At 71.0% G+C, this 55918-nt stretch carries 53 protein-coding genes, 1 tRNA gene and 1 pseudogene (1 of these 55 only partly in view); 26 read left to right on the top strand and 29 right to left on the bottom strand.

Annotation, left to right across the window (positions count from 1 at the left end; translation table 11 throughout):
* Together ACQPZX_RS07330 and ctaJ are read right to left on the bottom strand one after the other, a co-directional pair.
* A protein-coding gene (locus tag ACQPZX_RS07330) for a DUF5130 family protein (RefSeq protein WP_433385070.1) crosses the window boundary here: on the bottom strand, positions 1-5 show its 5' end (the start). Its footprint begins 394 nt before the window's first position; 5 of the gene's 399 nt are visible here — the first part of the coding sequence; its start codon is at positions 3-5; its stop codon lies beyond the left edge, outside the window.
* Positions 6-57: 52 nt separating this feature from the next.
* Positions 58-321 carry an aa3-type cytochrome oxidase subunit CtaJ gene (gene ctaJ / locus ACQPZX_RS07325; RefSeq protein WP_433376171.1) on the bottom strand — a complete coding sequence of 88 codons (264 nt, stop codon included), beginning with the start codon at positions 319-321 and terminating at the stop codon, positions 58-60.
* Positions 322-563: 242 nt separating this feature from the next.
* On the opposite strand from ctaJ, the gene ACQPZX_RS07320 reads away from it, so the two are divergent.
* Together ACQPZX_RS07320 and ACQPZX_RS07315 are read left to right on the top strand one after the other, a co-directional pair.
* Positions 564-1052, top strand: coding sequence for a hypothetical protein (locus ACQPZX_RS07320; protein WP_433376168.1), 489 nt, complete (start codon positions 564-566; stop codon positions 1050-1052).
* Positions 1053-1096: 44 nt separating this feature from the next.
* Positions 1097-1885, top strand: a complete 789-nt coding sequence (locus ACQPZX_RS07315; RefSeq protein WP_433376165.1) for a class F sortase — start codon at positions 1097-1099, stop codon at positions 1883-1885.
* On the opposite strand, the gene ACQPZX_RS07310 is transcribed toward ACQPZX_RS07315, so the two are convergent.
* Positions 1882-2430, bottom strand: a complete 549-nt coding sequence (locus ACQPZX_RS07310; protein ID WP_433376162.1) for an HNH endonuclease — start codon at positions 2428-2430, stop codon at positions 1882-1884. The two genes, ACQPZX_RS07315 and ACQPZX_RS07310, sit on opposite strands and share 4 nt — an antisense overlap.
* A 208-nt stretch (positions 2431-2638) precedes the next feature.
* On the opposite strand from ACQPZX_RS07310, the gene ACQPZX_RS07305 reads away from it, so the two are divergent.
* From ACQPZX_RS07305 to ACQPZX_RS07290, 4 genes are all read left to right on the top strand, one after another.
* Complete coding sequence (locus ACQPZX_RS07305; protein WP_433376159.1) at positions 2639-3697, top strand: mechanosensitive ion channel family protein; 1059 nt, start codon at positions 2639-2641, stop codon at positions 3695-3697.
* A 209-nt stretch (positions 3698-3906) separates the two neighbouring features.
* Positions 3907-5382, top strand: coding sequence for an MFS transporter (locus tag ACQPZX_RS07300; RefSeq protein WP_433376156.1), 1476 nt, complete (start codon positions 3907-3909; stop codon positions 5380-5382).
* 41 nt (positions 5383-5423) lie between these two features.
* Complete coding sequence (locus ACQPZX_RS07295; RefSeq protein WP_433376153.1) at positions 5424-5807, top strand: globin; 384 nt, start codon at positions 5424-5426, stop codon at positions 5805-5807.
* 69 nt (positions 5808-5876) lie between these two features.
* Positions 5877-7130, top strand: a complete 1254-nt coding sequence (locus ACQPZX_RS07290) for a PKD domain containing protein (RefSeq protein WP_433376150.1) — start codon at positions 5877-5879, stop codon at positions 7128-7130.
* Between the two features lie 165 nt (positions 7131-7295).
* Here the strand turns inward: ACQPZX_RS07290 and ACQPZX_RS07285 are convergent, their stop codons facing one another.
* The 5 genes from ACQPZX_RS07285 to ACQPZX_RS07265 form a co-directional block, all read right to left on the bottom strand.
* The gene (locus tag ACQPZX_RS07285) at positions 7296-7877 is read right to left on the bottom strand and encodes a YbjN domain-containing protein (RefSeq protein ID WP_433376147.1); all 582 of its coding nucleotides are present in this window, start codon (positions 7875-7877) and stop codon (positions 7296-7298) included.
* A 131-nt stretch (positions 7878-8008) separates the two neighbouring features.
* On the bottom strand, positions 8009-8668 hold the full coding sequence (locus tag ACQPZX_RS07280; protein WP_433376144.1) for a hypothetical protein: 660 nt from the start codon (positions 8666-8668) through the stop codon (positions 8009-8011).
* Positions 8665-9027, bottom strand: coding sequence for an acyl-CoA thioesterase (locus ACQPZX_RS07275; RefSeq protein WP_433385067.1), 363 nt, complete (start codon positions 9025-9027; stop codon positions 8665-8667). Before ACQPZX_RS07275 ends, ACQPZX_RS07280 begins: the two co-directional genes overlap by 4 nt.
* Before the next feature lie 76 nt (positions 9028-9103).
* A complete protein-coding gene (ettA, locus tag ACQPZX_RS07270) occupies positions 9104-10780 on the bottom strand; it encodes an energy-dependent translational throttle protein EttA (RefSeq protein WP_433376141.1) in 1677 nt (558 codons plus the stop codon).
* Positions 10781-10893: 113 nt separating this feature from the next.
* On the bottom strand, positions 10894-11346 hold the full coding sequence (locus tag ACQPZX_RS07265) for a hypothetical protein (RefSeq protein WP_433376138.1): 453 nt from the start codon (positions 11344-11346) through the stop codon (positions 10894-10896).
* 212 nt (positions 11347-11558) lie between these two features.
* Here ACQPZX_RS07265 and ACQPZX_RS07260 point away from each other — a divergent pair, with 212 nt between their 5' ends.
* Positions 11559-12974: an alpha,alpha-trehalose-phosphate synthase (UDP-forming) gene (locus tag ACQPZX_RS07260; RefSeq protein ID WP_433376135.1), complete on the top strand. Its 1416-nt coding sequence runs from the start codon at positions 11559-11561 to the stop codon at positions 12972-12974.
* On the opposite strand, the gene cobA is transcribed toward ACQPZX_RS07260, so the two are convergent.
* The 3 genes from cobA to cobC are packed head-to-tail and all read right to left on the bottom strand — an operon-like array spanning position 12969 to position 16245.
* Complete coding sequence (cobA, locus tag ACQPZX_RS07255) at positions 12969-14153, bottom strand: uroporphyrinogen-III C-methyltransferase (RefSeq protein ID WP_433376132.1); 1185 nt, start codon at positions 14151-14153, stop codon at positions 12969-12971. The genes ACQPZX_RS07260 and cobA overlap by 6 nt on opposite strands.
* The gene (gene cobT, locus ACQPZX_RS07250; RefSeq protein ID WP_433385065.1) at positions 14150-15145 is read right to left on the bottom strand and encodes a nicotinate-nucleotide--dimethylbenzimidazole phosphoribosyltransferase; all 996 of its coding nucleotides are present in this window, start codon (positions 15143-15145) and stop codon (positions 14150-14152) included. The genes cobA and cobT overlap by 4 nt, the downstream gene beginning before the upstream one ends.
* Before the next feature lie 47 nt (positions 15146-15192).
* Positions 15193-16245 carry an Rv2231c family pyridoxal phosphate-dependent protein CobC gene (gene cobC / locus ACQPZX_RS07245; protein ID WP_433376129.1) on the bottom strand — a complete coding sequence of 351 codons (1053 nt, stop codon included), beginning with the start codon at positions 16243-16245 and terminating at the stop codon, positions 15193-15195.
* An 83-nt stretch (positions 16246-16328) separates the two neighbouring features.
* Between cobC and ACQPZX_RS07240 the strand changes: the two are divergent.
* Positions 16329-18416: pseudogene (locus ACQPZX_RS07240) on the top strand (transglycosylase domain-containing protein); the annotation flags it as partial.
* A 300-nt stretch (positions 18417-18716) separates the two neighbouring features.
* Here the strand turns inward: ACQPZX_RS07240 and ACQPZX_RS07235 are convergent.
* The gene (locus tag ACQPZX_RS07235; RefSeq protein ID WP_433376126.1) at positions 18717-19343 is read right to left on the bottom strand and encodes a TIGR03086 family metal-binding protein; all 627 of its coding nucleotides are present in this window, start codon (positions 19341-19343) and stop codon (positions 18717-18719) included.
* Positions 19344-19511: 168 nt separating this feature from the next.
* Positions 19512-21533: a cobyrinate a,c-diamide synthase gene (locus ACQPZX_RS07230; RefSeq protein WP_433376123.1), complete on the bottom strand. Its 2022-nt coding sequence runs from the start codon at positions 21531-21533 to the stop codon at positions 19512-19514.
* A 145-nt stretch (positions 21534-21678) separates the two neighbouring features.
* Between ACQPZX_RS07230 and ACQPZX_RS07225 the strand changes: the two genes are divergently transcribed.
* Together ACQPZX_RS07225 and ACQPZX_RS07220 are read left to right on the top strand one after the other, a co-directional pair.
* A complete protein-coding gene (locus ACQPZX_RS07225) occupies positions 21679-22629 on the top strand; it encodes an SURF1 family cytochrome oxidase biogenesis protein (protein ID WP_433376120.1) in 951 nt (316 codons plus the stop codon).
* 125 nt (positions 22630-22754) lie between these two features.
* The gene (locus tag ACQPZX_RS07220; protein WP_433376117.1) at positions 22755-23363 is read left to right on the top strand and encodes a hypothetical protein; all 609 of its coding nucleotides are present in this window, start codon (positions 22755-22757) and stop codon (positions 23361-23363) included.
* 425 nt (positions 23364-23788) lie between these two features.
* On the opposite strand, the gene ACQPZX_RS07215 is transcribed toward ACQPZX_RS07220, so the two are convergent.
* The 10 genes from ACQPZX_RS07215 to ssb form a co-directional block, all read right to left on the bottom strand.
* Complete coding sequence (locus ACQPZX_RS07215; protein ID WP_433376114.1) at positions 23789-25489, bottom strand: ATP-dependent DNA ligase; 1701 nt, start codon at positions 25487-25489, stop codon at positions 23789-23791.
* Positions 25490-25559: 70 nt separating this feature from the next.
* Complete coding sequence (locus tag ACQPZX_RS07210; RefSeq protein ID WP_433376111.1) at positions 25560-25856, bottom strand: hypothetical protein; 297 nt, start codon at positions 25854-25856, stop codon at positions 25560-25562.
* A gap of 53 nt (positions 25857-25909) precedes the next feature.
* Entirely contained in the window at positions 25910-27379 is a 1470-nt protein-coding gene (locus ACQPZX_RS07205) for an FAD-dependent monooxygenase (RefSeq protein ID WP_433376108.1), read from the bottom strand.
* A 15-nt stretch (positions 27380-27394) separates the two neighbouring features.
* The gene (locus ACQPZX_RS07200) at positions 27395-28747 is read right to left on the bottom strand and encodes a dipeptidase (protein WP_433376105.1); all 1353 of its coding nucleotides are present in this window, start codon (positions 28745-28747) and stop codon (positions 27395-27397) included.
* 17 nt (positions 28748-28764) lie between these two features.
* On the bottom strand, positions 28765-29820 hold the full coding sequence (locus ACQPZX_RS07195; protein ID WP_433376102.1) for a M48 family metallopeptidase: 1056 nt from the start codon (positions 29818-29820) through the stop codon (positions 28765-28767).
* Positions 29817-30425, bottom strand: a complete 609-nt coding sequence (locus tag ACQPZX_RS07190) for a uridine kinase family protein (RefSeq protein ID WP_433376099.1) — start codon at positions 30423-30425, stop codon at positions 29817-29819. The genes ACQPZX_RS07195 and ACQPZX_RS07190 overlap by 4 nt, the downstream gene beginning before the upstream one ends.
* Positions 30422-31951, bottom strand: coding sequence for a cobyric acid synthase (locus tag ACQPZX_RS07185; RefSeq protein ID WP_433376096.1), 1530 nt, complete (start codon positions 31949-31951; stop codon positions 30422-30424). The genes ACQPZX_RS07190 and ACQPZX_RS07185 overlap by 4 nt, the downstream gene beginning before the upstream one ends.
* The gene (locus tag ACQPZX_RS07180; RefSeq protein WP_433376093.1) at positions 31948-33000 is read right to left on the bottom strand and encodes a cobalamin biosynthesis protein; all 1053 of its coding nucleotides are present in this window, start codon (positions 32998-33000) and stop codon (positions 31948-31950) included. Before ACQPZX_RS07180 ends, ACQPZX_RS07185 begins: the two co-directional genes overlap by 4 nt.
* 30 nt (positions 33001-33030) lie before the next feature.
* A complete protein-coding gene (locus ACQPZX_RS07175) occupies positions 33031-33483 on the bottom strand; it encodes a hypothetical protein (protein ID WP_433376090.1) in 453 nt (150 codons plus the stop codon).
* A gap of 93 nt (positions 33484-33576) precedes the next feature.
* Positions 33577-34323, bottom strand: coding sequence for a single-stranded DNA-binding protein (ssb, locus tag ACQPZX_RS07170; protein ID WP_433376087.1), 747 nt, complete (start codon positions 34321-34323; stop codon positions 33577-33579).
* Between the two features lie 144 nt (positions 34324-34467).
* On the opposite strand from ssb, the gene ACQPZX_RS07165 reads away from it, so the two are divergent.
* Both ACQPZX_RS07165 and ACQPZX_RS07160 read left to right on the top strand, forming a co-directional pair.
* A complete protein-coding gene (locus ACQPZX_RS07165; protein WP_433376084.1) occupies positions 34468-35487 on the top strand; it encodes an alpha/beta hydrolase in 1020 nt (339 codons plus the stop codon).
* A gap of 17 nt (positions 35488-35504) precedes the next feature.
* Positions 35505-35577: transfer RNA gene (locus tag ACQPZX_RS07160), tRNA-Arg, on the top strand.
* Between the two features lie 51 nt (positions 35578-35628).
* On the opposite strand, the gene ACQPZX_RS07155 is transcribed toward ACQPZX_RS07160, so the two are convergent.
* Complete coding sequence (locus ACQPZX_RS07155; RefSeq protein WP_433376081.1) at positions 35629-36144, bottom strand: integrase core domain-containing protein; 516 nt, start codon at positions 36142-36144, stop codon at positions 35629-35631.
* Between the two features lie 120 nt (positions 36145-36264).
* Positions 36265-36834: a helix-turn-helix domain-containing protein gene (locus tag ACQPZX_RS07150; protein ID WP_433376078.1), complete on the bottom strand. Its 570-nt coding sequence runs from the start codon at positions 36832-36834 to the stop codon at positions 36265-36267.
* Positions 36835-37310: 476 nt separating this feature from the next.
* On the opposite strand from ACQPZX_RS07150, the gene ACQPZX_RS07145 reads away from it, so the two are divergent.
* The 8 genes from ACQPZX_RS07145 to ACQPZX_RS07110 all read left to right on the top strand — a co-directional run bounded on the left by ACQPZX_RS07145 (position 37311) and on the right by ACQPZX_RS07110 (position 46632).
* Positions 37311-37541 (top strand): hypothetical protein, encoded by a 231-nt coding sequence (locus tag ACQPZX_RS07145; RefSeq protein WP_433376075.1) that lies wholly within the window; start codon positions 37311-37313, stop codon positions 37539-37541.
* Between the two features lie 686 nt (positions 37542-38227).
* Positions 38228-39418 (top strand): helix-turn-helix domain-containing protein, encoded by a 1191-nt coding sequence (locus ACQPZX_RS07140; RefSeq protein WP_433376073.1) that lies wholly within the window; start codon positions 38228-38230, stop codon positions 39416-39418.
* A gap of 189 nt (positions 39419-39607) precedes the next feature.
* Complete coding sequence (locus tag ACQPZX_RS07135; protein WP_433376070.1) at positions 39608-39886, top strand: hypothetical protein; 279 nt, start codon at positions 39608-39610, stop codon at positions 39884-39886.
* A 114-nt stretch (positions 39887-40000) separates the two neighbouring features.
* Complete coding sequence (locus tag ACQPZX_RS07130) at positions 40001-41368, top strand: DNA glycosylase AlkZ-like family protein (protein ID WP_433376067.1); 1368 nt, start codon at positions 40001-40003, stop codon at positions 41366-41368.
* Positions 41369-41482: 114 nt separating this feature from the next.
* Positions 41483-42409, top strand: a complete 927-nt coding sequence (locus tag ACQPZX_RS07125; protein WP_433376064.1) for an L-histidine N(alpha)-methyltransferase — start codon at positions 41483-41485, stop codon at positions 42407-42409.
* The gene (locus tag ACQPZX_RS07120; RefSeq protein ID WP_433376061.1) at positions 42406-43812 is read left to right on the top strand and encodes a class I SAM-dependent methyltransferase; all 1407 of its coding nucleotides are present in this window, start codon (positions 42406-42408) and stop codon (positions 43810-43812) included. Before ACQPZX_RS07125 ends, ACQPZX_RS07120 begins: the two co-directional genes overlap by 4 nt.
* Positions 43813-43834: 22 nt before the next feature.
* The gene (locus ACQPZX_RS07115) at positions 43835-46288 is read left to right on the top strand and encodes a hypothetical protein (protein WP_433376058.1); all 2454 of its coding nucleotides are present in this window, start codon (positions 43835-43837) and stop codon (positions 46286-46288) included.
* Positions 46285-46632, top strand: coding sequence for a hypothetical protein (locus ACQPZX_RS07110; protein WP_433376055.1), 348 nt, complete (start codon positions 46285-46287; stop codon positions 46630-46632). The genes ACQPZX_RS07115 and ACQPZX_RS07110 overlap by 4 nt, the downstream gene beginning before the upstream one ends.
* Here the strand turns inward: ACQPZX_RS07110 and ACQPZX_RS07105 are convergent.
* The gene (locus ACQPZX_RS07105; RefSeq protein ID WP_433376052.1) at positions 46627-47691 is read right to left on the bottom strand and encodes an ROK family transcriptional regulator; all 1065 of its coding nucleotides are present in this window, start codon (positions 47689-47691) and stop codon (positions 46627-46629) included. The genes ACQPZX_RS07110 and ACQPZX_RS07105 overlap by 6 nt on opposite strands.
* A gap of 89 nt (positions 47692-47780) precedes the next feature.
* On the opposite strand from ACQPZX_RS07105, the gene ACQPZX_RS07100 reads away from it, so the two are divergent.
* Positions 47781-49031, top strand: coding sequence for a DUF1479 domain-containing protein (locus tag ACQPZX_RS07100; protein ID WP_433376049.1), 1251 nt, complete (start codon positions 47781-47783; stop codon positions 49029-49031).
* 10 nt (positions 49032-49041) lie between these two features.
* Here ACQPZX_RS07100 and ACQPZX_RS07095 read toward each other — a convergent pair whose 3' ends face one another.
* Both ACQPZX_RS07095 and ACQPZX_RS07090 read right to left on the bottom strand, forming a co-directional pair.
* Entirely contained in the window at positions 49042-50172 is a 1131-nt protein-coding gene (locus ACQPZX_RS07095) for a sensor histidine kinase (RefSeq protein WP_433376046.1), read from the bottom strand.
* On the bottom strand, positions 50169-50825 hold the full coding sequence (locus ACQPZX_RS07090) for a response regulator transcription factor (protein ID WP_433376043.1): 657 nt from the start codon (positions 50823-50825) through the stop codon (positions 50169-50171). The genes ACQPZX_RS07095 and ACQPZX_RS07090 overlap by 4 nt, the downstream gene beginning before the upstream one ends.
* A 121-nt stretch (positions 50826-50946) precedes the next feature.
* Between ACQPZX_RS07090 and ACQPZX_RS07085 the strand changes: the two genes are divergently transcribed.
* Genes ACQPZX_RS07085 through ACQPZX_RS07065 form a run of 5 tightly spaced genes read left to right on the top strand, consistent with a single transcriptional unit; the run spans position 50947 to position 54923 of the window.
* Positions 50947-51528, top strand: coding sequence for a hypothetical protein (locus ACQPZX_RS07085; RefSeq protein ID WP_433376040.1), 582 nt, complete (start codon positions 50947-50949; stop codon positions 51526-51528).
* A complete protein-coding gene (locus tag ACQPZX_RS07080; RefSeq protein WP_433376037.1) occupies positions 51525-52583 on the top strand; it encodes a peptidoglycan-binding protein in 1059 nt (352 codons plus the stop codon). Before ACQPZX_RS07085 ends, ACQPZX_RS07080 begins: the two co-directional genes overlap by 4 nt.
* Positions 52580-53290, top strand: a complete 711-nt coding sequence (locus ACQPZX_RS07075) for an ABC transporter ATP-binding protein (RefSeq protein ID WP_433376034.1) — start codon at positions 52580-52582, stop codon at positions 53288-53290. Before ACQPZX_RS07080 ends, ACQPZX_RS07075 begins: the two co-directional genes overlap by 4 nt.
* On the top strand, positions 53274-54461 hold the full coding sequence (locus ACQPZX_RS07070; RefSeq protein ID WP_433376031.1) for an ABC transporter permease: 1188 nt from the start codon (positions 53274-53276) through the stop codon (positions 54459-54461). Before ACQPZX_RS07075 ends, ACQPZX_RS07070 begins: the two co-directional genes overlap by 17 nt.
* Before the next feature lie 57 nt (positions 54462-54518).
* Positions 54519-54923: a DUF3224 domain-containing protein gene (locus ACQPZX_RS07065; RefSeq protein ID WP_433376028.1), complete on the top strand. Its 405-nt coding sequence runs from the start codon at positions 54519-54521 to the stop codon at positions 54921-54923.
* Positions 54924-54932: 9 nt separating this feature from the next.
* Here ACQPZX_RS07065 and ACQPZX_RS07060 read toward each other — a convergent pair whose 3' ends face one another.
* Positions 54933-55817 (bottom strand): DMT family transporter, encoded by an 885-nt coding sequence (locus ACQPZX_RS07060; protein ID WP_433376025.1) that lies wholly within the window; start codon positions 55815-55817, stop codon positions 54933-54935.
* Positions 55818-55918 lie beyond the last annotated feature (101 nt).

The following is a 55918-nucleotide window of genomic DNA, read 5'->3' as shown; positions in this document are numbered from 1 at the left end:
ACCAGCGTGTCGCCGCCCGGCTTCTTGAGCGCGGTCAGCGGCTGCTCGTGCACCACTTCACCAGCTGTCACTTGCGCCTCCTACAGGCCCGGGGAGAACCCGATGTCCGGTGGCGTCCTCGAGAATCGGCGCCTCGATCGCCTTCTGGTGCCCGTCAGCGCTGACGGCAGCGCCGGTGACCTGCTCCGGCGAGGCCAGGAACCAGATCGGCTGGAAGTCGTAGGGACGGCCCGGCCGGTACCGGCGGGTGCGCCGGGTGCGGTCGCTGCCCGTGAGGACGAGCGCCGCCACCAGAAGGATGATGGCGGCCGGAATGATCACGAAGACCAATACGGTGCTTGATATCGACAACCTCAACGCCCCCAGGCGCCAGTTTTCCAGTTGATCCGAACAACAGTCACGGTAGCGGAGAGCGGGACGTGCCGGACCGTCGGGTCTTGAACCAGCATCCGCGTCCAGGTCTCACGCCGTCGGGATCTACGCGGAAATGGCGTGGAGGTGCGAAAATCACCCTCACGCGCCGTTCGTGTCCTGGTGACCGTGGACGGCAGGAGGGGGATCTCATGCGCATGTCTGTCCCCGCCGCCCTGGCGGCACTTCTCATGAGCCTGTTTGTCCTGTTCCTGGATCCGTCGGCGGCGCGGGCCGCGGCCATCTACCTCGAGCTCAACCCGAGCACCGTCCCGGTCGGGGACCAGGTCGGGCTGCGCGCCTCGTGTGACGACAACCTCAAAGCGGCGAGCGTCTCGTCGGCGCTGTTCGGCACCGTCGCGGTGAATCCGCAGTACGGGCTCCTCACCGCCACGGTGACCGTGCCGTCGGGCACCAAGCCCGGCGACTACAAGTTCGAGCTGCACTGCTCCGACAAGGCGACGGCCTCGGCCACGCTGCACGTGGTGGCCAAGGTGGAGCCGGCGCAGGGCCCGGCCACCGGTGGTGGCGGCACCGCGCCCGAGCGGTTCGCGCCGATCCTGATCGGCAGCGGGCTCGCCGTGATCGGCGCCGGGTTAGCGCTCGGCCTCACGACCCTGCGACGCCGCCGACTCGGCTGAGGCCCGCCTTGACTCGCCGACCGACGCCGGTGCACGGCCCCCGCATGCCCGACTCGGTGCTGCGCAAGCAGCCCGCCCAGATCGTGGCCCCGCCGCCGGGGACGATCACCGGCCCGCTGCCGCCCACCCCGTCGGCGCCGGGCCGTCACCCCTTTCGGGCCCCGCACCCCCGGCCGAAGCCCAAGGACCCGCCGCGGCCGACCCGGGGACGGAAGCCCTGGCCGGTCGGGCCGGTGGTGCTCGCCCTGGTCTTCTTCGGCCTGTTCCTGGTGGCGATGGGGGTCGGGGCGGCGACCAGCATCGACCTGCCGGACATCTTCGACCGCAAGTCGGCCGACGAGCCGCCGCCGCGCTCGTTCCCGGTGCTCGACCCGAGCCGGCCCGAGCGGCTGACCATCCCGTCGATCAAGGTCGAGGCGCCGATCCTCGACGTGGGGCTGGCCTCGGACGGGTCGGTCGGGGTGCCGCCGCTCAAGCGGCACAACGAGGCCGGCTGGTTCGACGGCGGTCCGACCCCCGGCCAGTTCGGTCCGGCCTTGATCGTCGGGCACGCCGACACCCGGACCGGGCCGTCGGTCTTCTACAACCTGCCCAAGCTGAAGCCGGGCCAGCGGATCGAGGTGCTGCGGGCCGACAACGCGGTGGCGGTCTTCGAGGTCAACTCGGTGGAGCACTTCGACAAGGGCAAACTGCCCATCCAACGCGTGTACGGCGACTACAGCCGCCCGTCCCTGCGCCTGATGACCTGCGGCGGCGACTGGATCGGCGGCAGCACCGGATACCAGGACAACATCGTCGTTTTCGCCTCGCTGGTCGAGACCAAAAACAACTAAGCCGCCTCGGCAGGCTCTGCCGGGGCGGCTGGTAGGTCGAGCCAGTCGGCCCAACGGGGGTCTGGCGTGCGGTGCCCGAGCACCCGCCACGCGACCCCGCGTGGCGCTTGCGGTATCGCGTGGAGCCTCCACCCGAGCTCGGCCGGCGTCTTGTCGCCCTTGCTGTGGTTGCACTTGGCGCAGGCGGCCACGACGTTTTCCCAGGCGTGCAGACCGCCGCGGCTGCGCGGGAACACGTGGTCGATGGTCTCGGCCGAGCCGCGGCAGTAGGCGCAGCGGCCGCCGTCCCGGGCGAAGATCGCGCGGCGGGAGAGGCCGACATGGGTGCGGTACGGAACCTTCACGTACCGGGTGAGGCGGACGACCGACGGAACCGGGAGGTTCTGGTAGGCGCTGTGCAGGATGCCGTCCCCGTCGGAGACGCACTCTGCCTTGGCCGTCAGCACGAGAATGGTCGCTCGACGCACTGATACGACGCACAGCGGCTCGTACGTGGCGTTCAGAACTAACGCGGATGAGCCCACTGTCGGTCGTATGTCAGGCATCGCGATCACCCTCCGGTGTAGGTGCTGCCAACCGCTCCCGGTTCGTCGCTGTCGTGGTCCGTGCGCCAATAGTCCCTGATGAATGACCAAATTGCGAGCGCAATCCGTGGCGGGACGGTAAACGTCTGAGGTCTGTGAGCTGTGTGGCGCCTGAAAGACGGCCCAGGTTCGCCCGGTACGGTGGCTTCCCGTGCTACTCCTCGCGCCCGTGTCTCCCTCGCCTTCGCCCTCGCCGACGGACGTCTACAAGACGATCGACGTGACCGCGATCTGTGACACCGACTGGGTGTGCAGCCGCGTCTACGAGTGGACGGGTAACCAGTGGCTGGCCAACTCCAGCTACTGGATCGTCACGAAACCGCTGCGGATCCTCGCGATCATCCTGGCCGCGATGCTGATCCGCTGGCTGCTGCACCGGTCGATCCAGCGGCTCACCAACAGCACCACCCGCGCCTCGATGCCGGCCCTGCTCAAGCCCCTCAAGGAGAGGGCGGCGCAGACCGCCGAGGAGGGGCAGTTCATCCCCGAGCGGCGGCGGCAGCGGGCCGAGGCGATCGGCTCGGTGCTGCGCAGCTTCGTCACCGCCGTGATCTTCACGATGGCGGCGCTGCTGGTCTTCGGCGAGCTCGGCTTCAACCTCGGCCCGCTGCTGGCCAGCGCCGGCATCGTCGGCGTCGCGCTCGGCTTCGGCGCGCAGAGCCTGGTCAAGGACCTGATCGCGGGCCTGTTCATGCTGCTCGAGGACCAGTACGGCGTAGGCGACACGGTCGACCTGGGCGAGGCGGTCGGCGTCGTGGAGACGGTCGGCCTGCGCATCACCACGGTCCGGGACATGCGCGGCGTGCTCTGGTACATCCGCAACGGCGAGATCGTGCGGGTCGGCAACAAGAGCCAGGGCTGGGCGCTCGTGGTGATCGACATTCCGATCGGCTTCGTGAACTCGGAGGAGGCGATCGGCGTGCTCAAGACGGCCGCCCGGACCGTCGCCGAGTCGGTCGAGCACAAGAACGAGTTCCTCGAGCCGCCGGACGTGGTCGGCGTCGAGCAGCTGACCGTCGACGGCGCGGTCATCCGGACCATCGCGAAGACGACCGCGGACGGCCAGCCGGTCGTCCAGCGCGAGCTGCGCCGTGCGCTGACGGAGGCTCTGGAGCTGGGCGGACTCTCCGAACGCATCGCTGCTTCTCGATTGCTTCCGCGTTCCGCGGTGCCGCCGGCTTTCTTGCAACCTTCTGAATCAGACCCCGGCCAGGGCGGGGCCACTTGAGCTGGGATTAGTTCGTCCGGGGGATGTCACCCCTCCACCGAACGGCCGACAATCCGCTCGTACGCCCTAGCATCGACTCGGACGATCGGGCAGAATCCGCTAGAGCTAGAGCATCTGCACATGCGGCATCACGTTCCTGCCGGGTCAGCCCGCGGGCGTGCCCGGCTGTCGTCGCGACCCGGCGAGTGCCGAGATCGATGGAGGACCTGGTGTCCGAGGAACCCGCCCGGGAGGCCAACGCGGCCAAAGCGGTGACGGAAAGCGACCGACCGGTTACGTTCCGGGATGTCTTCGCCATACGCGAGTACCGCGCGATCTACACCTCCACGCAGGTGAACTGGATCGGCGACTACCTGGCCAAGGCGGCCGTCACCCTCCTCGTCTACCAGCAGAGCGACTCGGTCCTGCTGTCCGCGGCGGCGTTCGGCGTCAGCTTCCTCCCGTGGATCATCGGCGGGACCCTGCTGTCCGCGCTCGCGGAGCGCTACCCGTACCGCCGGGTGCTGATCTCCGCCGACCTGTTCCGCATCGTGCCCACCACGCTCCTGCTGGTGCCGCACATCCCGATCTGGATCATGGTGGTGCTGGTCTTCCTGGCCAGCCTCGGCGTGCCGCCCACCCAGTCGGCCCGGTCGGCGCTTCTCCCCCACCTCGTGGGCCGGGAGAAGCTGGCGACCGCGATCGCGATCAACCAGACCACCACCCAGGCCGCCCAAGTCTTCGGGTACATGGCCGGCGCCACCATCGCGACGGTGGTCAGCCCCCGGCTCGCGCTCGGCATCGACGTGCTGACCTTCGTCTTCTCCGCGACGATCGTGACGCTCGGCGTAAAGCCGCGACCGGCCACCCGCACCCGGGCCGAGCGCACCCACCTGCTGAGCGAGTCGGCCGAAGGCTTCCGGCTCGTCCTCAGCCGGCGGGTGCTGCGCTCGATCGTCGTGCTGGTCTGCCTGAGCGCGATGATCGGGGTGGTGCCGGAGGCCCTCGCCGCGGCCTGGGCGGCCCTCGGCTCCGACAACCCGGCGACCCGCGGCCTCAATCAGGGCCTGATCATGGCGGCCTCGCCGGTCGGCTTCGTCATCGGCGGCCTCCTGACCACCCGCCTGGCCGGCCCCGGCCTGCGCGACCGGCTGGTCCGGCCGTTCGCGGTGCTCGGCTCGCTCGTCCTCGTGCCGGCGCTGCTCAGCCCGCCGCCGATCGTGGCGGCGCTGCTCGTGATGCTCTCCGGCGCCTTCTCGGGTGGGATCTCCCCGACGCTCAACGGCAAGTTCGTGCTGATGATCCCGCACGGCTACCGCGCGCGGGCGTACGGCGTCGTGCAGACCGGCCTGCAGCTCAGCCAGTTCGCCGGCGTGATCCTCGGCGGCGTCCTCGCCGACAGCTTCCGGCTGCCGATCGTGGTCGGGATCTGGAGCCTCGCCGGAACGGTGGTGCTGATCGGACTGGTGGCGCGCTGGCCCAGCAAGCGCGAGTTCGACACGGCGATCGAGGAGGCGGCCGCGACGATGCCGCCGGCCGTGCCCTCCCCCGCCGGCCCGGCGGACGCGGTGATCCGGCCCAATTCTCCGAACGAGGAGTACCAGCCGGCGCACCTGTCCCGGGTGCCGGGCGAGACCACGGCGGCGTCCAAGTCCTACCGGCCGGCGCACGCGGCGAGGACGAGCATCACACCCGAGCGGCGCTGACCGCCGCCTGCCGCCGTCGCGACGGCTGGCAGGATGGAGAGGTGACGGACGAGCCCAACTTCTATGACGCGATCGGCGGCGAGCCCACCTTCCGCCGGCTCGTCGACCGCTTCTATGAGGGCGTCGCCGCCGACCCGCTGCTCCGGCCGATGTATCCCGAGGAGGACCTCGGTCCCGCGGCCGACCGGCTGACCCTGTTCCTCATGCAGTACTGGGGTGGCCCGAACACGTACTCGGCGGCCCGCGGCCACCCGCGCCTGCGCATGCGGCACGCGCCGTTCGTGGTGAACGCGGCCGCCCGCGACGCCTGGCTCAAACACATGCGCGACGCGGTCGACTCGCTGGAGCTGCAGGAGCCGTATCAGACGGCCTTGTGGGACTACTTGGAGCGAGCCGCGTACTTCATGGTCAACAGTATGGAGTGACTAGAGCGCGACTTGGCTCGTTGGTGCGGGTGACAACTCGCTGATCAACGCGTCCCTGGAGTCGCCCGCATGCGTCGCCGCCTGCTAGCCGCCGCCGTACTCGTCGCAGCCGCCGTCGCCTGCGCCCATCCGGCCGAGGCCGATATGGCCCAGTCCACGATCGTCTCGGCCAACCCCGTCGACTGGACGCCGCACGTCCTCGACGGCACCGTCTGGACCATGGCCGTCGTCGGCGACACCGTCGTCGTCGGCGGCGCCTTCACCAAGGTCGCGGACAGCAGCCGCCACAACACGTACGCCCGGAAGAACATCTTCGCGTACGACCTGAACAGTGGCGCGATCCGCTCGTTCGCGCCGGCCGTCGACGGCGCCGTCTACTCGCTCGCCCCCGGCGCCGACAGCACCGTCTACGCCGGCGGGGCCTTCAAGAGCGTCAACGGCTCCTCCCAGCGCGGCCTGACCCGGCTGAGCCTGTCCGGCCAGCGCGTCTCGTCCTTCGGGGCGAAGATCAATTGGGGCGACGTGCGCGCGCTGACGGCGCGAGGCAATTATCTGTACGCCGGCGGCACGTTCTCCGCGATCAACGGCGTGAACCGGGCCGCGCTCGCCCGGATGAACGCGACCACCGGCGCGGTCGACAGCGGCTTCGACCCCCGGCTGTCCGCGCCCGGCCTGAGCCGTACCCGGGTCGAGCACTTCGACATCTCCCCCGACGGCCGCCGGCTGGTCGCGATCGGCGCCCTGCTCCGATCGGGCAGCTACGACCGCACGCAGATCGCCATGTTCGACGTCGGCGGCCCGACCGCGGCGCTGACCAGCTGGTACACCGACGCGTACAAGCCGCAGTGCATGAAGGGCTTCGACACGTACCTGCGGCAGGTGAAGTTCTCCCCCGACGGGGCGTACTTCGTGGTCGCGGCGACCGGGCGCGCCTCTTCGCCCGACCGGCTCTGCGACTCGGCGGCCCGCTTCGAGACCGGCGGCTCGGGCCGGCACAACCCGACGTGGGTGCAGCGCACCGGCGGCGACTCGCTGTACGCCGTCGCGGTGACCGGGTCCGCCGTCTACCTGGGCGGGCACCAGCGCTACTTCGACAACCCGTACGGCACCGACGCGAAGGGCCCCGGCCCGGGCGCGGTCGCCCGCCCCGGCATCGGCGCGGTCAGCCCCACCACGGGCCGCGCCCTCTCCTGGAACCCGACGCGGTCGCGCGGCGTAGGCGTACGCGTCTTCATCGTCACCCCGCACGGCCTGCTGGTCGGAAGCGACACGGACCAGCTCGGCCGCGAATATCACGGCCGCATCGGCATGTTCCCACTGTGACTCGGAATTTTCGGGGTTGCTCGGTATCAGGGGCTGTCCGCGATCGCCCCGCTGATGAGGAGGCAGTCGATTTTGCGTCGCCGCGGGGTTTGCGGCGCCGGAAAATCGGCTGACTCCTCATCAGCCCCGAAGGGGCGATCGCCCGCGGCGCCGGAGGCGACGCCATCAAAGCAGGGCGCCCTCGTCGTGGAGCCAATCGACGAAAGACGTGGCCACCGCTGCGCCGCAGTCGAGCATCTCGACGACGAGGGCGTCGTGGGCGCCCGCGGCGAGGGGGACCTGCAGCTCGGCGTAGATCGGCAGCTGGCCACGCTCGGTCGGGTCACCCACGTAGGCCTTGCAGAAGCGGCGCGTGTGGTTCCACTCGTTGACCACGCGATAGGCCCGGTCGGCCCAGTCCGGCGGCACCGTCGAGTGCGGCCGGGCACGCATCACCAGGATCTCGTCGTCGGGTCCCTCGAGGGTGAACAGCACGGCGTGCCGCTCCCACATCGCCAGCAGGCTGCCGCCACCGTCGGCCAGGAACCGGATGTCGAGCAGGTCGAGCGCCTTGCCGATGCGCGCGAGCGTCACCTGCGAGATCTGCTCGCTCTCCTCGGTCTTGGTCGCCTCGGCCGGAAGCCCCACCCGGCTCGGCTCCCGCTGAGCCGGAACCCCGACCCGCACGGTGCTCCGCACCGCTGAATCGCCGTCGGCATCCGGCGGGTTGCCCGCAGCCGAACCCGGACGCCATGACCACCACGGCATCGTTGCGCACCTCACTCCCCAGCAGACCCACCGCCGGACGTAGCGAGTGGATCCGAGGGCCGACGGTACCCGTACAGGTCGCGGAGGTCATCCCCCCAACGGGAGGGCGAGACCGCTCGGCCGATGCGCCATCACCCTTTCGGGTGACTACCTATAGGCATAACGGTCAATTTACTGACTGTCTGTAGCCACGCAACTCCATATGGTGCCGAAAGAGCCACCCAGCGACCGGCGACCCTGACTCTAGTGTCCGGCACGTCGGCGCCCTCGGGACCCAGAAAACCCATTCGGGAGATCGCCTGAACGAGTCGCTGTGACACCTCGACCGGTCCCCCGCCGGGCGGTGTCACAACCAGCGCCACGTGATCGAGAAGCGCGTCGCGCACCGCCCGCTGCCCCACCGCGCGGCCGGACAAGCCGCCGGCCGTCACCTCGCGCAGCGTCCCGGCGGCCGCGGCGGCCAGACTCGCCAGCTCGGTCGCGGACACCGTCTCCACGGTCTCGGCGACGGCCGGCGGCAACGGCCAGCGCCATTGGGCGTCGCGCCGGGTGGGCAGGTCCTGGCCGCCGCCCGCCAGCACCGCCAGCAACTCGGCCGCCGATACCGTGGCGTCGTCCGGGCCTCGGCCGGCCACCTCGCGGGTGACCAGCACGTCCCAGGGCAGGTGCGCCCACAGCGCCGTACGCCCGCCGGAACCCCGCAGCCGGACCGGCGCACCCGGATCGAGCCGGGTCAGCCGGGCGAGAAAGGCGCCGGCGTCGGGAACGCCGGTCAGCCCATGGAGCGTCATGAGGCCAGGTAGGGACGAAGGAACTCGCGCTCTTCATCGGAGAGCCGGCGCGGGTGGCCGTTGGCCAGGTTGTAGGGCACGCAGATCGACTTCGCCCGGCTGGCCAGCTCGCCGTCGTCGAAGAGCTCGTAGGAGACGGTGAACGACGCAGCCCGCTGCTCGGAGATCCACATCTCGACGCGTACGGGATCGCCGTAATCCACCGGGCGCAGGTAGTCGATCTCGTGCCGGGCGATCACGATGCCCTCCTCGAACGAGCCGAGGCCGTGCTCGCGCGCGCCCTGGAAGAACAACGCAACGCGCGCCTCCTCGTAGATGGTGAGGAAGCGCGCGTTGTTGACGTGCCCGTACGCGTCCATGTCGGACCAGCGCACGGGCACGTCGACGATGAAACGCCCGTGGTTTTCAATCTGGGGTTTTCCGCCGCGGGTCGGCTCAGTCACGGGTCAGCTTGCGGTAGGTGACCCGGTGCGGCCGGGCGGCCTCCGCGCCGAGGCGGTCGATCTTGTTCTTCTCGTACGCCTCGAAGTTTCCCTCGAACCAGAACCACTTGTCGGGGTCCTCCTCCGTGCCCTCCCACGCGAGCATGTGGGTGGCGACCCGGTCGAGGAACATCCGGTCGTGGGAGATGACCACGGCGCAGCCGGGGAACTCGAGCAGGGCGTTCTCCAGGCTACCGAGCGTCTCGACGTCGAGGTCGTTGGTCGGCTCGTCGAGCAGGATCACGTTGCCGCCGATCTTCAGCGTCAGCGCGAGGTTGAGCCGGTTGCGCTCGCCACCGGAGAGCACCTTGACCGGTTTCTGCTGGTCGGGGCCCTTGAAGCCGAAGGCCGCGACGTACGCCCGGGACGGCATCTCGACCTTGCCGACCATCAGGTGGTCGAGCCCGTCGGAGACGACCTCCCACACCGTCTGGTTGCCCTGCAGGCCCTCACGGCTCTGGTCGACGTAGGACAGCTGGACCGTCTCGCCGACCCGGACCGTGCCGTCGTCCGGCTTCTCCAGCCCGACGATGGTCTTGAACAGCGTGGTCTTGCCGACGCCGTTCGGGCCGATGATGCCGACGATGCCGTTGCGCGGCAGCGAGAACGACAGATGATCGATGAGCGTGCGCCCGTCGAAACCCTTGGTCAGGTCCTTGGTCTCGATCACCGTGTTGCCCAGGCGCGGGCCCGGCGGGATCTGGATCTCCTCGAAGTCCAGCTTCCTCGTCTTCTCGGCCTCGGTCGCCATCTCGTCGTACCGGTCGAGGCGGGCCTTGCTCTTGGTCTGGCGGGCCTTGGCGTTGGACCGCACCCACTCGAGCTCCTCGGTGAGGCGCCGCTTGAGCTTGGCGTCCTTCCGGCCCTCGACCGCGAGGCGCTGCGCCTTCTTGTCGAGGTAGGTGGAGTAGTTGCCCTCGTACGGGTACGTCCGGCCGCGGTCGAGCTCGAGGATCCAGTTCGCCACGTTGTCCAGGAAGTACCGGTCGTGGGTGATGGCGATGACGGTGCCGGCGTATTTCGCCAGGTGCTGCTCCAGCCAGCTCACGCTCTCGGCGTCAAGGTGGTTGGTGGGCTCGTCGAGCAGCAGCAGGTCGGGCGCCTCGAGCAGCAGCTTGCACAGCGCGACCCGGCGGCGCTCACCACCGGAGAGCTGGGTGACGTCGGCGTCCGGCGGCGGGCAGCGCAGCGCATCCATCGCCAGCTCGAGCTGGGAGTCGAGGTCCCAGGCGTTGACGTTGTCGAGCTGCTCCTGCAGCTTGCCCATCTCTTCCATGAGCTCGTCGGTGTAGTCGGTCGCCATCTCCTCGGCGATCTTGTTGAACCGCTCGAGCTTGGCCTTGGTCTCCGCCACCGCCTCCTCGATGTTGCCGAGGACGGTCTTGGACTCGTTGAGCGGCGGCTCCTGCGCGAGCATGCCGACGGTGTAGCCGGGCATCAGCCGGGCCTCGCCGTTGCTCAGCGTCTCGAGCCCCGCCATGACCTTGAGCAGGGTGGACTTACCGGCGCCGTTCGGACCGACCACGCCGATCTTGGCGCCCGGCAGGAAGTTCAGCGTCACGTTGTCGAGCACGACCTTGTCGCCGTGCGCTTTGCGCGCCTTCTCCAGGACGTAAATGAACTGGGCCACGGTGCGCCCTACCTCCGCGATCGTGATTTCGTGCCGGATGAGTTGCCGAAGGCATCTTTCCAGGTCGGCTCCCGGCCACCTAAGACAACCCCTTCCGAAGCGGAAGGATTCCCTCACTCGACCGTTTCGACCGTATTGATCTGCGGAGTCCGGCCATCGGCGAAACGCACCTCGAGGCGGCGGGTGTTGACCATGAACGTGTTGCCGTTGGCCGCCGTGGCCTCGTACGCGTTGTCCCCGTCCCGCACGACCCGGGTCAGGAAGAGTCCGTTCTCTCCCTGGACGAGCGGCGCGTCCACGCCGCCGGTCTTGGACTGGTAATACAGCGACCCGGCGCCGTCCTCGCAGATCCAGACCGTCGTGCCGTTCACCGTGACGACCTTGAAGATCTGTTTCAGGTCGCTGGGCAGCTTCTCCTTGATCGCGAAATCGATCGCCTCGGACGGGCAGGACTTCGGATCGGCGGCCCACGACGACTCGGAGGACTGCGGCGTCGTGGTCGTGTCGCCCGGCGTCGTGGCGACCTGGTTGCGGTGCCGCTCGCCCAGCACGAACCCCCCGGTCATCCCGATGATCGTCAAAAACACCGTGGCAATCACCACAGGGAAGAAGATCGGGCGCCGCGGCGGGGAAAGATCGTCGGACGGTGTCACGGGCCCAGGATGGCACCCGGCAGCCACCCCGGTCCATCGAGGCTGCTTCAGACTGGGCAAGCCTCGCGCAGCTACACAAAGTAGGCTCGGGGTGGGAACAGAAACGACCCGGAGGTGCACTCAGCGTGGCCGAACGAAGTTCCTTCGTCGTTGTCGCCAACCGTCTGCCCGTCGATGAGGTCACATCCCCGGACGGGGAGCGCCAGTGGCGCACGAGTCCGGGTGGTCTGGTCACCGCGCTGCATCCCGTGCTCACCGAGCACGGCGGCACCTGGATCGGCTGGGCCGGCGGCACCGGCGAGGCCCCGGAGCCGTTCGAGCTGGAGGGCATCCACATCCACCCGGTGCCGTTGAGCGCCGAGGAGCTGGAGCGCTACTACGAGGGCCAGTCCAACGCGACGATCTGGCCGCTCTATCACGACGCCGTCGAGACGCCGGTGTACAAGCGTCGCTGGCGCGAGGCGTACCGGCTGGTCAACCAGCGGTTCGCCGAGGCCGCCGCCGAGGTGGCCGACGACGGCGCCACCGTCTGGGTGCAGGACTACCAGCTCCAGCTGGTGCCGGCGATGTTGCGCGACCTGCGCCCCGACCTCAAGATCGGGTTCTTCCTGCACATCCCGTTCCCGCCGATCGAGCTGTTCATGCAGATGCCGTTCCGGGCCGAGGTGCTGCGCGGCCTGCTCGGCGCCGACCTGGTCGGCTTCCAGCAGCGGCTGGCGGCGCAAAATTTCGTGCGCCTGGCCCGGCACCTGCTCGGTCTGCGATACGAGGGCCAGTCGATCCAGGTGGACGGGCGCAAGGTCAAGGCGGGCGCGTTCCCGATCAGCATCGACACCCGCGAGATGGAGCGGATGGCGGCCGACCCGCAGGTGCAGGCCCGGGCCAAGCAGATCCGCGCCGAGCTGGGCGACCCCGAGACGGTCATCCTCGGCGTCGACCGGCTCGACTACACCAAGGGCATCGAGCTGCGGCTCAAGGCGTTCCGCGAGCTGCTCGCCGACGGCAAGCTCAAGGTCGGCGACGCGGTGATGGTGCAGGTGGCGACCCCGAGCCGGGAGCGCGTCGAGCATTACCAGGCGCTGCGGGTCAAGGTGGAGCGCGAGGTCGGCCGGATCAACGGCGAGTTCGGCCGGGTCGGCGTGCCGGCCGTGCACTATCTGCACCAGTCCTACAGCCGGCAGGAGCTGGCCGCGATGTACGTGGCGGCCGACGTCATGATGGTGACCCCGCTGCGCGACGGCATGAACCTGGTCGCCAAGGAGTACGTCGCCTGCCGTGGCGACAGCGGCGGCGCGCTGGTGCTCAGCGAGTTCGCCGGCGCGGCCACCGAGCTGCGCCAGGCGTTCCTCTGCAATCCGCACGACCCCGACGGTGTGAAGGACGCTCTGCTGCGCGCGGTCGGCGCCGAGCCGGCCGAGCTCAAGCGGCGCACCCGGGTCATGCAGCGGCACCTGCGCACCCACGACGTCGCCGAGTGGGCCCGCACGTTCCTGGACGAGCTGGCCGCGGCCAGCTCGTCGAACGAGCCCAAGGAGTCATAAGACTCCGACGACATCTCCGATCACCACGGTGGCGGGCGGGCGCAGGCCGGCCTCGGCGACGTCCGCCGCCACCGCGCCGAGGGTGCTGCGCAGCGACCGCTGGTGGGCGGTCGAGCCCTCCTGCACGACGGCGACCGGGGTCTCGGCCGGGCGGCCTTCCTCGATCAGCCGGGCCGCGATGGCCGGCAGGTTCTTCAGTCCCATCATCACGACGATCGTGCCGCGCAGGCGGCCGAGGGCCGGCCAGTCGACCAGGGACTGCTCGCTGTCCGGCGCCACGTGGCCGGAGACGACCGTGAACTCGTGGGCGACGCCGCGGTGGGTGACCGGGATGCCGGCCAGCGCGGGCGCCGCGATCGAGCTGGTCACGCCGGGCACGACCAGCACCGGGACGCCGGCGGCCGCGCAGGCCAGGGCCTCCTCGCCGCCGCGGCCGAAGACGTACGGGTCGCCGCCCTTGAGCCGGACCACGAACTTCCCCTCGAGGGCGCGCTCGACCAGGATCCGGTTGATCTCCTCCTGCGCCTTCGACGGGCCGTAGGGGATCTTGGCGGCGTCCACGAACTCGACGTCCGGCCGCAGGTCGCCCAGGAGCAGGCCGGGGACGAGCCGGTCGGCCACCACCACGTCGGCCGCCGCAAGCAGGCGGCGGCCCTTCACCGTGATCAGCTCCGGGTCGCCGGGTCCGGCGCCGACCAGAGCAACCCCCTTGTACTCCGGCGAGGCGATCGGGTCACTCTCGAGGGCATGGGCAACCAGATCGCGTACGGCCATGGCCCGTCGCCGATCACCCCCGTCCGTCACCGCGACGGTGACCTGACCGTGCCGGGTCACGGCCGGAGTCCACGCGGTAGCGGCGTCGCGGTCGTCCGCCCGTACGCAGAAAATGTTGTGCTCTTCGGCCGCCGCGCTGACCTCGGCCGCCGCGGCCGGATCGTCGATCGCGACCTGCACCAGCCAGGCCCCCACGACGTCGGCGGGCTCGAACCGCCGGGCCTGCCAGGTCGCCCGGCCGGCGTCGACGTGCCCCTGCAGCGCGGGGGTGAGCTCGGGCGCCACGATGTCGATGCGCGCGCCCGCCGCGATCAGCGCCGGCACCCGCCGGGTCGCCACCGCGCCGCCGCCGACCACCAGCACCCGCCGGCCGGCCAGCCGCAGCGCCAACGGATAGAGGCTCATTTCTCCGACACTCCCGCCGAGTCGAACGTGGCGACCTCGTGCAGCACCCGGACCGCCGCGGCGACGACCGGCAGCGCGAGCACCGCGCCGCTGCCCTCGCCGAGCCGCATGCCCAGATCGAGCAGCGGGGTGAGACCGAGGTGGGCGAGCGCGACGGTGGCGCCGGGCTCGGCCGAGCGGTGCCCGGCGACCATGGCGGCGACCGAGTCGGGGGCGAACGCGGCGGCGGCCAGCGCACCGGAGGCGGCGATCACGCCGTCGACGATCACCGGCATGCGATGGGCGGCCGCGCCGAGGATGAAGCCGGCCAGCGCCGCGTGCTCGAGGCCGCCGACCGCGGCCAGCACGCCGAGCGGGTCGGCGGGGTCGGGGGTGTGCTTCGCCAGCGCCGCAGCAATTATTTCCGTTTTATGGGCATAAGTCTCGTCGTCGATGCCGGTCCCGCGGCCGGTCACCGCCGCCGATCCCGACCCCGTGAAGACCGCGATCAGCGCTGCCGCCGGGGTCGTGTTGGCAATGCCCATATCGCCGGTGAGCAGGCAGCGCGCGCCGTCGGCGATCAACTGCTCAGCCACCCGGATGCCCGCCTCGACCGCCGCCCGAGCCTCGTCGCGGGTGAGGGCCGGCTCGACGGTCATGTCCCGAGTGCCACGCCGGACATTCGCATCCACGAAATTTCCGGACAAAGGCGTTGCTACGCCGACATCCACCACCGTCACCGACGCGCCGACCTGGCGGGCGAACGCGTTCACCACCGCTCCCCCGGCCAGGAAGTTCGCCACCATCTGGGCGGTGACCTCCTGCGGCCACGGGCTGACACCCTGGGCGTGCACGCCGTGGTCGCCCGCGAAGACTGCGACCGCGGCCGGCTCGGGCAGCGGCGGCGGGCAGGCGCCGGCGAGGCCGGCCAGGCGCACCGAGAGCGGCTCCAGATCGCCGAGCGAGCCGGCCGGCTTGGTCAGCCGGGCCTGCAGGTCGCGGGCGGCGGCCATGGCCGGCTCATCGGCGGGCCGGATGGCCGCCACGGTCGTCTCCAGGGTCACGGGCGCTCCTCGATCACGTCGGTCAGGGTCGTCACGAAAGCATCGGTGATCGCAGTGTCGCGCACCGCGATCCGCAGCCAATCGGGGCCCAGGCCCGGAAAAGTGTCGCCACGACGGACCGCATAGCCACGTTCCCGCAGCTCAAGCCTAATTTTGTCGGCGGACGGCAGCCGTACGGAAACAAACGCGCTCGCCGGTGTGCCGGCGACCGTGAGTTTCGGCACGTGCGCGAGGCGGCGAAGCAGATGATTCCGCTCGGCCGCGACGCGCGCCGCCAGCTCACGCTCGGCGGCGATCGCGGTGGGTGACGCACAGGCGATCGCGGCGGCCAGGGCGGGAGTCGAGACGGCCCAGAGCGGTTGGGCGATGGCGAACCGTTCCACGAGATCGGCGGAGGCCAGCAGATAGCCGATGCGCAGGCCGGCGAGCCCCCAGGTCTTGGTGAGGCTGCGCAGCACGACGAGCCCTTCGACGTCTCCGCGGCCGGCCAGCGACTCCGGTTCCCCCTCGACGCCGTCACGGAACGTGGTGTCGGCAAATGCCTCGTCCACCACCAGCACGCGCCCCGGCCGGGCCAGCTTGGCGATCTCGGCCGCCGGATGCAGCACCGATGTCGGATTGGTCGGGTTGCCCACGAAGACCAGGTCGGCGTCGTCGGGGACCAGCCGCGCGTCGAGCCGGAACCCGTCCTCCTCGCGCAGGATCACCCGATCGACCCGGTGACCGGCATTGATCAGCGCCGCCTCGGGCTCGGTGAACTGCGGATGCACGACGACCGGGCGTTTCGCGCCTCTCATGGTCTGCGCGATGAGCACGAAGGCCTGGGCGGCGCCGGCGGTCAGCAGGACCTCGTCGTGGCCGCGGTGGTGCCGTCCGGCCACGGCCGTCGTCGCTTCAAGATCATTCGGGTACGCCCGGAGCCGGGTCAACGAGTCACGGATCGGGCCGGCCAGCCACCCCGGCATCGGCTCGTGCCGCACGTTGACCGCCAGGTCGACCAGACCCGCGTCCACCTCGGTATCGCCGTGATGGCCCAGGTCGATCGTCATGCCATCAGCATGCCCGACGGTATTCCCCGTCTCACTTCGGCCGTTTCGTCAGTACATGAACGTTTTTGTCATAGCTTCGAGGGGTGGCAGCCGGAAAGATCGCTCCCCTCGTCCGTGCCGGCCTGATCGCGGGACTCGTGATCGCCGGCCTCGCCTACCCCCTCGCCGCCCTCGCCGGTCTCGGCGTCAAGGCCGGCACCGACGCGCTCGCCGGCATGCCCGACGAGCTGATCGAGGTGCCGACCGCGCAGACCAGCTACCTGTACGCGCGGGACGGCAAGACGCTGCTCACGATGTTCTACGAGGAACACCGCAAGCCCGTGAAGATCGAGGAGATGTCGCCGTACATCACCGAGGCGATCGTCGCGTCCGAGGACGCCCGCTTCTACGAGCACCACGGCGTGGACGCCAAGGGCGTGGCCCGGGCCTTCGTCGCGAACCGGCAGGCCGGCGGCGTCTCGCAGGGCGCGTCGACGCTGACCATGCAGTATGTGCGGATGGCGCTGCGGGACAGCGCGAAGTCGCCGAAGGAGGCGCTCGAGGCGACCGAGCAGACGACCCAGCGCAAGCTGCGGGAGATGCGGCTCGCAATCGAGCTGGAGAAGCGGCTGTCGAAGCAGGAGATCCTCGAGCGGTACCTGAACTCGGCCTACTTCGGGCACCGCGCCTACGGGATCTTCGCGGCGTCACAGGTGTTCTTCTCGAAGACCCCGAAGCAGCTCGACCTCAACGAGGCGGCGCTGCTGGCCGGCCTGGTGAAGGCGCCGTCCGCGTACGACCCGGCGGCCGGTGACCAGCAGGCCGCGACGAACCGGCGCAACTACGTCATCGACCAGATGCTCAAGATGCGGGTGATCACCCCCACCCAGGCCGCCGACGCCAAACAGGCCAAGATCCAACTTCACCTGACGACGCCCGCAAACGACTGCGGCTCGATCCCCGACAAATACAACGACTGGGGATTCTTCTGCGACTACGTGAAGGCGTGGTGGCGGGAGCAGCCGGCCTTCGGCGCCACCCCCGAGGAACGCGAGGAGAACCTGCGCCGCGGCGGTTACCGCATCGTCACGTCGATCGACCCCAAGATTCAGGCGTACGCGATGAAGCACGTCCTCGCCAAGGAGAAGCGCCGCAGCCGCTACGCCCACGGCCAGGTCATCATCGAGCCGAACACCGGGCGCGTCCTGAGCATGGCCGTCAACCGCACGTACTCGCTGCAGCCGAACCCCAAGGACCGCACCTACCCGAACACGGTGAACCCGCTGCTCGGCGGCGGCACGATGGCCGGCTACCAGGCCGGATCCACCTTCAAGATCTTCACGATGCTGGCGGCCCTCGACGACGGCATGCCGCTGGACACCTCGATCCACGCCCCCGAGCGCTACGTGTCGAAATACATCACCGCGCCCGGTCCTGCGACGTGCGGCCACCACTGGTGCCCGAAGAACTCGAGCAAGTCGATGAGCGGCACGCAGACCATGTGGAGCGGCTTCGGCAAGTCGGTGAACACGTACTTCGTGCAGCTGGAGGAGAAGGTCGGCGCGGAGAAGGCGATCGCGATGGCCGAGCGGCTCGGCTTGACCTGGCGCACCGACGTCGACCGCGAGCTGGCCACCCCCGCACACGCCTCGGGCTGGGGCGCCTTCACGCTCGGGGTCAGCGACGCGACGCCGGTCGAGATGGCCAACGTCTTCGCCACCCTCGCGGCCGAGGGAAACTACTGCGAGCCGCTGCCGGTGCTGCTGCTGCAGAACCGCGACGGCACAAACACCAAATACAAGGGCAAACTGGTGGCCGCGCCGCGTTGCCACCGCGTGGTCACGGCCGACGTGGCCCGCGCGGCCACCGACGCGGCCCGCTGCGTGACCGGTTACGGCTCCGCCAAGGGCAGCTGCGGCGGGTGGTCCACCAGCCCCATGGTGTACGCCACGATGCACCGCCCCGTCGCCGGCAAGAGCGGCACCACGGACAGCAACAAGACGGCCTGGTTCTGCGGCTTCACCCCGCAACTAGCAGCCGCGGCCTTCGTAGCCGACCCCGACGACCCCAATGATTACGTGGGCTCGGGCCGCTCGACGATCTCGAAATACACGGTCGCCGAGACGTTGCGGGACGCCCTCAAGGGCGAGCCCAAACTGAAGTTCACCCCGCCTTCCAAGAAAATCGCCTGGCACGGCGCCAACAGCACCGACGACGCGGACACCGACAACGCCACCAGCGACGAGGACCGCAACAACGACAACGACGGTGACGACAGCAGCAACAAGCACCACAACAGCGACAACAGCGACAACGACAGCAACAGGCACCGCGACAACAGCGACGACGACAGCAACAAGCACCGCAACAACAGCGACGACGACAGCAGCGACAGCGACAACTGAACTCGTGCCCTCTCGACCAGCCATAACTGCGGCCGGGCGCTCTCGCGGCCAGCCATCACCGCAGCCGAGCGCTCTCGCGGCCGGGGGTCAGGCGGCCGGGGCCTGGGGCTGTCGTCGGCGGCGGGGTGGGCGCCACGCTGGGTCTCGGCCGGCCAGGGCCAAGGCCTGGTCGAGCAAGGTGGGCTCGTCGTCGGTGGGGATGGGCGGGGCGAACATGCCGGGGGTGCCCTCGGGTGGGGCCTGGGCGAGGAACTCGATCAGGACCTCGAGGGTGCGGGGGTCGGCGAAGTACTCCTGGCCGGTGGCTCGGGCCAGGTCCCAGCTGTGCATGATCAGCTCGTTCATGGCGACGGTGCCGAGGGTGGTGGCGGGCATGGTCACGCCGCCGGCCTGGGACGTGCCCGTCCAGGAGGCCGGATCCTTCCACGCCGTGGCCAGCTCCTCGAGGAGGACGGGCAGGCGGCTGCGCCAATGGCGGGACAGGTGCTGGGCGGAGGGCGGCGAAGGCGGCTCGGCGGTGCCGGGCGCGTCGGTGCGTTTGCGGGCGGCCTGGGTGAACGCCTGGGCGAGGACCATCAGGTGATCGAGCAGGACGGCGACGGTCCAGTCGGGACAGGGGGTGGGGTGGATCAGCTCGGTGTCGTCGACGCCCAGCAGAAGCGCTCGCAGTTTACGAACCGGCGGGTCGAAATCCAGCGGCACACGATCGGCCACGGTCGTCCTCCTTCGGGTCGTCGGTGTTAACCCCACGTTACGGGTGGGGTACGACACTTTCGCGTTCAACGAAGGGCGTTTTCACGGCTGGACGGTTTTCCGCTTGTCGATCTTCCGTTGCCGCGGCGGAGGCTCCCGCCCAGTTCTCGTGATCGATGACGGCCGAGGTCAGGACGCGGTGATGTCCGCGGTGTCGGAGAGGTCGGGGACGCTGGCCACGCCTGCGGCGCCCGACGCGGGGACGGGCCCGGACGCCGGCGCGGGACCGCCGGGCACCGGGCCGGAGCCGGGCGCGGGCGGGCGCGGCTGACCGTGCGGCATGCCCGAATGCGGCTGGTACGGGCCGTGCGGGGTGGCGGGCGAAGCGGGCTGCGCGTACTGCACGGGGTAATCGTGTGCCGACTGCCCGGCGTAATCGTGCGGCGGCTGCCCCGCGTAGTCGTTCGGCGGGCCGGCGTAGTCGTTCGGCGGCGGGCTGACGAAGTCGTGTGGTGGCTGCCCGACGTAGTCGTGGGCCATCGCCGGCGGGTAGTTGGGGGCCGCGGCCGGTGAAAAGGGCTGGTCGTGCGGCATCGCTGACGACGCGGCCAGCGCCGCGGCCGGCATCGACACCGTCGGCGGCTCCTCCTGGGTCGGCGGAGCCGACATCGGCGGCGCGAGCGGCTGCGTGTGCGACTGGGAGCCATGCGCCTGAGCTGCATAGGGCTGCGCGGACTGAGGCTGCGGGGCGTGGGGCTGGCCGCCGTGGGACTGGGCCGAGTGGGCCTCAGCGAAGTGCGGCTGCGCGGGGTGCGGTTGTGGGCTGTGCGGCTGAGGGTTCTGCTGCGGGCCGGGCGGACCGACGATGGCCGCGGCGACGACCCGCTTGGCGATCTCGGGTGCGGCCGCCCAGTGCAGCCCCAGCTGGGAGGCGTGCACCTGGCGCCAGACGAAGCCCTCGGGGTTGCCGCCCGACCAGGTCCACGCGGGAACCGTGCCGGCCCGCGGCGTGACGATCGCCCGGTGCTGCTTGTAGCCGGTGATCCGGGCGCCGGCCGGGGCGAGCGACGACGTCGTCGGGGCGGTCGCCTCGCGGTAGCCGGCCACCGTCTGGTCGCCGGTCACCGCCGACACGTCGAGCACGGCGCACATCGGCCGCCCGTCGAAGTCGCGACCCAGCCACGGCAGGGCGACACCCTCCGCGACCACCGGCCAGCCGTCGTGGGCGAACTTCGCGACCGCGTTGCACAGCCGCCGGTTCGCGGACAGTTCCTCGGCGTACCCCTCGGGCAGGCCCGCACCCACGATCAGCGCACGCGTGCCCGCCGGCAGCGACTCATCGCGCAGTGGGTCCATCACCGCCACGTCGGCGCCGGCCGCCGTCAAAAGCTCGGCCGTCTCGACGTATGTGTAAGGCGCACCCGGACCACCCGCCAGCGCGACGATCGGACGCTGGTCGAAGACCTCCCCGCCCACCGCGTCGCCGGGCGTCCAGATCGGGCCCGGCAGGCCGGGAGCGGCGTTGGCCAGCCCCATCAGGCGGTCGAGGTCGAGCCCGGCGAGCACCGCCTCGCCCAGCCGGCGCACCGCGCGGCTCGCCTCGACGGTGCGATGCGCCACCGGCACCGGGCCGTGTGCCCGGGCGGGCAGCACGTTCGGCAGGTCGCCGCGGCGCAGCGCGCCCAGCACCGGCATGCCGATGTCGTCGAGCGCGGTGCGCAGCATCTGCTCGTGGCGCGGCGACGCGACCCGGTTCAGGATCACCCCGCCCAGGTGGACCATCTCGTCGAACATGCGGAAGCCGTGCACCAGCGCGGCGATCGAGTGGCCCATCGCGGCCACGTCGACCACCAGCACGACCGGCGCGCGCAGGCTCGCGGCGACGGCGGCCGTCCCGTCGATCTCGGGCTGGCCGGTCAGCGAGTCGAACAGGCCCATCGCGCCCTCGACGACCGAGAGCTGCGCGCCCGAGGCGCCGTGCTGGAACAGCGGGGCGATGCGCTGCGCGCCCACCAGGCGGGGGTCGAGGTTGCGGCCGGGGCGTCCGGCGGCCAGACCGAGGTACGCGGCGTCCGTGTGATCCGGTCCGACCTTGAAGCCCGCGACCGGGATGCCACGCGCCACGCAGGCCGCGAGCAGCCCGACGGCGATCGCGGTCTTGCCGTGCCCCGAGGACGGCGCGCTCACGACCAGACGCGGCTGCGCGCTCATCCTGTTCCCCCCACGCTCTTCACTGTCCTGCCCCCAGGCGACCGTGCGCTTGCCCCCCGGCGACCGTGCACGTGAACAGGGCCGCCGGTCAGGCACAGTACCCGGCCTCGGCGGTCGCCGCCCCGTCGCCGGGTAGCCTCAGGGCGTGTACCGGTTTCTGCTCACGCCGCGCTGGCTCGGTGCGGCCGCGCTGGCCGTCGTCGCCGCCGTGATCATGGTCATGCTCGGCAACTGGCAGCTGCACCGGTACGAGGAGCGCAGCGCGATCAACGACCGCATCGACGCGGCTGATTCGGTGCAGGCGGTGCCGCTGACCTCGGTGCTGGCCGCGCCGACCGCGGCCGGCAAGGCGGGCTCGTCGCCCGGCAAGGGCCTGGCCTGGACAAAGGTCACCGTGAGCGGCCGTTACGACACCACCCACGAGATCCAGGCGCGCGGCCGTACGGTCGACAGCGACGTCGGATTCGAGATCATCACGCCGCTGGTGCTCCCGGACGGCACCGCGGTCCTGGTCGACCGGGGCTGGGTGCCGGCGCCACCGGGCGGAGCGGGCGCCGCGCCGGCCGTCCCCGCCGCCCCGAGCGGCGATGTCACGGTCGTGGGACAGGTCCACCTGTCGGAAAGCCGACCCACCGCGATCGAGCACCGGGACGGCCGTCTGGACACCCGCCGCGTCTCGGTCGCCCACCTCGCGGGGCAAATGCCCTATCCCGTGTACGGCGCATACGTGCTGCTCAGCGAGCAGACGCCGGCAAACGATCCGGCCTTCACCCGCATTCCGATCGACCACGAGGACTCCTGGCAGAACGGCGGGTACGCCGTGCAGTGGTGGCTGTTCGCGGGGATGGCGCTGATCGCGTTCGGCTGGCAGGCGCGCAAGGAGACGCAGGTCCGCTCGGGTACGGCTTCGGGCTCGGGCCCGGCCGGCGCGCCCGTCAAGCCGCCGCGGGTGAAGCTCAAGGACCGGGTGGCCGAGGCCGACCGCCGCCGCGAGGCCGCGCGTCTCGATTCGCTGCGCGCTCCCGTGGACCGCGTGGAGGAGGCCGACCGCAAGCGCGAGGCCGCCCGCCAGTCCGCCGGCGGCGACCCCACCTGAGCGACGCCGGCCCGGCGACCTACCTGAGCGACGACGGCCCGGCGACCCCTGAGCGACGCCGGCCCGGCGACCCACCTGGGCGACGACGGCTCGCGGCCCTGGACCGGTCCGACTAGGGTTCCGGCATGACCTCCTCGCCGAGCGACCCGTGGGGCATGTCCTCCCCGCAGCCGGACGATCCGTGGAGCGTCCCGCCCAGATCGACGCCGCCCGCGGCGCCGCACACCTCGGACCCGACCCAGCCGCAGCCCTACGCGACACCGCACACCTCGGGCGTGCCCGACCCGACGCAGCCTTTCGCGACGCCGGAGCCCTACACCCCGCCGCCGGCCGGACCGGGGCCGTCGACGTCGCTGACTCCGGCGCCGGTCCCGCAGGACCCCGGCCCGGTGATCCTGCAAATCGCCGAGATCTCGGTGACCTCGACGACGGTCTTCACGCCGACCGGCGACATCCCGCTGGCCGGGTCGCATTGGCAGGTCAACGACTACTGGTTCGCCCAGCAGCGCATCCCGAAATGGGCGATCGTGCTCGCGATCGTCGGCTTCTGCGTGCTGACGATCTTCAGCCTGCTGTTCCTGCTGGTGAAGGAGACGGTGATGCAGGGCACCGTGCAGGTCACGGTGACCAACGGCACCCGGCAGTACGTCGCCCGCATCCCGGTCACCGACCAGGCCGCGGTCACGGCCATCAACCAGCAGGTCAACTACGTCCGGACGCTGGCCGCCCTGTAACGCGCAGACCCGCACCGGCGACGCCGCGCGGCGGGGAGCAGCGCGGCATCGCGGGGAGCAGCGCGGCGCGGCGGGGAGCAGCGCGGCATCGCGGGGAGCAGCGCGGCGCGGCGGGGAGCAGCGCGGCATCGCGGGGAGCAGCGCGGCGCGGCGGGGAGCAGCGCGGCATCGCGGGGAGCAGCGCGGCGCGGCGGGGAGCAGCGCGGCATCGCGGGGAGCAGCGCGGCGCGGCGGGGAGCAGCGCGGCATCGCGGGGAGCAGCGCGGCGCGGCGGGGAGCAGCGCGGCGTCGCGGGGAGCAGCGCGGCATCGCGGGGAGCAGCGCCGCGTGGCGGGGAGCAGCGCAGCGCGGCGGGGAGCAGCACAGCGCGGGATCGCCGCTGCGTGGAGTGGCCGCGGCTCGGGATCGCCGCGATGGCGAGGTGTCTACGACGTGGGGTAGCCGCCTATCGTGCGGACCATCTCGATCGTGTCGGCCTCGGACGCGGGCTTGTCGTCGCGGTAGCGGAGGACCCTCGCGAAGCGGAGCGCGACGCCGCCGGGATAGCGCGGCGATGTCTGGACGCCGTCGAAGGCGATCTCGACGACCTGCTCGGGGCGCACCTGGACCACCCAGCCGTTGTCGCTGACGGCCAGCTCCTGGAAGCGGGCCGTCTGCCAGCGGAGCAGCTCGTCGGTGAGGCCCTTGAAGGTCTTGCCGAGCATTACGTAGCCGCCGGTCGACGGGTCGAGCGCGCCCAGGTGGAGGTTGGACAGCCAGCCCTTGCGGCGGCCGTGACCCCACTCGACGGCGAGGACGACCAGGTCGAGGGTGTGCCGGGGTTTGACCTTCACCCAGGCGGAGCCACGGCGGCCCACGTCGTAGGGAGCGTCGGTGGCCTTGACGACCACGCCCTCCTGGCCGGCCGCGAGGGCGGCGGCGAAGGCGGCGGCCGCCTCCTCTTCGGTCGTCGCGGTCGTGCGGCCGACGATCAGGTCGGCCGGCAGGGCGTCGGCGAGCGCGGCCCAGCGCACCCGGCCGGGCTCGTCGAGCAGGTCGACGCCGTCAAGGTGGAGGAGGTCGAAGAAATACGGCACCAAGGCGAGACCAGACGAAGCCGCGGCGGTCGACTTGCGTGCGGCGGAAGGAGCGGCCGACGAGCCGGCAGCAGCAGGGGCGGTAGAAGGCGCGGCAGCGGCAGGCGCGGCAGCGGCAGGGGCGGCAGCGGCAGGGGCGGCAGCGGCAGGGGCGGCAGCGGAAGGCGCGGCGGCGGCCGACTTGCGGGCTCCCCGGGTGGCGGCGCGGCTCGACGTCTCCTGGAACGGGCGGGGGCGGCCCGCCGCGTCGAGGGTCATGGCCTCGCCGTCGAGGACAGCCTCGCGGAAGGGCAGCTTGCGGACGGCGGCCACCACCTCGGGCATGCGGGCGGTGATGTCGTCGAGGCTGCGGGTGAAGACGGCGACGTCGTCGCCCGAGCGGTGCACCTGGATGCGGATGCCGTCGAGCTTCACGTCGACTGTGGCGGGCGCGCCCGTGGCCAGCAGCGCGGCGCCGACGTCGGGGGCGCTCTGCGCGAGCATCGGGGTCAGCGGGGTGCCGACCCGCAGGTGGATCTCGGCGAGCGCGGCGGCGCCGCCGGTCAGCGCGGCGAGCGCGACCTGCTTGAGGTCGCCGGAGAGCAGCAGGGCGCGCCGGACCGCGGTGAGCGGCACCCCGGCGGCCTTGGCGATGGCGTCGGCGAGCAGGCCGGCCTGGGCGCCCTGGCGCAGCTCGCCGCCGAACAGGCCGATCAGCAGGCGCTGCTCGTCAGCGGTAGCGGCGCCGAACAGGGCGGCCAGCAGGTCGCGCCGGCGGGCCTGCGAGCCGGCGCCGGCCACGACCGAGATCTCGGCGATCGCGGCGTCGACCGCGCCGACGGTGAGCGTGGCCTCGGCCGCGGGCGGCGGCCGGTCGCGCAGGCTGGCGTAGCCCACGCCGGTCTGCCGCTGGCGCAGCTCGCCGGCGAGGAACGCCGAGCCGGCCGCGATCTCGTCGGGATCCAGTCGGCGCAGGGCGTCGGCCAGGAGCTCGATCTTGGCCTTGCGCCCGGTGGTGGCACTCACTGCGGCCGAGGTGGCCGCCAGGTCAAGGAACCTCACGGGACCCATCCTGGCAGCCACCTCTGACAATTTCTGGGTGCTCCTGCGGCCCGACCCCCGGGTCGTAGAGCGGGGGACATCAGGCGGCGAGCGGCTCGGCGATGCGATAGCCGCGGGCGCGGACGGCGTCGGCGACCCGGGCGACCTGCGCGTCGAGCGCGCACAGCGTCTCCGAGATCTCCTCGAGGTGTTCGGTGAGGGCGGAATCGTCCCAGCCGGAGACGTCCACGTCGTCGAGCGCGCGCACGGCGGCACGCATGCGGACGATGGACTCCAGTCGATCGTGGGAGCGAAGCCGATCGATGGCGTTGCGCGGCCCGACGGGCATCGGCCGCACCAGCAGGGTTACCGAGGCAGGCACATCATTCGAACGCATGTTCGAGATCCTAACAGGATCGGAGACGCCGCCGCACCGTGCGGCGACCCGATTCACCCCGTCATCAGCGGAGGAAAAATCCGGACCGCGTCCGCCGGTGAAGCCTCCCCGGCCACGAAGCCGTCGGGCCGGACCAGATAGAGGCGCCCCGGCTGCAACGGCGTCGAAGGGGCCGGCGGAAAGACGTGGACCTGCACACCCAGATCCGGCACGTCGGCCGCCTTCACCCCGCCGTACGCGTGAATCTGCCAATGCAGTGACCGCAACGCGGCGAAATTCTCGCCGGCCCACGGCAGACGCCGGCCGACGACCGCGTCCCGACGGCCTCCCGAGGAGCGCGGCGTCATCCAGTAGTGGATGCGGACCTGGGAGACGTACTGGAACAGGCGGGAGCCGCCGCGGGTTCTCGGGACGGCACGGACGCCGACCGGAGCCACCAGCGGGACGATCAGCCGGCGGACCACGCGCGACAGCGGGGACTGCGAGGTCACCCCGGCGAAGATGCGGTCGGTCGTGGCCACCAGGCGTTTCGCCACCGGACGGCGCTCGGCCTCGTAGCGGTCGAGCCACGTGTCGCGGCGCCGGCCCTGCAGGACGTCGGCGAGCTTGAAGGCCAGGTTGTGGGCGTCCTGGAGGCCCGTGTTCATGCCCTGCGCGCCGACCGGGGAGTGCACGTGCGCGGCGTCGCCGGCCAGGAAGAACGGCCCGTCGCGGAAGGCGGCCGCGACGCGGTGGTGCACCCGGTAGGTCGCGAACCAGCGGGAGCGGTCGTAGGTGACGGCGAACTTGCGCAGCCGCGGGATGACGTCCTCCTCGGACAGCTCGCCGTCGCCGTCCTCGTCGCGGACCAGCCCGATCAGGCGCCACGAGCCGCGGCCCTTCATCGGGAAGGCCAGCAGGAAGTCGTCGCTGCCGACGCGGACGTTGACCGCGCCCTCGACCATGCCGCCCGCCGCGAGCGCGTCGAGCACGTAGAAGCGGTGCGGGTTGGTCGTGCCCTCGAAGGCGATGCGGCGATATCTGCGGATCGCCGAGTTCGACCCGTCGCAGCCGACGCAGAACCGGGCGCGGACCGTGTCGTTGCCGACCTTGGCCTCGACGCCCTCGTCGGTCTGGACGACCGCGGTGACCGCGGTCTCCCACCGCACGTCGGCGCCGAGCTTCTGAAGATTCTCGTAGAGGATCTCCTCGTTGCGGCTCTGCTCGAGGACCTGCAGATACGGGTACGGCGTCACGCCCTCGCCCAGCGCGCCGAGCGGGATCCGGCCGAACGCGCGATCGAGATAGCCGGGCGCGAGCGCGTCCGCCCGCTGCGCCGCGGCCAGGACGAGGTCGCCGAGGCCCATCTGGTCGTAGATCTCGAGGCTGCGGGCCTGGACGACCAGCGCCCGGGACTCCCGGGTCGGGCCGTCCTTGCCGTCCACCACCAGTACGTCGGCACCGAGCTTGACCAGCCAGTTGGCGAGCATCAGCCCGGTCGGGCCGGCGCCCACCACCAGCACGTCGCACGTCAGGTCGGCCATCGGCGACCCGCCTCCTTAGGTCGTGAGCGCCTCCGCGACGTTCCTGAGAAGCAGGGCCTCGGCGAGGCAGCACCGTTCGAACTCGGCGAGGTGCAGGCTCTCGTCGGGGCCGTGTGCCCCGGAATAAGGGTCCTCAACGCCAGTGACGAGAATCGATGCGTTCGGGAAAAGCTCCTGGAAGGTGGCGATGAACGGAATGGAGCCGCCGACGCCCATGTCGACCGGCTTCGCGCCGTCCCAGGCCGAGGTGAAGGCGGCGCGGGCCGCGTCGTAGGCCGGGCCGGTCGCGTCGATCACGCACGGCGAGCCGTCGCTCTCCAGCGTGACCTCGACCTGGGCGCCCCACGGGACGTATTTCTCCAGGTGGGAACGGACCGCCGCGTACGCCGACTTGGGGTCGTCGCCGGGCGCCAGCCGCACGCTGATCTTGGCCTTCGCCGAGGGTTGCAACGCGTTCGCCGCCTCCAGCGTGCGCGGCGCGTCGATGCCGAGCACCGAGATGGCCGGCTTGGTCCAGATGCGGTCGGTGATCGTGCCGCGGCCGATCAGCTTGACGCTGTCGAGCACCCCGCCCTCGTGGCGGTAGCGGTCCTCGGGGTAGTCGACGCCGGCGCCCTCGCGGCCGACCAGGCCGTCGACCGCCACCTCGCCGCTGTCGTCGTGCAGGCTGGTCAGCAGCCGGGAGAGGACCATCAGCGCGTCCGGGATCGGGCCGCCGAACATGCCGCTGTGCACGGCGCTCTTGAGCACCTTGACCTCGGCGAACAGGTTGACCAGGCCGCGCAGCGAGGTGGTCAGCGCGGGCTGGCCGATGTCCCAGTTGCCGGAGTCGGCGATCACGATGACGTCGGAGCGCAGCTCCTCGGTGTGCTCGGCGATGATCTCGTTGAGCGAGTCGGAGCCGTACTCCTCCTCGCCCTCGACGAAGACGACCACGCCGACCGGCAGCTGGTCGCCGAAGGCGCGCAGCGCCGCCACGTGGGCCATCACGCCCGCCTTGTCGTCGGCGGCGCCGCGGCCGTAGAGACGGCCGTCGCGCTCGACCGGCTCGAACGGGTCGCTCGCCCAGAGCGAGAGGTCGCCGACCGGCTGCACGTCGTGGTGTGCGTAGAGCAGCACGGTCGGCGCGCCGGGCGGGGCCGCCTTACGGCCGATCACCGCGGGCTGGCCGCCGTGCCGCACGATCTGCACCTCGAGGCCGCAGCCGCGCAGCAGCTCGGCCACGGCCTCGGCGGACCGCTCGACCTGGGTGTGGTCGAAGCCCTCGAAGGCGATCCCGGGGATCCGGATCAGCCGCTCCAGGTCGGCGCGGACTCCGGGCATCTCCCGCGCGATCGCGGCGCGCAGATCGGTTTCGTTCAAGCTCATGAACCGATCCTAGGGTGCTAGCTCTGGCCTTCGTCGTCCTGGCGGCCTCGGCCGGACGCCCAGCCGCGGGCGCCGCGCACCGCCGACCCGGCCAGGTCGCCGGCGCCGTCGCCGAACTTGCGCAGCAGGTTGACCAGCGGGTCCTGCGAGGTGGTGAAGGTTTCCCGGTACGACGCGGCGGCCGCCTTCACGTCCTCGGTCACCGAGGCGTCGCCGTCGGAGTCGCGGCGCGGGTACTCGCCGCCGAGGATCCGGGCGTACTCCCCCGAGTCGATCCACTTGCGCAGCTCGGCGGCACGCGCGACCGGCACCGGGTGGGTGCTCCACAGGGTCAGGCCGATCTTGTGCACGCTGTCGCGCAGGTCGCCGCCGCTCTCGTACTCGGCGGCCTGCTCCAGGAAGGCGGCCGTGTCGATCTGGGAGAGGTCGCCGCCGCCGGCCAGCTTCATCAGCAGCCGAGTCGAGGCGGCCGGGTCCTGACCGGCGAGCAGGCCCGCGCGGTCGGCGGAGAGCTCGGCCTTGCGCCACCACTCGAACATCGCGGCGATGATGGCGCGCAGCGCGATCGCCCCGATCGGCAGCCAAGCCAGCGAGACCGTCCACCGGGTGAGGATCATCATGATCGTGCGGTAGACCGAGTGCCCGCTGCGCACGTGGCCAAGCTCGTGCCCGAGCATGGCGCGCAGCTCGTCGTCGTCAAGCCTTTCCACCGCGCCCGTGGTGACCACGATGAACGGCTTGTCGAGGCCAATCGCCTGACCGTTGATGATCGGGTCCTGCGTGACGTACAGGTCGGGGAGCTCGGCCACGTCGAGGGTGGTGGCGGCCTCGGTGAAGCGCTGGTAGACGCGCGGGTACTGCCGGTGGTCGACCCGGATCGCGCTGGAGAGGAACGCCAGGCGGAAGCCGCGCTCGTTCCACATACCGAAGAACGCCTTGATCATGTCGTCGAAGCCGCGCAGCTCGCGCAGGGCGGTCAGCGCACCGCGGTCGGCGGGGTGCTCCCAGGCGCGGGAGCTTATTCCGGTCAGCGTGACCCGCCGGCGTACCGGGCGGTTCTCTTCGTCGGTCATGATCGCACCCCGTCTCCCCGCTCCCGCAGCAGCGTGAAGCGGTCGTCGCCGGTCGTCGCCTCGCCGTCGACGATCAGGTCGGCGGCGTCGCGCGTGTCGTCCTCGGCGAAGTGCCGGTCCTCGGCAGCACGCCACCGCTCAAGGTACGCCCGGAACGCAACGCTGTCGTCGCCATCGCGGGCCAGGGCCCGGCGCCAGCGCAGATCGGAAGGGGCCACGACGAAAACCGAGAGACTCAGCTCCGGGCGAATCTCACGCCTTGCGGCGCTCACACCTTCCACGAGTACGGCGGGAGCAGGGTCGACGCGGACCGGAGGACCGGCGAACTCCCCGAGGTGCCACTGGTACCGCCGGTAGGTGGCGGTCTCGCCGCGCCGGATCGGGCCGAGCACCTGGCGTTCGAGCCGTTCCCAGAAGGTGAACTGGTCGTCCCAGCCGTCGAGCAGGTCGTCGGTGTGCACGACCGGGGCGTCGAGCTGCTTGGCCAGCCGCAGGGCGAAGGTCGTCTTGCCCGCGCCGCTCGGCCCGTCGACCGCGATCAGCCGCGTGTTGCCCAGCCGCGGGGCGGTTTGGCTGATTTCTTGCGCTAAGTCCGCGTATCTCATTGCGGCGCCCCCGGCGACACGAACGGCAGACCGCGCGGCGGGCCCTGCTCGATCAACCGCCACAGCGCCCCGGTGTCGAGATGCTCCTCCACCAGGTCGCCCAAAACATCAAGAGCCTTTTCCCGTACGGCGGTGAAGCGCGTCCCGGGAGCGACAGTGAAGCCATGCCGGCCGGCCTGCGACGCCGCCGCGGTGAGGAAACGTCGCCGGAACTCGTCGTTCTCGAACGTGCCGTGCCAGTGTGTGCCGTAGACGTTGCCGACGGCCGCGCCCTCGGGCCACCCATCCGCATAGCGCAGCAGCGGGGGTGGCGAACCCCGGGAAACGAGGCCGTGGTGGATCTCGTAGCCGGTGACCGGGGCGCCGAGCCCCTCCCCCGCGGGCCGGGCCAGGGTCTTGCGCGCCGCGAAGGTGATGCCGATCGGCAGCAGGCCGAGCCCCTCGACCTCGCCGCGTCCGCTCTCCACCTCGTCATGAATGCTCTCGGCGAGCATCTGGAAACCTCCGCAGATGCCCAGCAGCGGCTTGCCCTCGGCCACATGCCGGCGGATCGCCGCGTCCAAGCCGGTGTCGCGCAGCCATCGGAGGTCGTCGACCGTGGCCTTGGAGCCGGGCAGCACCACGAGGTCGGCGTCGGCGATGTCGCCGGGCTCGATGGTGAGCTGCACCCGGACGCCCGGCTCGGCGGCGAGCGCCTCGGCGTCGGTGGCGTTGGAGATGCGGGGCAGCCGGACCACGGCGACCCGCAGCCACTGCTCGCCGTGCGGCGGCCCGGGGCGGCCCAGCGTGCGGCCGTAGGCGAGCGAGTCCTCGGCGTCGAGCCAGACGTCGAGGTGGAACGGCAGGACGCCGTGCACGGGACGCCCGGTCACCGACGTGATCATGTCGAGCCCGGGCCGGAGCAGGCCGGCGTCGCCCCGGAACTTGTTGATCACGAAGCCGCTGACGAGCGCCTGATCCTCCGGGCTGAGCAGCGCGAGCGTGCCGTGGAAGGCGGCGAAGACCCCGCCGCGGTCGATGTCGCCGACCACGATCGCGGGCAGGCCGGCGTGGCGGGCCAGGCCCATGTTCACGAAGTCGCCGTCGCGAAGGTTGATCTCGGTGGGGCTGCCGGCGCCCTCACAGATCACCGCGTCGTACTCGGCGCGCAACTCGTCAAGGGTCACCCACGCGGTCGCGGCGAGCCGCTCGCGCATCGAGCGGTAGCTGCCGCCGGTGACCGTGCCGACCGCCTCGCCGAGCAGCACGACCTGGCTGGATCGGTCGCTGCCCGGCTTGAGCAGCACCGGGTTGAACCGAATGTCGGGCGGCAGGCCGCACGCCGCGGCCTGCATGGCCTGGGCACGGCCGAGCTCGCCGCCGCGGCCGTCCGGGCCGACCACGACTGCCGAGTTGTTCGACATGTTCTGCGCCTTGAACGGCGCCACCTTTACGCCCTGACGATGCAGCCAGCGGCAGATCCCGGCCGTGACGACGCTCTTGCCGGCGTCGGACGTGGTGCCCGCGACGAGCAGCCCGCCACTCATCGCCCGCTCCGGCGACCTACCGGGAGACCGCCGAAAGCGCGGCTCGCGGCGAGACGAGCGGCAGAGCGACGCACGGCGAGGCGAGCGGCGGGGCGGCTTCCCGCAAAGCCGGCGGCGTGGCGGCGGCTCAGGGCGAGGCCGGCGGCGATCAGTGTCGCTGCCGCGCCGACCGCGCCCGACACGCGCGCGGCGCGGCGCAGGTGGACGGCTGCGGGGCGTGGGCCGTCGCCGAGGAACGCGCGCACCTCGCTGCGTCCGAAGTAGACGTTGCGGCCGCCGAGCCGGACCCCCAGCGCGCCGGCCATCGCCGACTCGCACTGGCCCGCGTTCGGCGACGGGTGGTCGTCGCGGTCGCGCCGCCACACCCGCAGCGTCTCGCGCGGCGAGCCGCCGGCGACCGGCGCCAGGGCGATCGTGAGCAGGCCGGTCAGCCGGGACGGCAGCAGGTTGAGCGCGTCGTCGAGCCGGGCCGCGGCCGTGCCGAACCGCTCGTAGCGCGGCGACCGGTGCCCGACCATGGCGTCCAGCGTGTTGGCCGCGCGGTATGCCAGCAGTCCGGGCAGGCCGACCAGGCCGCCCCAGAACAGCGGCGCGACGACCGCGTCCGACGTGTTCTCGGCCACCGACTCGACCGTGGCCCGGGCCAGCTCGGAAGCGTCCAGGGTCGACGGATCGCGGCCGCACAGATGGTTGAGCCGGCCGCGGGCGGACGGCAGGTCGCCGTTGTCGAGGTGACCCGCCATGATCCGGGACTCGCGGCGGAGCGTGCGGCCGCCCAGCACCGTCCAGGTCGCGGCGGCCACCAGCGTCGCCCGCGCCACCGGGTGCCGCCGGGTCGCCCGCGCGGCGGCGAGCCCGGCCAGCGCCGGCCCGCCCACCGCAAGCGCGGTGAACGCCGCCCCCGACCGGCGATCGGGCCGGTAGAGACGGCGCTCGAGCGTGCCGGCCGCCGTGCCGAAGCCGGCGACCGGGTGGAACCGTCGTGGATCGCCGAGCACGGCGTCGAGCAGATACCCGGCCACCAGCCCGGCGGCGTCCGCACCCGCCATGTCTCAAACCCCCGTTTTACGAAGAATGCCCTAGGGGCAGAGGTCGCACACCCAGACCGGTCGTTCCTCACCCGAGGACGGGAACGACGGCACCGGCGCCGCCTCGCCCCAGACGAGCGCGCCGGGTGCGCGGTCCTCCAGGAACTCGACGACAATCGCGTGCAGGTCGCTCGTGGCGCGGTAGGGCGCCTCGAACGGCAGGTTGTCCTGCCCGCGGGAGCCCGTCGAGCAGCGCAGCTGCCCCGCTTCCCCGTCGTGCCAGACGTAGAACGTGGCCGGACCTTCGTACGGCATGGTGGCCACCTGGTCGCGCAACAGCTCGGCGGTCTCCTCGAAGGCGGTGACCACCTCATCGGCGGACATGCCCATGCGCTCATGCGGCGGAGCGCCGAACCAGCTGGTGTTGACGTGCTCGGCGTCCTGGTCGTGCGGTGAGAGCACCAGTATCTCGCCCGCGATCGCGCGGATCTCCTTCAACAGCACGGGGCCCAGTGTGCCCGGCCGACCCTGGACCGGGCCAACCGGGCGGACAACCCCTGTTCGGAAGACCTAATCCGAACAGGGGTTGTCCGGTGATCAGGCCGCGACCGGCTCCTTCCTGGCCCGGCGGGTGCGCCGGGTCACCACCGGCTCCTCGGCGACCAGGCGCTCCACCTCGAGGGCGAGTTCCTCGTCACCCTCGGGCCGGTCCTCGGGAGCGGGCTCGGAAGCAGACGCGGAAACGGGCTCCGCGACGGGCTCGGGCGCGGCGGCGGACATGGGCTCCGCGACGGGCTCGGGCGCCGGAACGGGAACGGGCACGGGCGCGGGAACGGGCTCCGCGAAGGTCGGCTCGGGCACGTCGGGGACGCCGTCGCCGTACGCGATCGGGGCCTCGTCGGCAGCGAGCGCGACGGTCTGCTCGCCCGCGACCAGGGTCTCGCCCTCGGCGTCCTCGAGCTGCGTGGCGCTCATCCCGGCCCGGGTGCGGAAGAAGCGAGCGCGGCCGCGGGACAGGTCGTGGCCGATCGCGGACGCCTCCATCTCGTACGAGACGCGGTGGTTGCCGCTCTCGTCCTTCCAGTCGCGGGTGTAGAGCCGGCCCTGGACCAGCACCGGGTCACCCACGGTGATCGACGAGGCGACGCCCTCGGCCAGCCGGCGCCACGCGACGACGCGGATACGCAGGTTGTTGCCGTCGACCCATTGACTGTTCTCCTTGTCGTAGCGGCGGGCGGTCGAGGCGACCTTGAAGTTGGCGACGAGCGCGCCGCTCGTCGGGATGCGACGCCACTCCGGGTTGGCGAGCACGTTGCCGACGAGAGTGATGGTGGTGTCGAACACGGGTCCTCCTGAATCGGGAACGGGTGAGGCGGCGAGCATGCTCCCGGCCCGTACGGGATGGAGGTCTTGATCTTGATTTTTGGGGACGAGAGCCGACATGTGGATTTCGCCATGAGGCCCTGTTGATCTGATATGCCTGATCGTGTGGAGATCGACGTTCTGGGCCCGCCCTACGAGCGGCACACCATCGACCTGGGCAGCGACGATGAGGGCGCGGTGGTGGCGACGCTGGTCCGCCGGCGCGCCGACCGGCCCACCCACCGTGCCGTCCTGTACGTGCACGGCTTCGTGGACTACTTCTTCCAGACCCATCTCGCCGACTTCTTCGCCGAGCGCGGCTGGGACTTCTACGCCCTCGACCTGCGCAAATACGGTCGCAGCCTGCTGCCGCACCAGACGCCGAACTTCGCCCGCAGCCTCACCGACTACTACCCCGAGCTGGACGAGGCGGCGCGGATCATCCGCGAGGTCGACGGCCACACTCAGATGCTGGTCAGCGGCCACTCCACCGGCGGCCTGATCACCTCGCTGTGGGCGCACTCTCGGCACGGCCGCGGCCTGATCGACGGTTTGTTCCTGAACAGCCCGTTCTTCGACTTCAAGCTGCCCTGGCTGGTGAAACGCCCGCTGATGACCGCGGTGGTCGGCGTCAGCGGCCGCACCCCCTACCGCAAGATCCCGACGGCTTCGCTTGGCTTCTACGGCGAGAGCCTGCACACCGATCACCGTGGCGAGTGGACATACGACCTGGCCTGGAAGCCGATCCAGGGCTTCCCGGTGACCGCCGGCTGGCTGAGCGCCATCCGGCGCGGCCAGCAGCGCCTGCGCGCCGGCCTGGCGATCGACGCGCCGATCATGGTGGCGTGCTCGACGCGTACGTACAAAGGCCGCGCCTGGTCCGAGGACGTCCGCATGTCGGATGTCGTCCTGGACGTCGATCACATCGTCCGATGGGCGCCGCTGCTCGGCCCGAGGGTCACGATCGCCCGTTTCGACGGCGGCGTCCACGACCTGACCCTCTCCGGCCCGCAGGTGCGCGCGGAGGTGTTTCGCGAGCTGGGACGCTGGGTGGACGCCTTCGTGCCGCCACCCGGGACGCCCGAGATCGAAGTGCCGCCGGCGCCCGAGGACAAGACGGACGACAAGTCCCAGGCGACCGCCTAGTATGTGGCTGCCAGCCAGCGCTCGTAGCTCAGCGGATAGAGCAACGGACTTCTAATCCGTCGGTCGCAGGTTCGAATCCTGCCGGGCGCGCTCTTGTGATGTCTCAGGACATCGGAAACCCCTGAACCCGCGGTCGCAGGTTCAGGGGTTCTTCTTTCTTGGTGCCGGTCCGGGTGGTTTGTTGAGGCGCTGGTAGCGCTGGCTGGGGTCGAGGACGAGTTCGCGTAGGAGTTCGCCGGTGGTGGCGTTGATGATGCGGATGTTGAGGTCCTGGACCAAGACGAGGACGTGGGTTCCGGTGTGGGTTCGCCCGACGCCGATGGAGTAAAGCGTGCCGTTGTAGCGCAGGGTGATTTTCCCGGCTTTGTCGATACGGTCGCGGCGGAGCCGGTCGTGGGACTCGGTGCTGCTCTGGCCAGTGGGGCTGGCTTTGGGCCGGGCCTGGTAGGCGGTGGCCGGGGTGGCTTGGTGCGGCAGGGATCGGTGTGGCCGGCGGTGGTTGTACTCGTCGACGAACGCGTCGATCAGGGTCTGTAGTTGGCCGATGTCGGCGGGTTGGGTGGGCTGGCCGCGGAGCCATTTTTTGAGGGTTTGCTGGAAGCGTTCGACTTTGCCGCAGGTGGTCGGGTGGTTCGGGCGTGAGTTCTTCTGTTTCACGCCGTAGCGTGCAGGTCGTGTTCGAGGCCGTTGCGGCCGCGGCCGCCGGACAGGCGGGTGGTGAACACCATGCCGTTGTCGGTCAGCGTGGACGCGGGAACACCATGCCTGGTCACGGCGTCACGGAAGGCGTGCACCACGATCGGGCCGGTGACCCGCGGATGGGCGGTGACCGAGAGCGCGTAGCGGGAATGGTCGTCGATCCAGGAGAGGATTTCGGCGTCGGGGCCGGCCGTCGGGGCGGGTGAGCCGGTAGTGGGTGAAGTCGGCCTGCCAGCATTCGTTGGGCTGCTCAGCTTGGAAGCGGATGTAGGACGACTTCGGCCGTTTGGCCGGCTCAGGGGTGATCAGGCCTTGGGCGGCCAGGTGCCGGGCGATGGTGGCCCTCGAGACGGTGATGCCGTGGCGGTGCTGCAGGTGCCAGCGGATCGTGTCCGGGCCGGCGTCCAGGCCCCGCTCGGCGAGCTGTTTGCGGGTCGCCACGATCAACGCGACGACCTGCGGGCTGATCGCGGACGGTGACGAGCGGGGCCGCCGCGAGTGTGGTTCGAACGCGGCCTCGCCCTCAGCCTGGTAGCGGGCGATCAGCTTGGACACCCAGCCTTTGGAGACGCCGTAGGCGCGGGCGGTCTCGGCCTGCGAGCGGCCTTCGACGATGACAGCGGTGATCACGAGACGGGCTTTGGACACCCGCCGACGATCACCAGCATCCAGAGTTTCCGATGTCCCGACACACCGTTTCCGATGACCCGAGACACCCCATTCCGATGTCCTGAACCAGCACACTGCCGGGCGCGCACATTTACCAGGGTAGAAGTTCTGATCATTTAGATCATCTTCGATCGAAGGTCCGCTCCGGGTCCGTTCGTGTCGTCCGATACGGGCACGTCCGGACCTTCCGTCGGCTGAACTGTCGAGAGCTGGAGGGCTTAGGCGCGAGTGCCGATTGCTCCGCTCAGAGAGTGCCACACGTCGCGTGCGGGTTGGGCTATGCTCAAGGCGACTGGGGGAACAATGAAATGTTCTCCAACGTTTTTGATCTTTTTCATCGCCAACAACCCCACGCCTCCCGACGCGAGGCGCCAAGCTTCGCATGGACGTGAAGACCGCAACACATACCTTTTCCACCCAAGGCTCGGCGCGGGTGCGGTGAAAGGTGTGTGCGCATGTCGCCGTACTGGCTCCTCGCCCTCGCAGGTCTCAGCCTCGGGCGTGGGTTGGCCGCCGTCGCGTGGTACGACTTCAACGCCGTCATGGCGTCGAAGTTCGGTGCCGAGGTCCTGGACAAGACTAAGCACCTGCGGGCGGAGCCTGTCAGCGAGGCCATCCCCAAAGCGCTCGCGCGCCGTCAGCACACCAAATCGCGGGATGACGCGGCAACGCCTAGGAAGGGCTGACGCCTTATCGGGCAGCACCATGCGTCGGGCCAGGTTCGCGGTAATGCTCTGGCGCGATGCGGGACGGGTGAGGGCTGAGAGTCTTCGTGTCTACCGGCCACTCGTCATCGCCAAGCCGAGAAACGTCTCCCACTAGCTGGCCAGCACGGATCAAGGGCAGCATCACCTGACCAGCGAGAAGGAGGCCGATCCCGAAACCCGACATCGAAATGGCCGCACTGGCAAGAGGTCGGTCCCGATATCCCCACCCCAACGCAAACATCACCACGGCGAAGGTTGAGATAAGCAGGAACGAGACCGCGACGGACGCTCCAGTCCGAAGCAGGCACGCGACCAACTCTGCCGGGTGGAAGTAGAACCACCTGATCATCCTGACGCGCGCCGAGGCCCTCTCAACAGCCCTGTCCGTGGCCCGCTCGCTCCGCTTGGCCATGTACTTCTGCCAGCGAGGGGTCATGACGTTGGCGAAGATAGAAAGCGGCACAGAAGCCAGTAGTCCGAGGACAAAGAGCAGCATCTAGCCCACGTCTCCCCTTGGGTCGGTTACCAGCCATTGTGGGGCGGTACTGCCACCGGCAAGACCCCTCTGAATAGATGGATGTTGGCCGCTCGACGGAGCGCTCCCGGGTAGGCGATCACCGCCGAACCCCGTACCGTCGGAGGCTAGACCAACGGAGGTGATCCGCATGGCCGAGGAGTACTTGGGCGCTCGCGTCCGGTCCTGGCGACTCAAGCGCGGCTTGAGCCAGAAGACGCTCGCCGGGTTGGCTGGCATCAGCCAGGGATACGTCTCGCAGATCGAAGCTGGTCTAAAGGAGATCGACAAGCGGTCCACGCTGATCCGCCTCGCCGGGGCGCTCCAGGTCTCCGTTGCGGATCTGACGAACCTGCCCGGCCCGGACTCCCCCGAACTCAACGCCGCAGAGGCCACGGTGCCCGCGATCCGCGCCGCGCTGAACGTCTCCCGATTGGGCGAAGAGGTGGAGCCGCGCCGGTCACTGACCGAGGTACGCACCGTGGTCGCCGGGCTGGCGCCCACGTGGAAAGCAGCGCGGTACGACCAGCTCAGCCTCCTGATGCCGGCCCTGCTGACCGATCTCCACGGCCTCGTCACGACAGGCGACGAGCAGACTCAGCGTGCCGCGCTCCGGCTGCTGGTCGAGACGATGCACTGCGCCACGTCTACTCTGCGGCACCTCAACTGCGGGGACCTCGCCATGATCGCCGCAGACCTCGGGCACGCAGCCTCTGTCCGGCTCGATGAGCCGCTGTGGCGAGGGGTCGCCGACTACGTGCGGCTCGTGACGCTGCCCGCTGAGAGCAAGGCCATCACCCGGCGGCTTGCCGTGGAGGCGGCGGACCGGCTGGATGCCGCGCCGGACTCCAGCGAGGCGCTTCAGGTATCCGGGATGCTCCATCTCTCTGCCGCGTTCTCAGCCGCGACGGCTGAAGACGCGACGGATACAGCCGCCCACCTCGATGAGGCGCGGCAACGGGCCGACCGGACCGGTGAAGGCAACTTCGCCACAATGCAGTTCGGCCCGACCAACGTCGCCTTCTGGGAGACGTCGATCGCGGTGGCCACGGGCGAGGGTGGCCGGGTGCGCGAGATTGCGCAAGGCGTCGAGCCCGACCGGATCGACTCCGACACCCGCAAGGCCGCGTACTTCATCGACTACGGGCGCGGCCTGGCCCAGACCCGCCGGTCCGACGCGGAGGCCATCGCCAGCTTCATCCGCGCGGAACGCACCGCCCCGCAGCGCACCCGCCGATCGCCTGCCGCCCGCGAGACCGTCGGGACCATGCTGCGCCGAGCACGAGCCAGCGCTGGCGGCCAGCAGCTTCGCGAGCTGGCCTCACGCATTGGAGTGGCCTGATCACGGGTCATTACCTCCGGTAATCGCTCACCGTTGGAACGGCCTTAGCGTCGCCTCCAGTCGAAACCACCCGACTGGGGGTCACCATGCACGAAAAGCGACCTTGGAGACCGTTCCGGCGAGCCCGCTGCTCGTGCGGGCTGACCTGGCCCTGCCTTGAGCTGCGCCTGCGGGTAAGGCAGGCCGCCGATGCCTGATGAGCTGCCGTCCCTCGCTACCTATCGAGGTTTTGTCTTCCGCAACCTCCCGCACCCCGCCCCGGAGCATGTAGCCAAGCGCCCCGATTGGACCTGCCGCGCGTGCGGCGCAGAGTGGCCATGCGAACCGGCCAAGGCAGCGATGCGCGCGGAGGCCCAGCGCACCTACCTGGGAATGCTGATGTGGGGGTTCCTGGAGGAGTTCGCGAAGGACGCCACGGAGGGCCAGTTCCAGAACGCCTTCCAGCGCTTCATCGCTTGGACCCGCTGATCCACCTGCGGTTTTGTTGACGTGGCAAATTTATTGTACCTACATTCCAACTAAGTGGCGTAGCGTCGTTGGCGGGCGGGCGTGAGAGACCCGCTCCCGACGAAGGGACCAACCATGACCGCCACCGCAACGACTGAGCTGCCGACCACCGCCACCGCGCTCCGCGCCCTCGCCAAGGAGCTGGGTCTGAAGGGCTTGTCCACCGCCAAGAAGGACGCGCTGGTGCCGACCATCACCGAAGAGTTGGAGCGCACCTTGCCCGCGGAAGGCGCGGGCCCGGGAATCGCGCCATTCCTCTCCGGGGGGCCGAGCCCCCGGACGCCCACGTTGCGGTGGTCACTCCGGGGGGCGATGGTTGCGCTGGGAAGGTCGCGCTTGGTGGATCTGGGGTGGGCCGGGGTCTGTGGGCGGCGTCTGGTGCGGCATGGGCTGACGCCGGGGTCGGGGCTGCACGACCCGGCTGGGGCTGCCGCTGCGATGTGTGGGGCGCATGCGCAGGTGTTGTCGGCCGCCGAACTCTCGATCGGGCTGCGCGTGGCCGACGTTACTCGGGCGAGCGCGCAAGAAGCCCTGGTCAAGACGTTCGGGCCGCGTGGCACGGTTCATCTGCTGGCCGCCAAGGATCTCGCGCTCTGGTGTGGCGCGCTGAGTGCGATCCCACCCCTCAACCAGCGGCCCCCCGGCATGCGCCTGACCCCGGACCAGACCGACGAGCTCGTCGCGGCGATCGAGGAGATCCTGGCCGGCGCCGAGCTGACCGTCGACGAGCTGACCGCGGCGCTGGCCGAGCGGGTCGGGCCGTGGGCGGTCGACCTCGTGATGCCGGCGTTTCAGACGATGTGGCCGCGGTGGCGGCAGGTGACCGTGCTCGCCGCCCACCGTGGCGTCCTCTGTTTCGGGGCGAACAAAGGGCGCAGCGTCACCTACACCAACCCGGGATTGACCCCGGCGCCGGCAGAAGAGGCGACCCACTGGCTGCTCGACTCCTACCTGCGCTCCTACGGGCCGGCCACGCCGCAACATTTCGCCCGCTGGCTGGCCGCGCCGCCGGGCTGGGCACGGGACCTGTTCGAAGCCCACGACCTCACCGAGGTCTCGGTCGAAGGCGCCCGGACCTGGGTCGCGGCCGGCGACGACGAACCCGGTGAGCCAGCGCGTGGTGTGTTGCTGCTCCCCCACTTCGACGCCTTCGTCGTCGGTTCGCAGCCGCGGGAGCTGCTCTTCCCGGGCGCGGCCTGGGACCGGGCGCTCGCCCGCGGTCAGGCCGGCAACTTCCCGGTGCTGGTCATCGACGGGGTCGTCGCCGGCGTCTGGCATCAGAAGAAGAGCACGAGCAAGGTCGCCATCACCGTCGAGCCGCTGCGGGCACTGACCTCACGCGAGCGAAAAGGGCTGGACGCGCGGGTGGAACGGGTCGGCGAGATCCTCCAGGTGCGGCCGGATCTCACCGTCGGGCCGATCAGCGTCGGCGCCCACGCCTGAATGACGACTGAATAACGAATGTTCCTGATCAGACACGGCTCTTCGGCCGGGGGCGTTACTTTACCGCCGCGACTAGGCTTGAAGAGCAACTAACGACCAGCCATGGAGCCTGGGATGATCCACTCCCCGCGGGGTGCGACGGACGCGACGAGGCGGCCGTTCTTCGAACGACCGGATCATCGCGATGCCGTGGTCCGGGGGATCCGGGCCGGCGTGCTGCCGCTCAAGTTCGCGTACGCGGGAAGCGCCGCCCACACCCATGACCGGCTGGCCCACGGCGAGGGCTATCAGTCCGTCATCGGCGCGGTCTCGCACGTCCGCGAGGCGCTGCACAGCGCCGAGCTCGACGACCTGAGCCGGATAGCCGAGCTCGGCCCGGGCAACGGCGTCAACTCGCTCGCCCTGCTGCGCCAGCTCAAGGACATCGAGCGGTTCCCGGGCCGGTTCCTCGGCCTCGACTTCAGCGCCACGCTGCTCGACATCGCCGCCGACAACTTCGAGCGCGAGATGCCCGACGTCCGGTTCGCCGGCGCCGTCTGGGACGCCGAGGCCGGTCCCACCGACGCGATCCGAGACTGGCGCGAAGACGAGCCGGGCCCGATCCCGCTGCTGTTCCTGGGCAACACGATCGGCAACCTCGAAGACCCGGTCGCGACGGTGCGCAACCTGCTCGCGAGCATGTCCACCGAGGACACCCTGGTGATCGGCGCGACTCTGCGCGGGTCCGGCGACATGACGAAGCCGTACGAGAACGAGGTCTTCCGCGCCGCGGCGCTGGAGCCTTTGATCGCCTGCGGGATAGACACCCGGCTGCTGGAGTTCCGGGTGGAGTATCGCGATCATCGAGTGGTCGGCACAGCCACCCTCCTAGGGCCGGTCGGCGAGGGGCTCGAGGCCGGGCACGAGGTGCGGTGCTTCATGTCGCGGCGGTTCTCGGCCGCCGAGATCGAGCAGATCATCGACGAGGCCGGCGGGGAGCGGGGCATCACCAGCGCCGACGCCTCGGCGGACCACCTGGTCGTGACGGCCCGGCGGCGATGACCGCGGCCCCACGACCCGCCTCCGACATCCTCGACGCAGCCCGCTCGGCCCTGGTCGCGCACCAGCTGGCCGTCACCGGCACCGACGACCAGGTGATCCGGCTGCCCGAGGCGGCCACCACCGAGCTGATGCGCGAGCTGCGGCAGACGGCGCGCTCGGTCTACCAGATGGTGCCGTTCCCGGGCCGCACCAACGCCATCGACCTCTTCTCGCTGCTCGTCTGGCGGCAGCACGCGCTCGACGGCAACGACGTCCGCCGCCTCTATCTGGTCCCGTTCGGCTGCCCGGACGCCGACCGGGTCTCGCTGCAGGTGCAGGACGACTTCGGCAGCCGGATCAACGCGCACTTCGTCAACGTGAACGGCGGCGCCGAGGAGGGTGACCAGCCCATTCCGCTGACGAACATCTGGATCGTCGACGACCAGGTCGTCATCTACGAGGAGCACGGCGACAGCGGCCCGCCGACGTGGGTGGTCAGCGCCCGCGCCGAGGACCTGCACACCGCCAAGGAACGCTGGCGCAAGCTGTGGGACCGCAGCGAGGACGTCCGGGAGGCGCCGCGCGTCTCGGAGCCGCTGCTCGAGTCGGCCGACATGCTGTATTCGATCGCGCAGTTCGCCTGCACCGGCGACCACGTCGACCGGGAGAGCTGCACCTGGTACCACGGCGTCTGGCAGTACCTCCGCCTGTTCAACATGGTGAGCAGCCCGAACTGGCATGCCCGCTTCTACGAGCAGGCGCTGCGCCGGGAGCTGGGCGGCCGCCGTACGGCCCGGGTCCTGATCACCGGCGCCGCCGACTACGGCATGCTCGCGTACGTCCTGGCGGCCGTCGACCCCACCACCCGGCTCGAGGTCCACGTCGTCGACCTCTGCTACACGCCGCTGCTGGCCAACCGCTGGCTGGGCAAACGGCTCGGCGTGGACGTGAAGATCCACAATGTGGACTTCCTGGCGGACGGCGAGCAGCTCGCCAAGAGCCTCGACCCGTTCGACCTGATCGTCTCGGACGCGTTCCTGACCCGGTTCAAGCCGCCCGACGCGCGCCAGGTCGTGGCCAACTGGCGGCGGATGCTGCGCCCGGGCGGCGCGGTGGTCACCACCGTCCGCCTGCGGGACGACACCCAGCCGGCGACGGACGCCTGGTCGGACCTCCACACGGATTTTCTGCTACGTCTATACGAGCGGGCGAAGAACTCGCACTGGCTCCTGCGGATCGACTTCAACGACCTGCGCAACGGCGCGCGCGAGTACATCCGGAAGATGGAGAGCAACGATCTCGGCGGGGAGGAGGAGATCGGCTCCATCCTCGCCGGTGAGGGCTTCCGGGTGAGCCGAACGGTCGAGCGGGTGGACGGGGAACTGGCCCCGACCACGTACCTGCGCGTCGTCTGCCGAGCCTGAAGCGCTCACCCCTGGAGTCTTGATGTGGGACAACGCGTCGCTCGCCGACGGTGGCGAGGCGAGGATGCACGCCGCCTGGGCGGATCTCGCCGCCGATCAGTCGGAGGCGGTCTCCGGTCGTGAGCCGGCGCTGCACCTCGGCCACGAGGTGGATGTCGCCGGCCGCCTGCTGAAGATCACGGTCGGCGGCCACCGGGACGTGAAGGTCGGCTGGGATCGGGTCGAGCAGGCGATCGTCGATGGACTCAGTCCACTTCGGCTGGTCGCGTCGGCCCTGGCCGGCCATTCGGGCATTGCCGAGATCGGCCACTCCAAGCGCCCGCCGCGCGACAAGGTGCCGCTCTCCGACCCGACCGCGTCGCGCATCCGGGACTATCTGGACCACGGCGAGGACGTGGCGCTCGCCGGCGACCGGGGCACGCACAAGACCGGGATCGCGGCGAGCGTGGCGTACCGCTTCGAGGACGACGGCAACTCGTGTGTCTGGCTCGATTTCCGGGACGGCTTCGACGGCGCCGCCTCGGTCGCGTGGCAGGTGCTGCGGCTGCCGGCGGGCGGCACCATCCTGGTGGTGGTCAACCAGCTGCGGGGCGGGTTCCGGTCCACCTCTCCGATCCTGCGCCTGGTCCGGCAGCTTCGAGAAGATTTCGACCTTCCCGTACGGGTGCTGGTCACCGGCCGCGAGCGCATGTTCGGCGCGTCGCTCGCCGAGTTGTTCCGGTCCTTCGAGATGGTGTTTCCCGAGCCGGAGCCGCGGCGGGCCCCGGCGGGCGCCGAGCGGGAGGTTCTGCACTGGTTCGCGTGCCTCACGCTCTTCGACATCGAGCCGTCGATGGCCGTGGTGCGCCGCCGGTTCGAGCGGCCGGTGGTCGACCGGTTGGCCGAGGGCGCCGCGCCGTATCTGGAAGCCCGCAGCCGGCACTACAAGCTGCACCACGACGTGGACGCGCTCGCGCTCATCTCGCGGGCCGAGGGCGCCCGGCCGCCGGGCGACGTGATCTGGGAGTACCTCAAGCTGATCGGCACCGACGCCGGCAGCGACCTGCTGCGCCAGATGGACGAGGGCGACTTCCCGCTGACCAGCGAGGCCGCCGTCAGCTCGTTCTTCTCGCCGGCCTGGGACCTGCTGTTCCAGCTGGGCGAGACCCTCGACGAGCGCTCCGACGTGGACCCGACCTGGGGCGACAACGTGGGCGCCGCGGTGTTCGCCGCCGAGGCGCTGGCCGAGCTCGGGCACCGGGTGCAGTGGTCGTCGGTGGCCGGTTTCGTCCGGCGGCGCTGGTCGTACGAGCGGCCGGGCGAGCTGCCCGAGGTGCGCGGCGAGCCGACCAGCGAGGCGAAGGACTTCGACGAGATCCGGCGCTGCATGATCGTCGAGGACGAGTACTTCTCGATGGTCCGGCCGCCGATGCCGCCGTGCGACGACATCGACTTCGACCAGTTCCATCGCACCTGGATGCTCGGGGTGCTGCTCGGCTTCGAGGGCACCGCGCTGGACCCCTCGCCCGAGCTGGTCGACGCGCTGAAGCGTACGGCCGCCGCGGTCATCGACCGCGAGGGCTTCTTCTATCCGCGGCGGGTGCCGTGGGTGACCGCCCGGGTCGTGCTGGGCCTGTGCCGGGTCGGCCTGACCGACCAGGACGACGTCGTCCGGCGCGCCTGCGACTGGCTGAAGCGGCCGGTGCGCGACGGCGGGGCGTACGGCGAGTGGTGGAAGGGCGGTACCGGCTCCTGGAACCGTGACGAGGCGACCACGGCCATGTGTGTGGCGGCGCTGATCCGGGCCGGCCAGGTCAACGCCCCCGAGGTGCGCCGCGCGCTGGCCTGGCTGGGCGCGCGCTCCGGCGAGTGGACCAAGACGGACCGCGAGATCGACCTGGCGCTGGTGCTGGAGGCGATCCTGCTCGGCGCGCCCGAGTGGCGGTCGTCGTACTCGCGGCTGCTGAACCTGCTGCACTGGGCCAACCGGGAGACCCGCCGGCAGGCGGCCGACCGGGCCGAGCCGCGGTTCGTGCCCGAGGGGGCGCTGCGGGTGCCGTTCGCGGCGGCCCAGCTCGCGGCGCTGGTGCGCGCCGCGGTGGGACGGGAGGCCGACGCGCTGCGCGGCCGTCCCGCCGGGTGGCAGCCGATCCGCCAGCGGACGCCGGAGTCCGAGACGGCGCCGGGCGGCTACGTCCGCCCGCTGCCGTCCGAGGCGCGGTGGCGGCAGCGCGCGCAGGAGATCGAGTCCACCTTGGAGGGCCGGATCGGCCAGCGGCGGGCGATCCTGCGGCGCGACCGGCGCGGCACCGCCGCCGAGCACCGTGAGCAGGAGCGGATTGAGCGGCAGCAGTTGGAGCAGTGCCTGCGCCTCTCCGAGCAGCTGGCCGACCACGTGCCCCGCCAGGTGCTCGACGAACTGCTCGCCCTCGGCCGCGCGGTCTGCGACACCGGCTGGGACGAGGGCCTGAGCTACGGCGGGGTGGCGCCACGATGAGGCTGCCCGCGCCGAACATGCTCATCTTCGTGGCCGGTCTGATGGCCGGCGCCGGCATCAACCTGCTGACGTCGGCCGCGGTCGGCGAGACCGGGCTGGGCGTGGTCATCGTGGCCGACTCGGTGGCGTGGGTGGCCGCGGCCGCCCTGCTGACCTGGGCGGCCACCCTGCTGCAGAACGCGGAACGAGAAGCGGCCCTGCTGGATCACCGGGACTTCACCTCGCAACAGCGCCGGGAGATCCTGCAAGTGGCGGCCGACGCGGTCGCCGTACGCGTCCGGATCCTCCTGGCCGGAGGCCTGCTGGCGACTGCGGTTGCCGTCTTCCTGCTGTTCCGCCTATGACGGGACGGACAGGACGGCTGCTCGCAGCCGGTCGAGCGCCTCGGCCCGCACGCCGGCCAGGACCGGCTCGCCGCCGCCGCTCGCGACCCGCAGCGGAACCTGCCGCGGCATCGGCCCGGCCGCCACGCGGATCCCGTCGATCAGACCCGGCCCCCACGAACCGCCGATGACGACCTCGCTCGGGTCGGCGAGCGCGACGACGGCCGCGATGACCCCGGCGACGGCGCTCCCGATGACCTCGCGGACCGCGGCGTCGCTCCCGAGCAGCCGCTCGACGTCGATCGCCGTGGAGCCCTCGCGGCGCAGCCCCAGCTCGCCGAAGACCTCGATGAACGGCGTCGCGCGGCCGCCCGGCCCGGCGGTCAGCAGGTGCGCGATCTCGCCGGCCAGCCCGCCGTGCCCGCGCCGCACCTCGCCGTCGTTGACGATCGCGCAGCCGAGCCCTTCGCCCAGGTAGAGGTAGGCGAAGTCGCGGGGCCGGCCGGGCTCGGCCAGCGCCGCCCAGTTCACGTCGTTGTCGGCGACGACAGCCAGCGGCGCGAGGATCGCGGCCGGGTCGAGCTCGCCCACCAGGAACGGCGAGTCGGGCAGATGGACCAGGCGGCCCGACGCGCGATCGACCGGATCGGCCGCGCCTACCACCGCCAGCCGGGCCGGACGCCCCGCGGAGACCTCGGCGGCCGCGTCCCGCAGCGCCTCGGCGACCTGACTCGGCCGGGCCGGGCGGTCGATCCGGCGCACCGCGCGCGCGATCGTGTCGCCGTACACGTCAAGACACTCGGCCGTGACCCCCGCCGGCGCGATCGTCACCGCCAGCGCCACGCCGGTCTCCGGCGTGAGCGCGTAATACGAGCCCACCCGGCCGCGCCCGCGCCCGCCCGGAGTGCGCTCCCCGGTGTCGGCGACCAGGCCGCGCTCGGTGAGCCGGCGGACGCTCTCCCCCGCCGTCGGCTTGGAGATGCCGATCTCGGTCGCCAGCTCGGCCCGGGTCAGCCGCCGATGTCGCATCAGGGCGCGCAGCACGTGCTCGTCGGTCTGCGCGCGCACCAGGGAGTCCACGTGCCGATTCTAGTCAAGGCCCTTGCCTTGAACGCGCGACCCGCCTACAGTCCTTCAAGTAAGGAGAGTTGACTAGAAGGAGGATCGCCGTGCTGCCGCACTGGGAAGAGACGCCGACCGACCTCGGGGCCGCGACCCGCGAGATCAAGACCGCGCTGCGCGAGCGGATCGCCGCCTCCGGCCGCACCGTCGAGGAGGTCTTCGCGGTCGTCGAGCGCCGCGTGGAGGAGGCGGTCGCCGAGATCGTCGCGACTCGCGGCGACGTGTGGCCCGAGATCGACTACGCCGACATCGCGAACGGCACCGTCGCGCCCTCGCTCGTCGAGAAGCTCAAGAAGCGCGGCTGCCTGGTCGTGCGCGGCCACTTCGAGCGTGACCAGGCCCTGCAGTGGGACCGGGACATCGTCGACTACGTCGAGAGCAACCAGTTCTTCGAGAACTACCGCGGCCCCGGCGACGACTTCTTCGGCAGCGTCGGGTCGAAGCCCGAGATCTACCCGATCTACTGGTCGCCGGCCCAGATGCAGGCCCGGCAGAGCGACCGCATGGCGCGCGTGCAGGCGTTCCTCAACGCGCGGTGGAAGCACTCGTCGGACGGCACGCAGTGGTTCGATCCGGATCGCGACTCGCTCTACCCCGACCGCATCCGCCGTCGCCCCGAGGGCGCCGACTCGGCCGGGCTGGGCACCCACCTCGACCCCGGCACCCTCGACCTCTGGATGACGCAGGCCTACCAGCAGGCGTTCCGGCATCTGTTCGACGGCAGCGTCGAGGAGTACGACCCGTGGGACGCGGCCCACCGCACTTCGGGCCCGCAGTACCCGGGTTCCACCATGTGCTCGGCCTTCCGCACCTTCCAGGGCTGGACCGCACTGTCCGACATGGACCACGACCAGGGCGTGCTGCACACCGTGCCGATCCCGGAGGCGATGGCCTACCTGATGCTGCGCCCGCTGCTGTCCGATGTTCCCGACGACGACATGTGCGGCGTGACCGTCAACCAGGTCTTCCCCGCCGGCCACAAATGGCACGCCCCGCTGATGGAGGCCCTCGCCGGCATCCCCGACGTGAAGGCCGGCGACTCGGTCTGGTGGCACTGCGACATGATCCACAGCGTGGCGCCGGTCGAGGCCCAGAAGGGCTGGGGCAACGTCATGTACATCCCCGCCGCGCCCTGGTGCCCGCGCAACGAGGCGTATGCCGCCGACGTGCGCGAGGCCTTCCGCAAGGGCGAGAGCCCGTCCGACTTCCCCGCCGAGCACTACGAGCGGGAGTGGCCCAACCGCTTCCGCGAGGAGGACCTCAACGAGATCGGCCGCCGGGGCCTCGGCCTGAACTGAGGGAAGCCGATCAGACAGCCCGGGGCAGGGTGACGGTGACGATCAGCCCGCCCTCGTCGCGGGCCTCCGCGACCACGTCGCCGCCGTGAGCGCGGGCGATCGCCCGTACGATCGAAAGCCCCAACCCCGCCCCCGGCGAGTGCACCCGTTCCGCGTTGTAGCGGCGGAACGGCTCGAACAACCCCGGCACCTCGTAGCGCGGGATCACCGGCCCCGAGTTGCTCACCTCGAGAACCACCCAGCCGTCCTGCCGGGCGAGACTGCGCACCCGCACCCACCCGTTGACCGGCAGATTGTGGCGCTCGCCGTTCTCCACCAGGTTTTGCACCAGGCGCTCCAGCAGGACGGGGTTGCCCGCCACCGGCGCCTCCAGGGGCTCGGCCAGCACCTTCACCGTGTCGGAGACGGCCACGTGGTCGACGATGTCGGCCAGGTCGACGAAGGAACGGTCGCTCACCGGACGGTCCGACTGGGCCAGCAGCAGCAGGCCGTCGATGAGGCGGCCGTGGCGGTCGTTGATCGCGAGCAGGGTGGTGCCGAGCTGGCGAACCTCCTCGGAGGGTGACTCGGCGGCGAGCGCGACCTCCAGCAGCGTGCGGTTGAGCGTCAGGGGGGTGCGCAGCTCGTGGGAGGCGCTCGCGATGAAACGGCGCTGGCCGTCGAAGGAGTGGTCGAGCCGCGTCAGCATGACATCGAAGGTGTCGGCCAGCTCCTTGATCTCGTCCTTCGGGCCGCTCAGGGCAATGCGCTCGTGCAGGCCGCGGTCGGCGTCGGGCGGGGCCTCGGCGATGCGGCGGGCCGTCGCGGTGATCTGGTGCAGGGGCTGGAGCATCCGGCCGGCGATCAGCCAGCCGAGGGCGATCGCGGCCGCGCTGACCACGGCCAGCGCGATCAGGCCCTGGGTGAGCATGGTGTGCAGCGCGGTGTTCTGGGTGCCGTCGATGACCTTCTGGACGAACGTGTTGTTCTGAGGGCCGTCGAACCTTGCTTCGTCGGGCCCGACCCCGACCGACGCCTCGCCGGCGACCATCGGGAGCCGCTGCTGCACCAGGATGTAGGTGGCGCCCAGCAGCACCATGCCGGCCAGCACGAACAGGCCGCCGTAGACGAGCGTGAGCCGGGTGCGGACGGTGAGCCTCATGGAATCCGGTACCCCACTCCCGGCTCGGTGAGCACCACGGGCGGGTCGCCCAGCTTGCGGCGCAATTTCAAGATCGTCATGCGTACGGCGTGGGTGAACGGATCCGCGTTCTCGTCCCAGGCCTTCTCCAGCAGCGTCTCGGCCGACACCGCCGTGCCGTCCGCGCGCAGCAGCTCGGTCAGCACGGCGAACTCCTTGCGGGACAACGGCACGTACCGCCCGTCGCGATGCACCTCGCGGCGGTGCGGGTCGAGGCTGATCCCGGCGCGGCGCAGGATCGGCGGCGCGGCGGGTCGGGCGCGCCGGCCGAGGGCGGCGACCCGGGCCGACAGCTCCCGGAACGCGAACGGCTTCGGCAGGTAGTCGTCGGCGCCTAGGGACAGGCCGTTGACCCGGTCGTCGATGCCGGCCGCGGCGGTCAGCATCAGGATGCGGGTCTCGCCGCCCTTCGCGCTCAGGAAACCGCAGACCTCGTCGCCGTGCACCACCGGCAGGTCGCGGTCGAGCACCACCACGTCGTAGTCGTTCACGTCGATGCGCTCGAGGGCGGCGGCGCCGTCGTACGCGATGTCGACCGCATGAGCCTCGTGGCGCAACCCCTGCGCCACCGCGTCCGCCAGCAGCGGCTCGTCCTCGACCACCAGGATCCGCATGCCTTCCATCCTGCCGCGCCGCGGCGTCACTTCGGCGTCACGTTTTTCCGTGACGGCCGGGAAACCTCCGGATCGCTCTACTTCCTTCCGCAGTGGTTATCCCAGGCAGAAGGAGACGATCATGCGAACCCGGAACGTCGCGGTGCTCGCGCTGATGCTGGCCCTCGGGCCGGCCGCGTGCGCGCGCACCGGGACGAACGACCCGCAGGTGGCCAGCGCCCAGAACGCCGGCCCGAAGGCGAGCCCGAGCGCGAGCGCCACGCCCTCGGAAGACCCGGACGCCCCGCTGAAGTTCGCGAAGTGCATGCGGGAGCACGGCCTGCCGTGGTTCCCGGACCCCGAGGACGGAAAGATGTCCGTCGCGATCCCCAAGGGCACCGATCAGTCGAAGGTCAAGGCGGCGGAGGAGGCTTGCAAGCAGTACATGCCCAACGGCGGCGCGGCGCACAAGCCCAGCGCCGAGGAGCTCGAGCTGGCCCGCAAGATGGCCCAGTGCATGCGGGAGAACGGCGTCCCGAACTTCCCGGATCCCCAGCCCGACGGCGGGATCGCGATCGACGGGAGCAAGCTCGGCACCGGCCCGGGCGACCCGACCTTCGACAAGGCCGAGCAGGCATGCTCGAAGTACATGCCGAAGGGCGCCGAGAAGCACAGCGAGAAGGACGACAGCGGCGGCGCCGGTGTGCAGGGACGGACCGCATGAGCGCGCGGCGCAAGGCCGGCGTGGTCGCCGGGGTCGTGACGGTCGGCGCGGTCGCCGCGGCGGTCACCATCTTCAACCTCCCCGAGGCGGAGAGCAGCAGCGGCGGCCCGTCGGGCGGGAACACGGTTGCCAACACGGCCGACATCCAGAAGGAGACCCTGGTCGACCGGGAGACCCACGACGGCACGCTCGGGCACGGCAGCACCACCACGCTGGCCGGGCGCGGCAGCGGCACGGTCACCTGGCTGCCGGCGGCGGGCACGACGATCAGCCGGGGCAAGCCGCTCTACAAGCTCGACAACAAGCCCGTCGTGCTGCTCTACGGCACGCTCCCCGCCTATCGCACGCTGCGGAGCGGGGTGAAAGGCACAGACGTCAAGCAGTTCGAGAAGAACCTCTGGGCGCTCGGCTACCGCGGTTTCACGGTCGACGAGAAGTACACCGCCGCCACCGCTGACGCGGTGGAGGACTGGCAGGACGATCTGGGCCTGAGTGAGACGGGCACGGTCGAGACAAGCCAGATCTGGTACGCCCCGACGGCCGTACGCGTGGACTCGCAGAGCTCCGAGAACGGCGCGGTCGTCCAGCCGGGCGCCGAGCTGCTCAAGTACACCGGCACCGCGCTGGTCGCCACCGTCGACCTGACGATGGACGCGCAGCGCCTCGCCAAGCAGGGCGCCGCCGTGCAGGTCGGGATGCCCGACGGCAAGGACCTGCCGGGCCGGATCGTCAAGGTCGGCACCACCGTGCAGGAGGGTCAGGGCGACCAGGAGGACACCACGCTGATCGAGGTGACGATCAGCTTCTCGGGCGCGCCCAAGGGCGTGGACGACGCGGCCGTCTCGGTCGACTTCGTCGCCTCCGAGCGCAAGGACGTGCTCACCGTTCCGGTCGCGGCGCTGCTGGCGCTGGCCGAGGGCGGCTACGGCGTCCAGGTCGTCGACGGCGCCACCACGAAGATCGTCGCGGTGGAGACCGGCCTGTTCGCCGACGGCAAGGTCGAGATCACCGGCGATGGCCTGGCCGCCGGCATGAAGGTCGGGATGCCGGCATGAACCCGGTGATGGAAGTGATCGGCGACCCCGGCAACCAGGTCATCGAGCTCACCGGGGTGACCAGGACCTACCCGGGCGGGGTCACCGCCGTGCGGTCGGTGGATCTGGCCGTCGAGTACGGCGAGCTCGTCGCGATCGTCGGCCCGTCGGGGTCGGGCAAGTCCACGATGCTGCACCTCATCGGCACGCTGGACCGCCCGTCCCGGGGCACCGTGAAGATCGACGGGCACGACGTCGCGACGCTCTCCGACCGGCAGCTCTCGGCGCTGCGGGCGCGGCGGATCGGCTTCGTGTTCCAGCAGTTCCACCTCGCGCCGGGGCGGAACGCGGTAGCCAATGTCGCCGATGGGCTGCTCTACGCGGGCGTACCGAAAAAGGAGCGTGAGTGGCGCGCGGAGGCCGCCCTCGTCCGGGTCGGCCTGGGTGACCGGCTCACCCACCGCCCGCACGAGCTTTCCGGCGGCGAGCGTCAGCGGGTCGCCATCGCCCGCGCGGTGGCCGGGGATCCCGCCGTGCTGCTCGCCGACGAACCCACCGGGAACCTCGACTCGGTGTCCGGCGCCGGCGTGGTCGAGCTGTTGCGGGAGCTGAACGCGAGCGGCACCACGGTGCTGGTCATCACCCACGACCACGAGATCGCCGACGGCCTGCCCCGGCAGGTCCCGATGCGCGACGGGGAGGTGGTCCGCGATGGCCTCGCCGCTTAGCCCCGCCCGGCTGCGCGGCTCGGACGTGCTGCGACTGGGCGGGACCGGCTTGCGGGCCCGACCGCTGCGGGCGGTGCTGTCGGCGCTCGGCATCGCGATCGGGATCGCGGCGATGACGGCGGTGGTGGGGATCAGCTCGTCCAGCCAGGCCGATCTCGACCGGGCGCTGGCGGCGCTGGGCACCAACATGCTCACGGTCACGCCCGGCCAGACCATGATGGGCAAGTCGGCCACGCTGCCCGACACCTCGGTGTCGATGATCCGCCGGATCGCGCCGGTGCTGTCGGCGACGGCCACGGGGGCGGTCGACGACGCGCACGTCTACCGGACCGACAAGATCCCGGAGGGGCAGACCGGCGGGCTCGCGGTGATGGCGGCCGAGCTGGGCCTGCTCAGGACGGTCGGCGCGTCGCTGGCCGGCGGGACGTGGCTGAACGCGGCCACCGCGCGGTATCCGGCCGTGGTGCTGGGCTGGGACGCGGCCCGGCGGCTGGGCAACGTGCCCGCGGTCTACATGCTCGGGCGGTGGTGGACCGTGGTGGGCGTGCTCAACCGCGTGCCGCTCGCGCCCGAGCTGGACTCGGCGGCGCTGGTCGGGTGGCAGGCCGCCAGTGCCTACCTCGGCTTCGACGGCCACCCGACGACCGTCTACACCCGGGCGGTGGACGCCCAGGTGGAGGCCGTGCGGGCGGTCCTGGGCCCGACGGCGAACCCGTCGAACCCGAACGAGGTCAAGGTGTCGAGGCCGTCCGACGCCCTCGCCGCCCAGCGCGCGACGAACGCGACGTTCACCGCGTTGCTGCTCGGCCTGGGCGGGGTGGCGCTGCTGGTCGGCGGGATCGGGGTGGCCAACACCATGGTCATCTCGGTGCTGGAACGGCGGGCCGAGATCGGCCTGCGGAGGTCCCTGGGCGCCACCAAGGGGCAGGTCCGGACCCAGTTCGTGGCCGAGTCGCTGCTCCTGTCGCTGCTCGGTGGGGCGGTGGGTGTTCTGCTCGGCTACATCGTGACCGGTTTCTACTCGACCACGCAGAGCTGGCCCACCGTCGTACCGCTGTGGGCCCTGGTCGGCGGCGTGGCCGCCACGGTCGTGATCGGCGCGATCGCCGGCCTGTATCCGGCGATCCGGGCCGCCCGCCTGGCGCCCACGGAGGCGCTGGCGGCGGCGTGAGATCTTGGCGGTATAGCTGACGCGAGTTGTCAGCTATACCGCCGTAAAGTTCCTGGCATGCGAGCCACCGGAACCTTCGAGGTAGCCAACTTCACGCCGGCCCCTGTGCCGCCGTCCGAGGTCAAGACGGCGTTGCCCACGGGCGTGGCCACGATGACCAAGACCATCACCGGCGAGATCTCCGGCCGGTCCGCCATTCTTTTCACCGCGGCTTACGACCCCGCCACCGGCACCGGCACCTACGTGGCGATGGAGTCCTTCGAGGGCAGCGTCGGGGGCCGCGAGGGCGCCTTCAACTTCGCGCATTCGGCGACCACGCTGGGCGAGGACCGCGAGGCCGAGTTCTTCGTCATCGTCCCCGGCAGCGGCACGGGCGCGCTCACCGGCCTCACGGGAACGGGCGGCCTGTCGGTGGCCGGCGACGGCACCCACACGATCTGGTTCGACTACGAGCTCGCGTAGCTCAGGCGCTCATCCGTGGTCGCTGACCTCCTGACGGTGCTCGCCGATCTGGACGTCCAGCGACTCCTCGGCCGAGTCCGGCGGGGCCGTCGTGCGGCGGGCCAGGCCGATCACGCCCAGCGTCATGACGATCCCCGCGAGCGCGACCACCACCAGGCCGGCCGTCCCGAAGCGGAAGCTCTCGTCGAACAGGATCACGCCGGCGATGGCGGCCACGAGCGGGTTCGAGACGCTCACCGTGGCCAGCGGCGTGGCCAGCCCCGCGCCGCGGTACGAGAGCTGCCCGAGCAGATAGCCACCGGTCGACAGCACCACGACCATCCCCGTGATGAACATGGAGACGGCGTGGGCGCCGTGCTCGGTGAACGACGCCAGCAGCGCCTTCGACAAAACCGACGAGATGCCGAAGGCCACGCCGGCCGCAGTGGCCAGCGTCACAGCGCGCCAGCGGGCCGAGCGGGCGACCGCGGCGGCGGTGGTGAGGGCGCCGACCACCGCGAGTGTCAGAAATGCGACATACCGTCCGGAGGTCTCGGTGAGCAGAGCGGGGGCGGAAGACTCGACCGAGAGCGACATGATCAAGGACAGACCGAGGACGGTGAGGGCGGCGTCGATCCAGGCGGGGATGCTGATGCGTACGCGATAGCGCAGCGCCGAGATCGGCAGGGCGAACAGCAACGTCAGCGTGCCCAGCGCCTGCACCACGGCGACCGTGCCGAAGTTGAGCGCGAGAACGTGCAGGCCAACGCCGCCCGCGGTGAGCAGCAGCGCCACCGCCCACCGAGTCACGCCGCGCTGATGGTGCTCGGCCAGCCGCTCCTGAGCGACGGCCGCGCCCGCATAACTCGCGGCGGACAAGATCGACAGTGCGACAGCCCACCCCAGTGACCCCATGGACACCCCTCTTCGAGCTTGCCTCACCGATCCAGCAGTCAGCCTGGCGAAGACGCGGATTCTTTGCGTCATCCCCCGGAGGTAAAGATCCCTACGGCAGT

This window comes from Actinoplanes sp. CA-142083, assembly GCF_050942195.1.
Lineage (GTDB): Bacteria > Actinomycetota > Actinomycetes > Mycobacteriales > Micromonosporaceae > Actinoplanes.
The sequence above is the reverse complement of the archived record's forward strand: the minus strand, read 5'-3'. Positions and strand labels throughout refer to the sequence as shown.

What these genes read in the sequence shown, in the direction of transcription:
- ACQPZX_RS07140 (WP_433376073.1), top strand. Translation starts at nt 38,228, where the DNA reads ATGGCCGAGGAGTACTTGGGCGCTCGCGTCCGGTCCTGGCGACTCAAG.
- ACQPZX_RS07320 (WP_433376168.1), top strand. Translation starts at nt 564, where the DNA reads ATGCGCATGTCTGTCCCCGCCGCCCTGGCGGCACTTCTCATGAGCCTG.
- ACQPZX_RS07070 (WP_433376031.1), top strand. Translation starts at nt 53,274, where the DNA reads ATGGCCTCGCCGCTTAGCCCCGCCCGGCTGCGCGGCTCGGACGTGCTG.
- ACQPZX_RS07215 (WP_433376114.1), bottom strand. Translation starts at nt 25,489, where the DNA reads ATGGGTCCCGTGAGGTTCCTTGACCTGGCGGCCACCTCGGCCGCAGTG.
- ACQPZX_RS07200 (WP_433376105.1), bottom strand. Translation starts at nt 28,747, where the DNA reads ATGAGCTTGAACGAAACCGATCTGCGCGCCGCGATCGCGCGGGAGATG.
- cobC (WP_433376129.1), bottom strand. Translation starts at nt 16,245, where the DNA reads ATGACGATCGACCTGGGCCATCACGGCGATACCGAGGTGGACGCGGGT.
- ACQPZX_RS07090 (WP_433376043.1), bottom strand. Translation starts at nt 50,825, where the DNA reads ATGCGGATCCTGGTGGTCGAGGACGAGCCGCTGCTGGCGGACGCGGTG.
- ACQPZX_RS07110 (WP_433376055.1), top strand. Translation starts at nt 46,285, where the DNA reads ATGAGGCTGCCCGCGCCGAACATGCTCATCTTCGTGGCCGGTCTGATG.
- ACQPZX_RS07115 (WP_433376058.1), top strand. Translation starts at nt 43,835, where the DNA reads ATGTGGGACAACGCGTCGCTCGCCGACGGTGGCGAGGCGAGGATGCAC.
- ACQPZX_RS07210 (WP_433376111.1), bottom strand. Translation starts at nt 25,856, where the DNA reads ATGCGTTCGAATGATGTGCCTGCCTCGGTAACCCTGCTGGTGCGGCCG.
- ACQPZX_RS07095 (WP_433376046.1), bottom strand. Translation starts at nt 50,172, where the DNA reads ATGAGGCTCACCGTCCGCACCCGGCTCACGCTCGTCTACGGCGGCCTG.
- ACQPZX_RS07265 (WP_433376138.1), bottom strand. Translation starts at nt 11,346, where the DNA reads ATGACCGGGGGGTTCGTGCTGGGCGAGCGGCACCGCAACCAGGTCGCC.
- ACQPZX_RS07185 (WP_433376096.1), bottom strand. Translation starts at nt 31,951, where the DNA reads ATGAGTGGCGGGCTGCTCGTCGCGGGCACCACGTCCGACGCCGGCAAG.
- ACQPZX_RS07285 (WP_433376147.1), bottom strand. Translation starts at nt 7,877, where the DNA reads ATGCCGTGGTGGTCATGGCGTCCGGGTTCGGCTGCGGGCAACCCGCCG.
- ACQPZX_RS07205 (WP_433376108.1), bottom strand. Translation starts at nt 27,379, where the DNA reads ATGGCCGACCTGACGTGCGACGTGCTGGTGGTGGGCGCCGGCCCGACC.
- ACQPZX_RS07315 (WP_433376165.1), top strand. Translation starts at nt 1,097, where the DNA reads ATGCCCGACTCGGTGCTGCGCAAGCAGCCCGCCCAGATCGTGGCCCCG.
- ACQPZX_RS07220 (WP_433376117.1), top strand. Translation starts at nt 22,755, where the DNA reads ATGACCTCCTCGCCGAGCGACCCGTGGGGCATGTCCTCCCCGCAGCCG.
- ACQPZX_RS07135 (WP_433376070.1), top strand. Translation starts at nt 39,608, where the DNA reads ATGCCTGATGAGCTGCCGTCCCTCGCTACCTATCGAGGTTTTGTCTTC.
- ACQPZX_RS07065 (WP_433376028.1), top strand. Translation starts at nt 54,519, where the DNA reads ATGCGAGCCACCGGAACCTTCGAGGTAGCCAACTTCACGCCGGCCCCT.
- ACQPZX_RS07075 (WP_433376034.1), top strand. Translation starts at nt 52,580, where the DNA reads ATGAACCCGGTGATGGAAGTGATCGGCGACCCCGGCAACCAGGTCATC.
- ACQPZX_RS07145 (WP_433376075.1), top strand. Translation starts at nt 37,311, where the DNA reads ATGTCGCCGTACTGGCTCCTCGCCCTCGCAGGTCTCAGCCTCGGGCGT.
- ACQPZX_RS07125 (WP_433376064.1), top strand. Translation starts at nt 41,483, where the DNA reads ATGATCCACTCCCCGCGGGGTGCGACGGACGCGACGAGGCGGCCGTTC.
- cobT (WP_433385065.1), bottom strand. Translation starts at nt 15,145, where the DNA reads ATGGCCGCCGCCCGCGACCTGCAGGCCCGGCTGACCAAGCCGGCCGGC.
- ACQPZX_RS07130 (WP_433376067.1), top strand. Translation starts at nt 40,001, where the DNA reads ATGACCGCCACCGCAACGACTGAGCTGCCGACCACCGCCACCGCGCTC.
- ACQPZX_RS07180 (WP_433376093.1), bottom strand. Translation starts at nt 33,000, where the DNA reads ATGGCGGGTGCGGACGCCGCCGGGCTGGTGGCCGGGTATCTGCTCGAC.
- ACQPZX_RS07085 (WP_433376040.1), top strand. Translation starts at nt 50,947, where the DNA reads ATGCGAACCCGGAACGTCGCGGTGCTCGCGCTGATGCTGGCCCTCGGG.
- ACQPZX_RS07120 (WP_433376061.1), top strand. Translation starts at nt 42,406, where the DNA reads ATGACCGCGGCCCCACGACCCGCCTCCGACATCCTCGACGCAGCCCGC.
- ACQPZX_RS07190 (WP_433376099.1), bottom strand. Translation starts at nt 30,425, where the DNA reads ATGAGATACGCGGACTTAGCGCAAGAAATCAGCCAAACCGCCCCGCGG.
- ACQPZX_RS07275 (WP_433385067.1), bottom strand. Translation starts at nt 9,027, where the DNA reads ATGGACGCGTACGGGCACGTCAACAACGCGCGCTTCCTCACCATCTAC.
- ACQPZX_RS07310 (WP_433376162.1), bottom strand. Translation starts at nt 2,430, where the DNA reads ATGCCTGACATACGACCGACAGTGGGCTCATCCGCGTTAGTTCTGAAC.
- ACQPZX_RS07195 (WP_433376102.1), bottom strand. Translation starts at nt 29,820, where the DNA reads ATGACCGACGAAGAGAACCGCCCGGTACGCCGGCGGGTCACGCTGACC.
- cobA (WP_433376132.1), bottom strand. Translation starts at nt 14,153, where the DNA reads ATGAGCCTCTATCCGTTGGCGCTGCGGCTGGCCGGCCGGCGGGTGCTG.
- ACQPZX_RS07230 (WP_433376123.1), bottom strand. Translation starts at nt 21,533, where the DNA reads ATGAGCGCGCAGCCGCGTCTGGTCGTGAGCGCGCCGTCCTCGGGGCAC.
- ACQPZX_RS07080 (WP_433376037.1), top strand. Translation starts at nt 51,525, where the DNA reads ATGAGCGCGCGGCGCAAGGCCGGCGTGGTCGCCGGGGTCGTGACGGTC.
- ACQPZX_RS07060 (WP_433376025.1), bottom strand. Translation starts at nt 55,817, where the DNA reads ATGGGGTCACTGGGGTGGGCTGTCGCACTGTCGATCTTGTCCGCCGCG.
- ACQPZX_RS07280 (WP_433376144.1), bottom strand. Translation starts at nt 8,668, where the DNA reads ATGACGCTCCATGGGCTGACCGGCGTTCCCGACGCCGGCGCCTTTCTC.
- ACQPZX_RS07290 (WP_433376150.1), top strand. Translation starts at nt 5,877, where the DNA reads ATGCGTCGCCGCCTGCTAGCCGCCGCCGTACTCGTCGCAGCCGCCGTC.